The following is a 56,779-nucleotide window of genomic DNA, read 5'->3' as shown; positions in this document are numbered from 1 at the left end:
GCGGTTTCAACACGGGCATCGGGCCCATGACGTGATATGAAATGCAAAAAAGCCGCACAGTTGCGCGGCTTCAAAGAAGGTGGTTCGAACCTGCCCAGCAGAGCCTTTACCTTGTTGGCTTTTCTATACGCCCTTAACATGGCAGACCCTCGCAAGGCAGGAAACACCATGTGGTTCACGAATAAAAAAACGCTCAGTGCCGAGCAGGCGACTGCGCTCAATGACCAGGGCTGGGCGGCGTTCCGAGCACAGGATCTGGACGCTGCGCAGCAGTGCTTCGAGAACCTTGCCAAGGCGTGTCCCGACGACCCGCGCTGGATGAATGGCGTTGGCGCGGTGAGCCTGGCACGTGATGATCGCGCCAATGCTCATCGACACTTCCAGAGGGCCGCCGACCGTGATTATCCCGGCAGCCACTACAACCTGGGCATCATGGCCTACCAAGACGGTGATCACGACGTTGCCCGCCGACACTTCCAGAGGGCTGCCGAGCACGACTATCCGGGCAGCCACTACAACCTTGGCAGCATGGCCTTCCAGGAGGGTGACCACGACACCGCCCGCCAATACTTCCAGAAAGCCACCGAGTACGACTGTGTCCGTAGCCACTTCTACCTGGGCAGCATGGCCTACCAGGATGGCGATCACGATGCTGCCGTCGAACACCTCAACAAGGCTGTGCGCCACGATCATCCGGAGGCGTTGAACTTGCTGGGTGACGTCCATCTGCATGCAGAGCGTTATCCGCAGGCTGAGCAGGCCTACCGGCGCGCGGCCGAGTTGGGCAATGTCGACGGCTACAACAATCTTGGCCTTCTTTACTTGCAGCTCGAAGACTATCAACAGGCCAAGCAGGCGTTGTTGCAGGCCTTGGAGTCCGACCACGTCTACGCCCAGCACAACCTGGCTGTGGCCTATCACCGACTGGGCGAGCTCGAGGCGGCCGAGCGCTGGTACCTGATTTCCTTCTCAGAGCACGGCAACCTGCAGTCGCTGGAGAACCTTGGGCATGTCTATGGTGACAGTGGGCGTGAGGTCGAGGGCCAGGCGCTGGTCGCGGCCTCCGACAAGCTCTACGAGGATCAACCGCTCAACGATTACGAGCAGGCGTTGATCGACCGGTTGCTGGCCTGAGCCACGGTGACCTTGCCGCTAGCGCCGCCGACCCAGAAAGCCGAAAGCCGCGCAGTGCGCGGCGTTGGGTATGGTGGGCCCACACGGACTCGAACCGTGGACCAAAGGATTATGAGTCCTCTGCTCTAACCAACTGAGCTATAGGCCCTCAGTAGGAGGCGCGATTATAACGAGGGTTTCGCACCTGTGCCATCCGAAAGATCCGTTAGTGCTATACGAAGAAATTGCGCAGCGAATTCCTCTGGCAGCAAGGGCAGGCTGACGATGTAGCCCTGGATCTGCTCGCAGCCTTCGGTAGCCAGAAATCGCTGCTGGGCCTGGTTCTCGACGCCTTCGGCAATGATGGTCAGCTGCATGCTGCGGCCCAGCGCGATGATGGCGCGGGCGATAGCGGCATCGTGGGGGTCGTCGGGCAGGCCGCGGATGAAGGATTTGTCGATCTTGAGGATGTCCAGCGGCAGCCGCTTGAGGTAGCTCAACGACGAATAACCGGTGCCAAAATCGTCGATCGCCAGTTGCACGCCCAGTTTCTTCAACTGGTGCAGAACCGCGAGGGCTTCTTCGGCCTGGCTCATGATGAAGTTCTCGGTGATCTCCAGCTGTAGATCGCCGGCCTTGAGTTGGTGTTGCTTGAGCAGTGCCTCGATGCGCCGTGCCAGGTTGGGTTGGCGAAGCTGCGCGCCGGCCAGGTTGATCGACAGCGGGCCAAAGGGTTCGTAACGCTGTTTCCAGGCTTGCATCTGGCGGCAGGCCTGTTCCAGTACCCAATCGCCCAGTTGCAGGATGGTGCCGTTTTCCTCTGCCAGGTGGATGAAATGCTCCGGTGGCACTTCGCCAAATGTCGGGTGGCTCCAGCGGATCAAGGCTTCGGCACCGACCAGGGTCTGGGTTTGCAGGCTAAGCTTGGGCTGGAAGCACAGGCTCATCTCGTTGCGTTCGATGGCCCGGCGCAGTTCGTGCTCCAGGGCAACACGCTCACTGGCCTGGGCGGTAAGGTCGCGGGTATAGACTTCCACCCGGTTGCGCCCCTTGGCCTTGGAGCGGTACATGGCGGCATCGGCGTTGCGGATGAGCGTGGCGACATCGCTGCCGTCGTGTGGGTAGAGGCTTATGCCGATGCTGGCGCTGGTGAAGAACTCATGCTCGCCGGCCTGGAAGGGGGCGTTGAAACACGCCAGCAGCTTGTTGGCGATGGTGCTCGCGTCACTGGGCTTGTGCAGGCCAGGCAGCAGGATGATGAATTCGTCGCCCCCCAGGCGCGCCACGGTGTCCACGTCGCGCACCTGCTCTTTGAGGCGCTGTGCGATGCCCTTGAGCAGCAGGTCGCCTACCGGATGGCCGAGGCTGTCGTTGATGTGCTTGAAACGGTCCAGGTCCAGGAACAGCACGGCGCCTTGGCGATTGGACAGTTGTCCACAGGTCAGCACGGCCTGGAGCCGATTTTCGAACAGGGTACGGTTGGGCAGGCCAGTAAGGGGGTCGTGATGTGCCTGGTAGTCCAGCTCGGCTTGTGCGTGCTTGATGCTGGAGATGTCGGCGAACACCGCCACGAAGTGCGTGATCTCGCGCTCGGCATTGCGCACGGCACTGATGGTCAGCCAGCTAGGGTACAGCTCGCCGTTCTTGCGTTTGTTGTAGATCTCGCCCTGCCAGTGCCCTTCATCGGTCAGTTGATGCCACAGGGCAGCGTAGAAGGCGCTGTCATGCTGGCCCGAGGCGAGCAGGCGAGGGGTCTGGCCCAGCGCTTCGATCTCGCTGTAGCCGGTGATCTCGCTGAAGGCACGGTTCACCGCACTGATGCGCTGGTCGATGTCGGTGATCAGCACGCCCTCGGCCGTGTTTTCGAACACTGTGGCGGCCAGTTGCAGTTTTTCCTGCATCAGGTGGCGCTCGGTAATGTCCCGGGCGATGGTCAACATACAGTCGGTGCCGGCGATTGGCAGCGGGCGCGCAGACAATTCGCACAGGCGAATCTGCCCGTCGCTACGGCGGATATGGCAGGTGAAGTCGCGTACGAAGNNCTCGGTTGAGCTGGTCGAGCAGACGCTTGCGTTCATTGAGGTCTACCCAGATGCCAAGGTCCAGCGACGTCTGGTCCAGGGTCGGGTGCAGGGCGTAGCCGGTCAGGCGGCAAAACCCGTCGTTGACCTCCAGCAGCAAGCCATCGTGCTGACGGGACAGCAACAGGCCGTCTGGTGAGGCATGAAACGCCTTGGCGAACTTTTCTTCGGAAATCTGCAGTTGTTGCTGGGTTTCCTTGAGCTGGCTGATGTCCCGTACGGCGACCACCAGCGCAGGTGTGCCGTCGAGTTCGAAGGTTTCAGCAGACGTAAGCCCTGTGAACACCTGGCCGTTGCTGCGCCTGAAGCTCATTTCCAGGTTGCGGATGCCGCCCAGGTGCAGGCGCTCCAGCAAGCGAGGGCCTGAACCCTCGACTGCCCATAGATTGAGCTCGGTCGCCGTCCGGCCGATGACCTGGCCAGGCGTCAGGCCTATCTGCTCCTCGAACGCTTCGTTGACCTCCAGCAAGCAGCCGTCGCTGTGGCGGGCGATCAGCAAGATGTCCGGGCACTGCTGGAACACCGAGGCAAACTTCTGCTCGGACAGACGCAGCGCATCTTCGGTGCGCTTGGTTTCACTGATGTCGATCATCAGGCCGCGCATGACGGGCTGGTGACCATGCTTGATCATGCTGACGATGTTGCGCACCCACAACGCTTGGCCATCGGCACGAATCACCCGGTAATCCAGGCTGTGGTCGCGCCCGGCGGCAGTTTCGCTTTCGCAGTAGGCCTGAGCCCATAACGCATCGTCAGGGTGCACGATGCTGCGCCAGAAACCGGGCTTTAGCCAATTGCTCAGGGGGTAACCGAGCAAAGCTTCGGCATGGGGCGATACATAGCTGTACGTGAAATCGTTCACGTCCGCTTCCCAGGCGATGGCTGAAAGGCTCTCGACCAGACCACGGTAATGGTACTCGCTGCTGCGCAGCTCCTGTTCCAGTGCGATGCGCCGGGAGATTTCGGAGCTCAGGCGCCGGTTGATACGCATGACCGTGGCCAGCACCAGTACCAGCAACAATACGGTGGGTACGCCGTACACCACCAGATCGGACCAGAACATGCGGGCAGTGCCGTGCTGTGCGGAGGCTTGCGGGGAGTCGGGTTGCGCCGTGGTTGGGCTGGGCATCGCCACGGCGACGTACTCGGCGACCGAACTTGGCTGTTGCACTTGCGCAACGCCCGTCGTGGTCCACAGGCTCAGGGTCACCAGCAGGATTGCCGGCATCAGGGGCATAGCGGCCTCTCGCATTCAAATGGTCTGAGTCGAGTGTAGACGGCCAATCACCTCTGGGATGGGTGTCAGGGAGGTTTTTTCAGGCTTAACAGGGCCTTGGAGACGGATGGCCAGTGGTGTGCGAAGCCTAGAAAAAACCCCGGCCTGGGCCGGGGTTAGTCATCACTCGTCGAGGAAGGAGCGCAGGTGCTCGCTTCGAGTCGGGTGACGCAGCTTGCGCAGCGCCTTCGCCTCGATCTGACGGATCCGCTCGCGGGTCACGTCGAACTGCTTACCCACTTCTTCAAGGGTGTGATCGGTGTTCATGTCGATGCCGAAGCGCATGCGCAGGACCTTGGCTTCACGTGCCGTGAGGCCCGACAGGACATCGCGGGTCGCTTCCTTGAGGCTCTCGACCGTGGCCACGTCGATCGGGGACTGCATGGTCGAGTCCTCGATGAAGTCACCCAGGTGCGAATCTTCATCGTCACCGATCGGGGTTTCCATGGAGATCGGCTCTTTGGCGATCTTCAATACCTTGCGGATCTTGTCCTCAGGCATTTCCATGCGCTCGCCCAACTCTTCCGGGGTCGGCTCACGACCCATTTCCTGCAGCATCTGCCGGGAAATGCGGTTGAGCTTGTTGATCGTTTCGATCATGTGCACCGGAATACGAATGGTGCGTGCCTGGTCGGCGATGGAGCGAGTGATCGCCTGACGAATCCACCAGGTGGCATAGGTCGAGAACTTGTAACCGCGACGGTATTCGAACTTGTCCACAGCCTTCATCAAGCCGATGTTGCCTTCCTGGATCAGGTCCAGGAACTGCAAGCCACGGTTGGTGTACTTCTTGGCGATGGAGATCACCAGACGCAGGTTCGCCTCGACCATTTCTTTCTTGGCGCGGCGAGCCTTGGCTTCGCCAATCGACATGCGACGGTTGATTTCCTTGATTTCGGAAACGGTCAGGCCGGTTTCGGTCTCAAGGTCGATCAGTTTCTGCTGGCACGCAACGATAGCTGCGTCCTTTTCACCCAAGGCCGCAGCCCATTTGGTGTTGCGCTTGGCAAGGTCACCGCTCCAGGTCTGGTCGGTTTCGTTGCTCGGGAACATGCGCAGGAAGTCGGCACGCGGCATGCGGGCATCACGCACGCACAGCTGCATGATGGCGCGCTCTTGCTGACGCAGGCGGCTCAGTGCGCCGCGAACGCGCTCGACCAGCACTTCGAACTGCTTGGGTACCAGCTTGATCGGCATGAACAGATCGGCCAGTGCCTGCAGGGCAGCAATGCTTTCCTTGTGATCACGGCCGTTCTTCTTCAGGACCTTGTTGGTGGCCTGAAGCTGATCGGATACCGCGCCGAAGCGTTGGGCCGCAACGACAGGGTCCGGACCGCTTTCGGTCTCTTCTTCGTCGTCGCTGTCGGACTCTTCTTCCTCGTCCTCGGACTCTTCCTTCGCAGCGGCAGTCTTGGCGCCTGGAATCGGCACTTCCTCTGTCGGTGCTGCGATGTTGTCATCGGGATCGATGTAACCACTGAGGACGTCCGACAGACGGCCACCTTCGGTGGTGACGCGGTCGTACTCGCCGAGAATGTAATCGACAGTGCCCGGGAAGTGGGCGATGGCGCCCATGACTTCACGAATGCCTTCCTCGATCCGCTTGGCGATTTCGATCTCGCCTTCACGGGTCAGCAGCTCGACCGTACCCATTTCACGCATGTACATGCGTACCGGGTCGGTCGTGCGGCCGATATCGGTCTCAACTGCCGCCAACGCAGCAGCGGCTTCTTCGGCCGCGGCTTCGTCGGTGTCGGCTTCCGCCAACAGAAGGGCATCCGCATCCGGAGCACTCTCGAATACGTTGATCCCCATGTCGTTGATCATGCGGATGATGTCTTCCACCTGTTCAGGATCTGAAATATCCTCAGGCAGGTGGTCGTTGACCTCCGCGTAAGTCAGGTAGCCCTGCTCACGACCGCGGGTGATCAACTCTTTGATACGAGACTGCTGTTGCGCTTTTCCGGACATAACACCCTATCCACTGAAGGTCTTGGCGGGCAAAAAACAAGCCGAGGATTATACCCGAGCATGGACCTCACGCGCCAGATGAGGTCGGGTTTTGTGCGGGAACATTCCGGCTCAACAAGGCGAGAAGCTGGGTTTTTTCCTCGCTGGTCAATTCGCTTTGACGGGATTTCCTGAGCAGTTGTTCCAGGCTTCGCTCACGTTGGCGAGCGGACAAGCTAGTAATGGTGTCGAAAAACTGTTGTTCAAGGTTGTCGGCCACGATCAACCATTCCTTCTCCGCCAAGGCCCGCAGCAGGCGACCTTGTTCGGTGCCATGCCAGCGTGCGATCAGCTGCATTGAGCTTAGCCCAGGATTTTTCTGTGCAGCTTCGATCAATGCCACCAGCAGTTGGCTGTAGAGCTGTTCTTCGTCGGCAAAATGGCTGGCGTCCTCCACCTTGCCGGCCAACAGCGGATGGTGCAGCAGCGTACGCAGCGCCGCCAGCGTAGGCGGTTCGACCGGTGCCGGCACGCGGGGCGGGGGCTCGTCACGCTGCCACGGCTTGCCGCCCTTGCGATGCTTGTCCCAGGGTTTGTCGCTCCAGGGTTTCTTGCCGCCGGCCTTTTTTGGCGTCCAGGCTTGTTCCTGATGGGCGCCAGCATAATCGGGCTGCGGCATGTCGCCGTAATCAGGCGTGTAGCTGACCATGGCATCGTAGTCATAGCCTGGATCGTAGTCTGCGCTGGGCGCCGCGGGGGCCTGCTGGGCCAGTTGCTCGACCTGCTGCGGATCGAGCCCGGTGATGTCCCGCAGGCGGTTGCGCATCAGCTGACGCAGGTTGGCGCCCGGAATTTTTTCGATCAACGGTGCAGCCAGGGTCGCCATGTGCGCCTTGCCCTCGAGCGAGCGAGGGTCTGCCTCGATGCTCAACTGCTCGAAGAAGTAATCGGCCAGCGGTTGGGCGTGCTGATTGATGCGGGCCATGAAGGCGTCGGTGCCTTCGGCGCGGACCAGGCTGTCCGGGTCTTCGCCTTCGGGCAGGAACAGAAAGCGCGCGCGCCGGCCGTCCTGCAAGTTCGACAGGGCGGACTCCAGCGCCCGCCAGGCCGCCTTGCGCCCGGCCTGGTCGCCGTCGAAGCAGAACAGCACGCTCGGGACCACGCGAAACAGGCGCTTGAGGTGCTCTTCGCTGGTGGCAGTGCCCAGGGTGGCCACGGCGTTGCGCAAGCCCTGCTGGGCCAGGGCAATCACGTCCATGTAGCCCTCGACCACGATGATTTCGTCGAGGTTGCGGTTGTGCTTGCGGGCCTCATACAGCCCGTACAGCTCCTGGCCCTTGTGGAACACGGGCGTTTCAGGGGAGTTCAGGTACTTGGGCTTGTCGTCGCCTAGCACCCTGCCGCCGAAGGCGATGATACGGCCACGGCTGTCACGAATCGGGAACATCACCCGATCGCGGAAGCGGTCATAGCGTTTACCGGTTTCGGCATTCTCGATCAGCAGGCCGGCATCGATCATGACCTTCTGCTGCAGCGTGTCGGCACCCAGGTGCTTGAGCAGGTTGTCCCAGCCCGGCGGCGCGAAACCCAGGCCAAAATCCCGCGCCACTTCGCCGGATAAGCCGCGGCCCTTGAGGTATTCCACCGCCGCCTTGCGGGTCGGGTGACTGCGCAGGGCCTGGCGGTAGAACTCCGAGGCGGCGTCCAGCAGCGGATACAACGGGGAATCGGTCGGCTGGCGCGGTTTCTGGTCGCGCCGGCCTTGCTCGCGCGGGACTTCCATGCCTGCCGCGCGTGCCAGTTCCTCGACGGCCTGGGGAAAATCCAGGTTGTCGTGGTCCATGACGAAGCCAAGGGCATTGCCACCGGCGCCGCAACCAAAGCAGTAATAGAACTGCTTGTCGGGGCTCACGGTGAAGGACGGGGTCTTTTCCTTGTGGAACGGGCAGCAGGCAGAATAATTCTTGCCGGTTTTTTTCAGTTGGACGCGGGAGCTGACCACGTCGACGATGTCGAGGCGGTTGATAAGGTCGTCAATGAAACTCTGGGGAATCAGCCCGGCCATGGCAGTCTCGTCAATCTGGCAACTGGCAAGTCTAATCGCTCACGCGCCGAATGCAGCGGGTGATGCTTGAAGCTATGCGGGGAATAAGTGCTCGTCGCCGGCCCATAAGGCCCGTCAGTCGGACGTGCACGCCTGGCCTACAGCACAATGACCAGTTCTGACGTTTCAGGCAGGTTGCCCGCATGCACGGTGCTTGAACAGGTGCATGGAGCCTTGAGCAAGTTGCTCAAGTTTGAAACGACCACTGCCATCGCCCGGCGGTTAACCGGGCAGGGCAGAAGCTTTGCGATGAACGTCTGTATTAGTACAGACGAACGGCGCGGCGCTGTTCGCGCTGAACTTTCTTGGCGTGACGTTTGACAGCGGCAGCTGCCTTACGCTTACGCTCTGCGGTCGGCTTCTCGTAAAACTCGCGGCTACGAACTTCAGCCAGTACACCGGCTTTTTCGCAGGAGCGCTTGAAACGACGCAGAGCTACGTCGAAGGGTTCGTTCTCTTTAACTTTGACGGCTGGCATCCAGGGCTACCTTAATTCATTACCGGGGTAGACGCGCTCCTGGCAAAACAAAGGTGTGCTGGAGAACGTCGGTTTTCAAGGGTTGCGGATGTTAACCCTTAGCAAGCCGGAATGCAAAGCCTCTGATCGAAAACCGCTGGTCGGCACCTTGCACGGGGACTATCATGCGCGCCTTCGAATTCAGCCCCCACAAGGGACGAGCCCATGCTAGTACTGGGATTGGAAACATCCTGCGACGAAACCGGCGTCGCATTATACGACAGTGAGCGGGGCCTGCTGGCCGATGCGCTGTTCAGTCAGATCGACCTGCACCGCGTATTCGGCGGCGTGGTGCCCGAGCTCGCATCGCGCGATCACGTCAAGCGCATGCTGCCGCTGATCCGCCAGGTGCTGGACGAAGCGGGCTGCGTGGCCACCGAAATCGACGCCATCGCCTATACCGCAGGCCCCGGGCTGGTCGGCGCACTCCTGGTCGGTGCCTCCTGCGCCCAGGCCCTGGCCTTTGCCTGGGATATCCCGGCCATCGGTGTACACCACATGGAGGGCCACCTGCTGGCGCCCATGCTGGAAGAAAACCCGCCGGCGTTTCCGTTCGTCGCCTTGTTGGTTTCCGGCGGTCATACCCAGCTGGTGCGCGTCGATGGCATCGGTCAATACGAGTTGCTCGGCGAGAGCCTGGACGATGCGGCCGGCGAGGCGTTCGACAAGACCGCCAAGCTCATTGGGCTGAACTACCCCGGTGGGCCGGAAATTGCCCGGCTTGCCGAGCGCGGCACGCCGGGCCGGTTCGTGTTCCCACGACCGATGACCGATCGGCCAGGCCTGGCAATGAGTTTCAGTGGCTTGAAAACCTTTGCCCTCAATACCTGGCAGCAGTGCCGGGAGGCTGGCGACGACAACGAACAAACCCGTTGCGACGTGTCCCTGGCGTTCCAGCAGGCGGTGGTAGAGACTCTGACCATCAAGTGCAAGCGGGCGCTCAAGCAGACGGGCCTCAAGCGGTTGGTCATCGCCGGGGGTGTCAGCGCCAACAAGGCCCTGCGCGCTTCGCTGGAAGACATGCTTGGCAACCTCAAGGGCAATGTCTATTACGCCCGTCCGCAGTTCTGCACCGACAACGGAGCCATGATCGCCTATGCCGGCTGCCAGCGACTGCTGGTGGGGCAGCAGCAGGACCTGGCGATCAGTGTGCAGGCGCGCTGGCCGATGGAGCAGCTGCCGCCCCTGTAGGGCTCAGAAGTGCCGCTCGCGGCCTGCAAACAGGTCACGCAGGTTACTGCGATGGCGCCATACGATCAGGACGGTCAGTACCGTCATCGGCAGCAGGGCCTCGGGCTGGCGCCAGGCCAGCAATGGCAGGGTCAGCGGTGTTGCGATCAGCGCAGCCAGGGAACTGGTCCGGGTGAGGTACAGGGTCAGCAGCCAGGCAACGATGGCCAGCAATGCGGCAGGCAGGTACAGGCCGACCAGCATGCCGGCCGCGGTCGCGACGCCCTTGCCACCGCGAAAGCGAAAGTACACGGGGAACAGGTGGCCCAGCACTGCGCAGATACCGATCCAGGCCTGCGCGTGCAGGTCCAGCCCGGCAAGGCGGGCGAGCATTACCGGCAACAGCCCCTTGCACAGGTCGCCAAGCAGGGTCAGGATCGCCATCTTGCGCCCTGCCAGGCGCAGCATGTTGGTCGCGCCGGCATTGCCCGAACCACTGCAACGCGGGTCCGGGCTGCCTGCAAGGCGGCTCAGGACAATGGCGAAGGACAGCGAGCCGAGCAGGTAGGCGAGCAGCGCCAGTAACCAAAACATGCTAACTATTCCGGGCGAGGACGCCCTGATTCTAACGGCGCCAGTCGCCCTTGTCGTGCTGTGGAGAGAAGTGCTTGGACAGAGTGTTCATCGAAGGCCTGGAAGTCGATACCGTGATTGGTGCCTATGACTGGGAGCGGGATATTCGCCAGTGCCTGCGGCTTGACCTGAGCTTTGCCTGGGACAACAGGCCTGCGGCCGCGGGCGACGACCTCGCCCTGGCGCTCGATTACGCGAGCGTTTCGACGCGTATCCAGGGGTTCGCCGAGCAGGCACGCTTCGAGTTGGTCGAAACCTTCGCCGAGCGCCTCGTTGCCGTGTTGATGGACGAGTTCGGCATTCCTTGGGTACGCCTGAAGCTCACCAAGCCGGGCGCAGTGCCGGCAGCGCGTGGTGGTGTTGGCGTGGAGATCGAGCGCGGATGTCTCTGAGCACGGTATACCTGGGCCTTGGCAGCAACGTCGATCGGCACACCCATCTGTGTGCCGGCCTCGATGCGCTGGCCGCCATCCTGACCGACATGCGCTGCTCGCCAGCCTTCGAAAGCCAGGCGGTGGGCATCAAGAGCGGGCCGTTCATCAATTTCGTGGTGACCGGGCAGACGACGTTGCCGTTGATCGAACTGGACCGGCGGCTGAAATTCATCGAGGCCGACAATGGCCGGTATGCCCCTGATCGACTCGGCCTACCCCTGGATATCGACGTGCTGATGTATGACGACCTGCATGGCACTTTCGACGGGTTGGTGCTGCCCCGGGCCGAGATTCTGAAAAATGCCTTCGTGCTGTGGCCGTTGTCGCTGCTGGCGCCTGAACTGGTGCACCCGGGTGTAGGCAAGACCATGGCGCAGGTATGGCAAGAGGCGCAGATCGATCAGGTGCTGGCGCCAGTCGCCTTCGAGTGGCGTGGGTTGCAACTGACGCCTGGCTGATGGAGGCTCGTACTGTCGGATGCAAGTCCCGGTATGTCAGCCATCTGCTGCTGGGGTTGCCGCGCAGGTCGAGCGAGCTGCGCGGCATCGTCGCTAGCTGCCCTTGTAGGCATCGAGCGCCTGCAGGCGCTCATTTTTCAAGGCCTCACCCAATGCCTGGCCGGTGAGACCACCCTGAACCAGCGGCTTCACATCCACGGCCCGGGCAGCGGCCATAGCCCCTTGCAAGTAGTCTGCCTGCCGGTAGTCTGTCCGCCCGTTGCCCTGCGCGATCGCCCTGCACGCTGCTAGAAAGTCCTCGAAACGCTGCGGTCTGCGGTAAACGTCGAACGTTTGCAACAGATCCAGCAGCGCCTGGGCAGGCAGTTCAAAGGCTTGATTGGCCTGCTCCAGGCACTGGCTGGTCAGCATCGACAGCTCCTGGCATTCTCGCGGGGTTTTCAGGCGCTGATTGAGCGCTTTGATCGACGCGGTGGGCAAAGGATGCAGCAGACAGGCCCAGCGTATGGGCAAAGCAAGCTGAAGCTTGGCTGCCTGTTCCAGTGAGGCCAGGGTCTGGGGGTGAGGCTCCAGTTCCGGCAGCAGCACTTGCAGGGCATTGCACGCTCGCAGGACTTCGAAGAATACCTGGGGGTGCGCTTCCATCAACGCCCGCTCGATTTCCTTCCAGGTGCGTTCTGCCGTCAACGCCAGCAACTCACCCGACGCGCTGATGTGCTGCATCAACCCCAGCGTGTCGTTGGCCACCTTGAAACCCAAGGGCGCATAGCGCGCAGCAAAACGGGCCACGCGCAATACACGCAGAGGATCTTCGGCGAACGCCGGAGAAACGTGGCGAAGCAGGCGTCGATCGAGATCGGCCTTGCCCTGGTAAGGATCGTAGAGCGTACCGCACGCGTCCTCGGCCATCGCGTTGATGGTCAAGTCGCGGCGTATCAGGTCTTGCTCCAGTGTGACGTCCGGGCTTGCGTGAAAGGTAAACCCACCGTAGCCCCTGCCGCTCTTGCGCTCGGTGCGGGCCAGCGCATATTCCTCACCGGTCTTGGGGTGCAGGAACACCGGAAAGTCGGCGCCTACCGGGCGAAATCCTTCGGCAAGCATGTCTTCAACCGTGGCGCCTACCACAAGCCAGTCGATATCACTGACCGGGCGCCCGAGTAGACGGTCGCGTACAGCGCCCCCCACTTTGTAAATGTGCATAGGTAACTCCCCCTGATTGCCGACAGCATAACCTGCCGGCCGCCAGGGGGCGCATCACAGGTGGTGAATGACCGCCATGTCCAGGCGTCCGTAGTCGGAGCCTTCGCCGTGCTCGCCACGGGGCGGCATATGATGGGTTTTCATCACCTGGTCGCCTTGCACGGTCTCCAGGTGAATATCGAACCCCCACAACCGATGCAGGTGTTTGAGCACCTCTTCGGTCGAACTCCCCAAGGGCTTGCGGTTGTGTTGCTGGTGACGAAGCGTCAGTGAGCGATCTCCGCGACGATCAACACTCCATATCTGCACGTTCGGCTCGCGATTGCCGAGGTTGTATTGGGCAGCCAGTTGTTCGCGGATGGTGCGATAACCCGCATCATCGTGTATGGCAGGCACGTAAAGCTCGTCCCGCTGGTCATCGTCCAAGATGCTGAACAGTTTCAGATCACGCATCACCTTGGGCGACAGGTACTGAAGGATGAAACTCTCGTCCTTGAAGCTGCTCATGGCGAACTTGAGGGTCGAAAGCCAGTCGCTGCCGGCAATGTCCGGGAACCAATGGCGATCTTCCTCCGTGGGTGCCTCGCATATGCGCCGAATGTCGGTGTACATGGCAAAGCCCAGTGCGTATGGATTGATACCGTTGTAATAGGGGCTATCGAAACCTGGCTGGAAGACCACGCTGGTATGGGACTGAAGGAACTCCATCATGAAGCCTTCGGTGATCAGCCCCTCGTCATACAGATCGTTCATCAGCGTGTAGTGCCAGAAGGTCGCCCAGCCCTCGTTCATCACCTGTGTCTGGCGCTGCGGATAGAAATACTGGGCGATCTTGCGCACGATACGCACCACCTCGCGCTGCCAGGGTTCGAGCAGTGGCGCGTTCTTCTCGATGAAGTAGAGGATGTTTTCCTGGGGTTCGGCGGGGAAACGCATGTCGTCCCGCTCACTGGCCTTGTCGGCACTCTTGGGAATGGTGCGCCACAGGTCGTTGATCTGCCGTTGGAGGTGCTCCTCCCGGTCCTTCTGGCGGCGACGTTCTTCCTCGGCGGAAATGGGGTAGGGGCGCTTGTAGCGGTCCACCCCGTAGTTCATCAGAGCGTGGCAAGAGTCGATGAGGTCTTCCACCGCATCGATCCCATGACGCTCCTCGCACTGGGCGATGTACTGCTTGGCAAACACCAGGTAATCGATGATGGAGCTGGCATCGGTCCAGGTGCGGAACAGGTAATTGCCCTTGAAGAAACTATTGTGCCCGTAGCAGGCATGAGCGATCACCAGGGCCTGCATGCACATGGTGTTCTCTTCCATGAGGTAGGCGATGCAGGGGTCGGAGTTGATGACGATTTCATAGGCAAGCCCCATTTGCCCGCGGCTGTAGGATTTCTCGGTACTGAGGAACTGCTTGCCGTAGGACCAGTGGTGATAACCCAGCGGCATGCCGACCGAGGCGTAGGCATCCATCATCTGCTCGGCGGTGATCACCTCGATCTGGTTGGGGTAGGTGTCCAGGGCGTAACGTTCGGCCAGGCGGCCGATTTCCCGGTCGTAGGTCCGGATCAGGTCGAACGTCCACTCTGAGCCGGTGGAGATGGGCTGGCGTCTCTGTGCTCTGGCGGTCATGTGGCTAACCTGCGCTGGAAGAGTTCACGGAAGACCGGGTAGATATCGCCGGCCGATACCAATTGCTGCTGCGCGAACGTGTCGGGGAAGGCATCGCCGATACGTTCGTACTCGTACCAGAGCGCCTGATGTTCACGTGGGGTTATTTCCACGTAAGTGTAGTACTGAACGTGCGGCATGATCTGCCGGGTGAGGATGTCGCGGCAGATGGGTGAGTCGTCGTTCCAGTTGTCGCCATCCGAGGCCTGGGCCGCGTAGATGTTCCAGTCACTGGCCGGGTAGCGTTCGGCCATGATTTCCTGCATCAGCTTCAAGGCACTGGAAACGATGGTGCCGCCGGTTTCGCGACTGTAGAAGAACTCCTCCTCATCCACTTCGCGCGCGCTGGTGTGGTGCCGTATGAACACGACTTCGATCCGGTCGTAGTTACGCTTGAGGAACAGATACAGCAGGATGAAGAAGCGCTTGGCAATGTCCTTGGTGGCCTGGGTCATCGAACCCGAGACGTCCATCAGGCAGAACATGACGGCCTTTGAACTGGGGTTCGGTTGTTTCACCAGCAAGTTGTACTTGAGGTCGAAGGTGTCGAGGAAGGGCAGACGGTTGATACGCGCCTTCAACCGCTCGATCTCCTGCTCGATTTCCTGGATGTCGGTGAAGTTGTCAGGCTCCTCGACGCGCAGGCGGGCAAGTTCTTTCTGGGCTTCGCGAAGCAGGGCACGGCTGCTGCCGGTCAATGCGATCCGCCGGGCATGAGCCGAGCGCAGCGTACGTACGATATTGATGCGTGACGGGTTACCCTCGCTTGCAATACCTGCGCGCACATTCTTGAAGGTGTCTGCACCGGTCAGGTGACGCTTGACCAGGTTTGGCAATTCCAGGTCCTCGAACATGAACTCGAGGAACTCCTCCTGGGTGATCTGGAAGACGAAGTCGTCCATGCCGTCACCGGCGTTGCCGGCCTTGCCACGGCCACTGCCGCCGCCACCACCCTGCGGACGGGGAATATGCTCGCCGGCGGTGAATTCCTTGTTACCCGGGTGTACGACGGTCTGCTTGCCGCCACGGCCATGGTGCAGCACCGGCTCGTCGATATCACGGCCAGGGATGCTGATCTGTTCGCCGTGCTCCATATCCGTGATGGAACGGCGACTGACCGCTTCTTCCACGGCCTTCTTGATGTGATCACGGTACCTGCGCAAAAAGCGCTGGCGGTTGACCGTGCTCTTGTTCTTGCCATTCAGGCGTCGGTCGATAACGTAGCTCATGGTTCCTCCTGCGGGGAGCAGCTGCAAGCCATAAGCTTCAAGCTGCAAGAAAGAGCAGCCGCCGCAGCTGCGGGCACTGGCGCCGAACGGGTGCCCGGCGCCGGCCAGCGTGAAGCCTGCGGCTTGTCGCTTGCCGCTTTATTGCGATTTCCTGACCCGCAGGTACCATTCCGACAGCAGACGCACCTGCTTGTCGGTGTAGCCACGCTCCACCATGCGCGTGACGAAGTCGTTGTGTTTCTGTTGATCCTCTTTGCTGGCCTTGGCGTTGAAGCTGATGACGGGCAGCAAGTCTTCGGTGTTGGAGAACATTTTCTTCTCGATCACCACCCGCAGCTTCTCGTAGCTGAGCCAGCTTGGGTTCTTGCCATTGTTGTTGGCACGGGCGCGCAGCACGAAGTTGACGATCTCGTTGCGGAAATCTTTGGGGTTGCTGATACCCGCCGGTTTCTCGATCTTCTCCAGCTCTTCGTTCAGGGCGATGCGGTTGAGAATCTCGCCGGTTTCCGGGTCGCGGTATTCCTGGTCCTGGATCCAGAAGTCGGCATACAGCACATAACGGTCGAAGATGTTCTGGCCGTACTCGCTGTAGGACTCCAGATAAGCCGTCTGGATTTCCTTGCCGATGAACTCGATGTACCGGGGGGCGAGGTATTCTTTCAGGTAGCGCAGGTAGCGTTCGCGTACCTCGGCCGGGAATTGTTCCTGCTCGATCTGCTGTTCAAGCACGTACAGCAGGTGCACCGGGTTGGCCGCCACCTCATGGGGGTCGAAGTTGAACACCTTAGACAGGATCTTGAAGGCGAAGCGGGTCGACAGACCGTTCATGCCTTCATCGACGCCGGCCGAGTCGCGGTATTCCTGGATGGACTTGGCTTTGGGATCGGTGTCCTTGAGGTTTTCACCGTCATACACCCGCATCTTCGAATAGATGTTGGAGTTGTCAGGCTCCTTGAGGCGCGAAAGGACGGTGAACTGAGCCAGCATTTTCAACGTGTCCGGGGCACAGTGGGCCTTGGACAGCGAACTGTTGACCAACAACTTGTCGTAGATACGGATCTCGTCGCTGACCCGCAGGCAGTACGGTACCTTCACGATGTAGATACGGTCGATGAAGGCTTCGTTGTTCTTGTTGTTACGGAAGGTGTGCCATTCGGATTCGTTGGAGTGCGCCAGCAGGATCCCGGAATAGGGGATGGCGCCCAAACCTTCCGTACTGTTGTAGTTGCCTTCCTGGGTGGCGGTCAGCAGTGGGTGGAGCACCTTGATGGGCGCCTTGAACATCTCGACGAATTCCATCAGGCCCTGGTTGGCGCGGCAAAGCGCGCCTGAATAGCTGTAGGCGTCGGCGTCGTTCTGCGGGAATTCTTCGAGCTTGCGGATATCCACCTTGCCCACGAGCGCAGAGATGTCCTGGTTGTTCTCGTCGCCAGGCTCGGTCTTGGCGATGGCAATCTGGTTGAGGATGGACGGATAGAGCTTGACCACCTTGAACTTACTGATATCGCCGCCGAATTCCTGCAAGCGCTTGGTGGCCCACGGCGACATGATGGTGTTCAGGTAGCGCCGCGAGATGCCGTACTCTTCCTCGAGAATGGCCCCGTCTTCAGTGGCGTTGAACAACCCTAGCGGTGATTCGAAGACCGGCGACCCCTTGATGGCGTAGAAAGGCACCCGTTCCATGAGTTGCTTGAGCTTTTCGGCCAGGGAGGATTTGCCGCCACCCACGGGGCCGAGCAGGTACAGAATCTGTTTCTTCTCTTCCAGGCCTTGGGCGGCATGGCGGAAGTACGACACGATCTGGTCGATGCACTCTTCCATGCCATGGAAGTCGGCAAAGGCCGGGTAGCGCCGGATGACCTTGTTGGAAAAGATGCGCGACAGCCTGGAGTTGGTAGAGGTGTCGATCAGCTCTGGCTCACCGATGGCCAGCAACAGGCGCTCGGATGCCGATGCGTAGGCGCTACGATCCTCCTTGCACAGTTCCAGGTACTCCTGCAGCGAGAGTTCTTCCTGGCGCGTGGACTCGAAGCGTTGTTGGAAGTGGCTAAAAATACTCATGACGTCACCTCGCTCGATACGTTGAGACGACGCCGGATCAGTCAGCTGATGCTGGCATGCAAGCGGCACTGCCGATTGCCATATACCCCCCAAACACCCTATAGCGCTACCGATGACCCGCACGCCGGTGTACCGGCTCTCCCCTTTTTCCGGATGGCCTGCGCTTAAGGATAGTTGGTAATCGGCAAGGTCAAGGGCGTGGGTGACGGAAGTTGCCAGCGACCGTTCGTCAGAACGGTCTCAAGCCCGCACATGACGCGGGCTGCAGTGACGATGAAAAATTTATTCTTCAGTGCCTTGGGCGGTTTCGGCAGGGTAGGTGGAGCGCCACAGCTCAAAGCCACCATCGACGCTGTAGACGTCGGAAAAGCCTTGCCCTACCAGGTAGGCGGCCGCGCTTTGGCTCGAATTGCCGTGGTAGCAGACGACCAGCGTCGGTGCGTCCAGGTCGGCATTGCGAATGAAGTCGGCGACCGAATGGTTGTCCAGGTGACGGGCACCGGTGATGTGACCTGCTGCGTAAGCCTGCGGGTCACGAATGTCGACCACGACGGCACCTTGCGCACGCAGGGCCAGGGCCTGTTCGGGGGGGATGCGCTTGAATTCGCTCATGGGGTTGGCTCTGTTCCGGGTTGATCGTTGAGGGTTGAAGTTGGCGCCGCAGGGCGCAGTGTGCCGTCATCGGCACAATCGCAATGGTGGTACTGGCCGTTATCGACGTTGTACAAGGTCATGGACCCGCCCCATACGCAGCCAGTGTCCAGCGCGATGACGCCGGGTTCCTTGACCTGGCCCTGCAAGGCGGCCCAATGCCCGAATATGATCTTCACGTGGCGAGAACGCCGGCCTTTGTGGGCGAACCAGGGCTTGTACCCTTTGGGTGCGCTGTCCAGCCCTTCCTTGCTCTTGAATTCGAGTTTGCCTTCTGCGGTGCAGAAGCGCATGCGCGTCAGGTAATTGGTAATGACCCGCAGGCGTTCGACACCCGCCAAGTTCTTGCTCCACTTGGCGGGCTCGTTGCCATACATGCCGTCCAGGTACAGCGGCAGACGGCTGTCATCGCGCAGTACTTGTTCGACTTCGCCAGCCAGTTCCAGGGCTTTGCCCAGTGTCCATTGCGGCGGAATGCCCGCGTGTACCAAGGCGATGCCGCGCGGTTCATCGTAATGCAGCAGCTTTTGCTGGCGCAGCCAGTCGAGCAGTTGGTCGGCGTCAGGTGCCTCGATGATTTCACGCAGCGTGTCGCTCTTCTTGAGGCGTTCGACGTTGCGCCAGGCTGCAAGCAAGTGCAGATCATGGTTACCCAGCACGCAGGTCAGCGACTGGCGAATCGAATACAGGTAGCGCAGCGTCTCGAGCGACTCAGGCCCACGGTTCACCAGGTCGCCAACCAGCCACAGCTGATCCACCGCCGGGTCGAAGCGCACACGTTCAAGCAGGCATTTGAGCGGCTGCAGGCAACCTTGCAAGTCACCGACGGCGTACGTGGCCATCAGTGCAGCGCCCCAGGTACTGCCAGGCGGAACGGCGCGATCTGTGCGTCGAAGCGCTTGCCGTCTTCGGCGAACATCTCGTAGCTCCCCTGCATGGTTCCCACGCGGGTGGTGATGACGGCGCCACTGCTGTAGGTGTGGCTCTGGCCCGGCTCGATCGTAGGTTGTTGACCAACCACGCCAGAGCCTTGCACCTCTTCGACCTCACCATCACCGTTGGTGATCAGCCAGTGCCGGGACAGCAGCCTGGCTTTGAGCGAGCCATGGTTATGGATGGTGATGGTATAGGCGAAAGCGAAACGGCTGCTCTCGGGGTCGGATTGTTCTTTGAGGTAACGGGTCACGACGCTGACGTCGATCTGATAGCGAGGGTCGGTCATGCAAGGGCCTTGGGAACTGACGCAATGATGCAGTCTAGGCCATAGGGAGGGGAGAGGGCCAGCGGCGCGATGGGCACGTGCGCTGGCGGACTGACCCGCAAGCAGGCGCCGGGCATCGGGGCGGCGATCTGCTTGCAGGTGCTGACTGCGTTCAGCGGGGCAGGGGGACGGTCAGGCCGCCTGATCAGCCAACTGGTCGGCCAGGCGCACGAAAGCCGCCAGGTCCAGTTGCTCGGGGCGCAGGCTGCCATCCACTCCAGCGGCCTCGATGGCGGCGCTGTCGAGCAAGCCTTTAAGGGTATTGCGCAGGGTCTTGCGACGTTGGTTGAACGCATCGCGCACCACCCGCTCAAGCAACTGCGGGTCCTTGGCCGGATGAGGCAGCACGTCATGCGGCACCAGCCGGACGATGGCCGAGTCCACTTTCGGCGGCGGGTTGAATGCGCCGGGGCCTACGTTGAACAAGTGTTCGACGCGGCAGTGGTACTGGACCATGATCGACAGCCGACCCCAATCACCGCCCCCAGGCCCTGCGGCCATGCGCTCGACCACTTCCTTCTGCAGCATGAAGTGCATGTCGCGGATCAGGCCGGCGTGGCTGAGCAGGTGGAAGATCAGGGGGGTGGAGATGTTGTAGGGCAGGTTGCCCACCACCTTGAGGCTACGTGCCGGTACCCCCAGCTGGTTGAAGTCGAACTTCAGGGCGTCGCCTTGGTGCAGGCGGAAATTGCCGCTGCCTGCAAACTTGTGCTGCAGGATCGGCACCAGGTCCTTGTCCAGCTCCACTACATCCAGTTGCGCGCCGCTGCCCAGCAGGCCTTCGGTCAATGCGCCCTGGCCCGGGCCGATTTCAAGCAAATGCTCGCCTGGCTTGGCATTGATGGCACGCAGGATGCGGTCGATGATGCCTGCATCGTGCAGGAAGTTCTGCCCGAAACGCTTGCGCGCCCGGTGTTGGTATTGCTCGTTCATGGTCGGTTCTCGGCCATCTGGTAGGCGGTGTCCAGGGCAACGCGCAGGCTGCCGGTATCGACCTTGCCGGTGCCGGCCAAGTCCAGGGCCGTGCCATGATCAACCGAGGTACGGATGATCGGCAGGCCCAGCGTGACATTGACCGCAGCGCCGAAGCCCTTGTACTTGAGGACGGGGAGCCCTTGGTCGTGGTACATCGCCAGCACCGCGTCGCAGTGCTCCAGATATTTGGGGGTAAACAGGGTATCGGCCGGCAGTGGCCCGCGCAGGTCCATGCCTTCGGCACGTAGACGGGTCAGGGTAGGCTCGATGATGTCGATTTCCTCGCGGCCCAGGTGGCCACCTTCGCCCGCATGGGGGTTCAGGCCGCATACCAGGATGCGAGGGTTGGCGATGCCGAATTTGTCGCGCATGTCGGCATGCAGAATGCGTGTCACGCGCTCGATGCGCTCGGCAGTAATGGCCTCGGCGATGTCACGCAGCGGCAGGTGGGTGGTGACCAGGCCGACGCGCAGGCCGTGGGTGGCCAGCATCATTACCACTTGGGCGGTATGGGTCAGCTCAGCCAGAAATTCGGTATGCCCCGAAAAAGGAATACCGCTTTCGTTGATGACGCCCTTGTGCACGGGCGCTGTGATCATGCCGTCGAAATGGCCGTCCAGGCAGCCTTGTCCGGCACGGGTCAAGGTCTGCAACACGAATGGCGCATTGGCCTGGTCCAGCTGACCAGCCACCACTGGGGCAGACAGCGGCGTGTCCCACACATACAGGCTGCCGGCGGGTGCCGGTTGGCTCGGCCATTGCCCTGGCATGACAGACAGCAAGCTAACGTCCAGCCCCAGCTGGGTGGCCCGCTCGGCGAGCAGGTCACGGCTGGAGATGGCAATCAGAGGGTGGGGCTGGGCGTCGGCAGCGAGCAGCAGGCATAGGTCAGGCCCTATCCCCGCCGGCTCGCCGGGTGTGACGGCGAAGCGCAGGGGCTTCACTGAGCGGCCTGGTCAGCGCCAGGCAGCTTGATTTCAACGTAGGCTTCGTCGCGGATCTGGCGCAGCCAGGTCTGCAGCTCTTCGTCGTACTTGCGGTTGCGCAGCACACTCAGGGCTTGCTGTTCACGGGCCTGTTCGGTGCTGTCGGTAGCGCGGCGGCCCAGCACTTCCATCACGTGCCAGCCATATTGGGTCTTGAACGGCTTGGTCACCACGCCTTGCTGGGCGTTGGCCATCTGCTCGCGGAACTCCGGCACCAGGGTGTTCGGGTCTACCCAGTTGAGGTCACCGCCGTTGAGCGCCGAGCCCGGATCTTCCGAGAAGCTCTTGGCCAGGGTGGCAAAGTCTTCACCGTTTTCGATGCGCTCGTAGATCTTTTCAGCCAGTTGCTGAGTGGCGGCTTCGCTGCGCACTTCACTTGGCTTGATCAGGATGTGGCGCACGTGCACCTCGTCGCGCAGCACGTTCTCGCTGCCACCACGCTTTTCCTCAAGCTTGAGGATGATGAAGCCGTTGGGGATGCGAATGGGCTGGGTAATTTCACCCACCGGCATGCTGCTCAGCATCTTGGCAAAGTCCGGAGGCAGTTGACCAGCTTTGCGCCAGCCCATCTCGCCGCCTTCGAGCGCGTTCTCACTGGCCGAGTTGGCGATTGCCATCTGACCGAAGTCCGCACCTTGCTTGAGCTGCTGGTAGACATCGCCCACTTTGCGCGCAGCCTTCTGGATGTCGCTGGAGTTGGCCGCTTCCGGGGTTGGGATCAGGATGTTGGCCAGGCGGTATTCTTCGGACATCTGCATCTTGCCCATGTCCGAATTCAGGAAGTTCTTCACTTCCTGCTCCGACACCTGGATGCGCTCGGCCACCCGGCGTTGACGCACGCGGCTGATGATCATCTCGCGCTTGACCTGCTCGCGAGCATCGTCGAACGACAGGCCGTCATGGGCCAGGGCCGCGCGGAACTGGTCGATGGACATGCCGTTGCGCTGGGCAATGGTGCCGATCGCCTGGTTCAGCTCCTCGTCGGTGATTCGGATGCCCGAGCGCTCGCCGATCTGCAGCTGCAGGTTTTCGACGATCAGGCGTTCCAGCACCTGCTGCTGCAGGGCGCCGCTGGGCGGCACGCTGCCGCCGCGCTTGGCGATGGTCTGCTGAACTTCCCGCACGCGCTGGTCCAGTTGGCTTTGCATGACCACGTCGTTGTCGACGATAGCCACCACCCGATCAAGCGGTTGCACCGCGGCATGCACCGCGCCACTCAGCAAAGCGACGCCCAGCAGCACTGGGCGCAGTCGATCAATAAGCTTGTTCTTCACGTTCACGGTAACCTTGAATGCCTTGGCCGAGGAAGGATTCGACCTTGTTGCCAACGACGCCGCCGAGGCCCTTGAGAACGACCTGCAGGAATACACCATGGTCGCCTTTTTCGTTCTGCGGCAGTGCCTGGCTGAAGTCGTCGAAGTCGAGCCAGTAACGGTTGATCAAGCGCAGCTTCCAGCAGCAGTTGTCGTACTCGAAACCGCCCATGGCTTCCAGGGTGCGGTTACGGTTGTAGTCATGCTGCCAGCGAGCGATGACGCTCCACTGCGGGACGATCGGCCAGATGACCGAGAAGTCGTGCTGCTGGATCTTGTAGTAGTCCTTGATGTAGTTCGGGCTACCCGGGGTGCCGTAGTCGCCACCACCCACTTTCCACGTACCGGTGGCCGAGTCGTAGGCGATGGTGTCGTTACGGTAGCGATAACCGAGGTTGACGATCTTGTTCGGGTTGTCTTCAGGCTGGTAGTGGAACATCGCACTGCCCGAGCGGGTGCTGTGGCTGTCCGGGTCCCAGTTGAAGTCCGAATTGAAGCGCCAGTCGCGGTTGAAGTAGTAGTTGTACACCAGCGCGTACGGCGAGACATCCGACTGCGAGTCCTGGCGGTCACGGTAGTCAAGGCCCGGCAGCTGGACCTTGCGGTCCTTGAAGTAGTAGGCCTGGCCGATGCTGAAGTTCTGGCGCTCGAAGCCGTTGTCTTCGATCCAGCGGGTAGTCACGCCCAGCGAGAGCTTGTTCTCGTCGCCGATGCGGTCGCTACCGCTGAAGCGGTTGTCACGGAACAGCGAGTCATAGCTGAACAGCGTCTCGCCAGTGTCGAACAGCGGGATGTCCTTCTGGTCCTTGTAGGGAACGTTCAGGTAGTACAGGCGCGGCTCGAGGGTTTGCTTGTAGTTGTTGCCGAACAGCGAGGTGTTGCGGTCGAAGTACAGGCCGCTGTCCACGCTGAAGATCGGGACGCTGCGGTTGACCGAGCTGCTGTAGCTGCCATAGGCACCAGGGTTGGCGTTGGCAAGGCGAACAGCGTCAGCCTTGCCTTGGCTATCGAGGTCAAGATCGTACTGGGTGTAGGCATACTTCAGCTTCGGCGTCAGGTAGCCATAGCTGGCCTGCATGGGGTAGCTGATCGATGGCGCCACGTTGAGGCGCGTGCCGTTGGCCCGTTCGATACCCTGGATGTTCTGGTCCAGACGACGACCGTCGGCGCCAGCGGTGAGATCCAGATTACCGTCCTTGTCGAACACCGGGCCGTTCTTCAGGTCACGATCGAAGCGCGCCGCTTCGGTTTCGTAGGCCATGGTCAGGCCGCCCGGCTGGTACGGCAGCACACCGTTGAGGGTGATCTGCGGCAGGCGGTCATAAGGCGTGATCTGCGAGATGGTCGCCGCCTCGTAGGCATGCACGTTCAACCGCGCGGTGTAGCTGTCGCCGCGATAGGTCAGGGCGCCCTGCTGATCGAGGAAGTCCTTGTTCTCGACGCCGATCTGGTCCGACTCAAGGTCCTGGAAGTAGAACGGGTCGCTGATGTCGGTGTAGTTCACCTCGGTCATCAGGCGCTCGTTCAGGCCACCCTTGTGCTGCCAGTTGACCATGTAGCGCTGGTCTTTGTAGTCGGTCTGGTCCTTGCGCTCGTCGCTCTTGTCGTTGAGGTAGGCGCCGCCGAACTGGCCTTCGCTCGAAGGCGTCAGGTAGCGGAACTCGCCTTCCATCAACAGGCCACGCTTGGTCATGTAGCGCGGGTACAACGTGGCGTCGTAGTTGGGCGCCAGGTTGAAGTAGTACGGGGTGACCAGCATGAAGCCAGTGTCGCTGCTGGTGCTGAACGACGGCGGCAGGAAGCCGGACTGGCGGCGGTCATCGATCGGGAAGTAGATGTACGGTGTGTAGAACACCGGGAAATCCTTGACCCGCAGCGTGACGTTGGTGGCAGTGCCGAACCCGGTGGCCGGGTTGAGGGTGATGTTGTTGCCCTTGAGCTGCCAGGCGTTGCTGCCCGGTTCGCAGGTGGTGTACGTACCGTCCTTGAGGCGGATGATGGCGTTCTCACCGCGCTTGGCGTACAGGGCACTGCCGCGAATGTGCGACTTGTGCATCACGTATTCGGCGTTGTCGACCTGGGCTTCGCCGGTGTCGAGCTGGATCTGCGCCTGGTCACCGACGACCAGCGAGCCGTTGTCACGGATCTTGACGTTGCCCTTGAGCTCGCCACGGTTCTCGGCCTGATACAGGTTGGCCTCGTCGGCCTGGGCCTGCATGCTGCCCTGGCGCATGACCACGTCACCGGCCAGGGTCGCAATCTGCTGCTCCTGCTGGTACTTGGATACCTTGGCGTTGATGTAGGTCGGCGACTCGTCCTTGGGCGTGGTGTCCGCCATGCCGGGGCGCAGCGGCTCGACATAGGCACCGCCGCAGTATGGGCCGGTTTCGGCCAGCTGCGCGGCGGTCAGCTTGTCACGCGGGACCCAGTCCAGGTGGCTGTAGTCCTCGCTGCGCGACTTCAGCCCACGGCCCTTGGCCTCGGTGACCAGCATCGGCCGGTCGGCCTCGGCTTCGCCCGTCGCTTCGGTGCCGGTACCGCCAGCAGCGGCGGCACCCTCGTGCACCGGGCGCGGTGGCAGGTTGGTGACGGCGGTTTTGGGCTTGCAGTCCCAACCACCGGAGGCGGACACTTGGCAGTCGAATTGTTCGGCTGCCATGACGTGCGACATGGCCAGAGGTTGCAGGGCCAGCAGACTGCCGGTGACGAGCAACGGAAACTTTCTACGAAACGCGGGGGATTTCAATGCCATCTTATTAGTCCGGGCTTCCTGCGTGCCATCTGCCCGCGTGTGGGGCCGCACGCCTCTCGATGGTCTGAAAAAGATGCTGGATAATAAAGCATGACCCGCTTGACGGCTAGGGCCGTCGGAGACCCTTGTAATGCCTGAACACGATGTACGCCTGCAGCAACTGTCCGCGTGGCTCGACCAGCAACTCCAAGACCTTTTCCTGCGCCAGGCCTGGGGCCCGGTGCCGGCCGGCAGCCTGACGCCTGCCAGCAGCGATGCGAGCTTTCGCCGTTATTTTCGCTGGGAAGGCGCAGGGCACAGTTTCGTGATCATGGATGCACCGCCGCCACAGGAAGATTGCCGACCGTTCGTCGCCATCGATCATCTGCTTGCCGGTGGTGGTGTGCATGTGCCGCTGATCCATGGCCAGGACCTTGAACGCGGTTTCCTGTTGCTGGGCGACCTGGGCCGCCAGACCTACCTGGATGTCATCGACGCCGACAATGCCGATGCCCTGTTCGCCGATGCCATCGATGCCCTGCTGGCCTTGCAGGCGCTGCCCATGGATGCACCGTTGCCCCGCTATGACGAAGCACTGCTGCGCCGGGAGGTGGAACTGTTCCCCCAGTGGTACGTGAAGCATGCGCTTGGCCTGGCGTTCGACGAGGCGCAGGCAGCGGCGTGGCAGCGATGCAGCCAGTTGCTGATCGACAGCGCCCTGGCCCAGCCACAGGTGCTGGTACACCGCGATTTCATGCCGCGCAACCTGATGCAGAGCGACCCTAACCCCGGCGTGCTGGATTTCCAGGATGCCGTTTACGGCCCGGTCACCTACGACATCACCTGCCTGTTCAAAGATGCGTTCCTCAGTTGGCCGCAAGCGAGGGTCGAAGGTTGGCTGCACGACTACTGGCACAAGGCCAAGGCCGCCGGTGTTCCAGTGCAGGCCACGTTCGAAGCCTTCCAGCGTGCCAGCGACTTGATGGGGGTACAGCGCCACCTGAAGGTGATCGGTATCTTCGCCCGTATCTGCCACCGTGATGGCAAACCGCGTTATCTGGCCGACGTACCGCGCTTCTTCGCCTATATAGAAGAAGTGATCGGCCGGCGGCCGGAGCTTGCCGAGCTGGGCGAGCTGATCGCTGGCCTGCAAGCAGGAGCGCGTGCATGAAGGCGATGATTCTGGCAGCAGGCAAAGGCGAGCGCATGCGCCCGCTGACCCTGCACACGCCCAAGCCGCTGATACCGCTGGCGGGGCGCCCGCTGATCGAATACCACCTGATGGCGCTTGCGGCGACAGGGGTCACCGACGTGGTGATCAACCACGCCTGGCTGGGTCAGCAGATCGAGGACCACCTTGGCGATGGCAGCCGTTACGGCCTGCGTATCGCCTATTCCCCGGAAGGCGAGCCGCTGGAGACCGCAGGCGGTATTTTCAAGGCCTTGCCCTTGCTGGGAGATGCGCCGTTCCTGCTGATCAACGGTGACATCTGGACCGAGTACGATTTCTCCCATCTACAGGCGCCGCTGCAAGGGTTGGCCCACCTGGTGCTGGTGGACAACCCCGGGCATCACGGCCAAGGCGATTTTCGCCTGGCCGGCACTCAGGTGGTCGATGGGGACGGTGCACCCGGCACGTTGACCTTCAGCGGTATCTCGGTATTGCATCCGGCGTTGTTCGAAGGCTGCACACCTGGCGCCTTCAAGTTGGCGCCCTTGCTGCGCCAGGCCATGGCCAGCGGCCAGGTGAGCGGTGAGCATTTTGCCGGGCACTGGGTCGATGTGGGTACCGTCGAGCGCCTGGCCGAGGCCGAGCGTCTGCTGGGCGAGCAGCGCTGAGATGTGGTGGCCAGGCACGTTGATCGGGACTGGGGCAGGGTTTGCCATCGCCAGCATTCCGGGTGCCCTGCTCGGTGCACTGCTGGGGCAGATGATGGACCGTCACCTGCGCCTGCAAGGCTGGGACGATGTGCGCGAGCGGTTGGGCGGGCGCCCGGCGCCAAGGGACGAAGAATTGCTGTTTGTGCTGCTGGGGCGCCTGGCCAAAAGCGATGGGCGTGTGGTCGAGCAACATATCCAGCAGGCTCGGCAGGAAATGGCCCGGCTGAACCTGGATGAAGCGGCCAGGTTGCGGGCGATCGATGCTTTCAATCGGGGCAAGGGTGGCAAGGAACGGTTGGGCAGCTATCTGCGCCGGATCCGCCAGCAGCCCCATGCGGCCGAAGGCACCTTGCGCGCCAGCTGGCGCATGGTCTGGGCCGACGGCAAGATGGGCAACAAGGAGCGTGAGCTGCTGCTGGACTGGGGACACAAACTGGGCATGAGCCGGCGCCAGGTGCAGGCCATGTCCCAGGAGTACGAACCTCGTCGAACGGCTGGCATGGCAGGGGTCGGCATGACCTATGCGGCAGCGATGCGCCTGCTTGGCGTGGACACCGATACCGACGGCGCACTTGTCAAACAGGCTTATCGCCGACTGGTCAGTCGTCATCACCCGGACAAGCTAGCCGGCACTGGCGCCAGCGAGGCGCAGCTGCGCGAAGCCACCGAGCGAACTCGCGAGCTGCACCAGGCCTACGCGCTGATCCGTAAGCGCCGGGATCTCTAGCCGGCACCGAGCGCCGGCAGTGATCCTGCCCTGCCTGCGAAATCAGGGCTGCATCCAGCCCCGCACGCGACGAAACAACTGTTCCTGGTCGGCGGCCTGATTGCCCGGCATGGCGATCAGGGACAACTGGCGGTATTGACTGTCTTTCTGCCGCTTGCTGGCCTGCAGGCGCTGCATCGCAGCGTTGCGGTCTGCGCTGCGGGTCACGTAGTAGATGTCGGCCGTGGGCACTTTCAGGGTAGGCGTCAGGCTTTCCAGGTCATGCTCGACGCGGGCAGGGGTCTGGGCGGCCACCATGACCAGCTTCTGCACCTCTGGCGGCTGCTTTTCGCTCAGGTAACGGGCTGCCCAGTAGGCGCCGCTGCCATGACCGATCAACACGATATTGCGAGCATTGTGTTGCTGGGCGAACGCGACGGCGGCGTCCAGGCGGGCGAAAATGCGCTCGGCATCGGCAGGGTCGGCCTGCTGGCTGGCGGCTTCGGCGTCGGTGCCTTGAGCCGCTTCGGGCTCGGCAGCGGTGGCTTGCGCCACGTTGGCGTTGGCGTCGGCAGGTTCGTCCTTGGCAGGCGCCGTTTGCCCATCGGCCTGAGCAGGCGCGGTGGCAGGCTTGGTTTCCACACGTGCCAATGGGCTGTCGAGCAGCAGGTCAGGCAGGCTCACGCTCAGGCTGTGCCAGCCCACATCCGGAAATTTCTGGCGCAGCGGGCCCACGGCGTTGGGCCAGTCTGCCGTTTCGCCAGCACCCGGCACGATGATCACCGCGCCCTGTGGGTCGCTGTCGTTGGCGGCCTTCCACAACGCAAGGAAACTGTCAGTACCGGCTTGCAGGGTTTGCTGCTCGGCCTTGGGCACGCGGCGTTCGAGTGCCTGGGCGTCCTCCTGGCTGCGCTCGATCAGGGGCGGGCGCGAGGGCGCAGCTTCGGTGGCTGCCGGCGCTTTCTCAGGCGGGGTCGCCGGTGCGTCGTCAGCCAGCGCAGCCACAGGAAGGAGCGAGACCAGGCAGCACATTGCCAGCGTCGTGCGATAGAGTGTGAACATGTCTCAACCCAAGGCAAGAATGATACCGGCAGCGTAATGGTATTTGCCCGTTACGGCCACGGTCGATGGCCGCCCCTGTGTGGACGAACGTGTAGATGAAGCGATTGCATCGCCTGTTGATGATCGGCTGCCTGTGGCTGCCGCTGATGGCCGTGGCAAGGCCTGAGGCGGTGCCAGAGGTCGCGCTGGAGCCGACGCAGCAACAGTGGCTCGACAGCCACCGCAGCCTGCGCGTTGGGTTGGTACTGCAAGCCCCCTATGCCCAGTTCGACCGCCGCCTGCAGCAACTGTACGGCGCTAACGTGGAGCTGGTGAGCAGCTTGGCCAAGGTGCTGCATCTGGACCTCACGTGGCGCCATTATCCAGACCAGGCCAGTCTCGAACGGGCCTTGCAGGCAGGGGAGATCGACTTCGCACCAGGCTTGACTCAGACACCGGCCACGTTGCGCCTGTGGTTGTTCAGCGACCCCTACATGCGCGTGCCGCAGCTGATCGTTGGGCCACGCAACGCGGCGCTGGGCGTTGAGCTGGAGAAACTGGACGCAGCCCAGCGCGTGGCCGTGCGCATGCCAGGGGCACTGGCCAACTACCTGCGTGCCAACTACGGCAACCTGAACCTGCAGGGAGTGCCGAACGACCGTGAAGCCTTGCAACTGGTGGTCGGAGGGCAGGCCAGCTATGCCGTCCTGGACGAGGCCCAACTGAGTCGCCTGTCCCGTGAAAGCGAGTTCAGCGAACTGGCGGTCGTGGGGGATATCGGCCTGCCGCAACTGCTGCGCATGGGTTCTCGGCCAGACTGGCCACGGTTGGCCGAGGTGTTGGAGCGTGGCTTGCAGGCATTGCCGGCCAAGGAACTGGAACAGCTGCATCAGCGCTGGTTGCAGCCCAGGTATTCCAGGATCAGCGAGTCGCCAGGGTTCTGGCAAAACCTGGCCTTGTTGCTGGGGTTGTTGCTGATCTGCGCATTGATCACCTTGGTATGGCAGCGCCGCCAGCAGAGTCAGCTGGAGCGCAGCCTGTTGGCCACCCGCGAGCGACTGGTAGAGCGGCATGCGCGCGATGAAGCCTCGCGCCTGAGTCAGTTCGCCATCGATCAGAGCACCGTGGGTATTCTGTGGGTCAATTGGGACAGCCATGTGCGCTATGCCAACCCGGCCGCTGAGCGCATGCTGGGCTATGGCGAAGGCGCCTTGCTGGAAAGGCCTTTGGGAGACTTCGAACCCTCGCTGAGCATGGAACGCTGGCTGGACCTGTGGAAAGGCGCGCGTTCAGGCGACAGCGGTGCCGGGCAGTTCGAAACCCGATGCCTGCGTGCTGACGGTTGCCTGCTGCCGGTGGAGCTGTCATTGAGTTTCCTGCGATTTCGCGATGCGGAATACCTGGTGGTGTACATGGCTGATGTCACCGAGCGCCATCGCGCCACGGCTGCCTTGCGCGAAAGCGAGGCACGCCTCAAGGGAATCGCTGGCAACGTGCCAGGGTTGGTGTTTCGCCTGGAGCGGGACCCGGCTGAAAAGGGGCTTGAATTTCCCTATGTCAGCGAGGGGAGTGAGGCATTGGTGGGTTATACGCCTGGCGAGATCCAGCACCCACAGATGGGGCTGCGCAACCTGGTGCACCCCGACGACCGCGCCGATTATCACCGGGTGCAGGACCTGGCGCTGGCCAATGAGCAGGACTGGGCCTGGCAGGGGCGCATCCTGACGCGTCAGGGCGAGCAACGCTGGGCCGACATCAAGGCCAGCACCCGGCGCCTGGGTAATGGCCAACTGGTCTGGGATGGGGTGGTCTGGGACATCACCCAGGGCAAGCGCGCCGAGCAGGCCCTGGCCCGTTCCCAGGAGCAACTGCGCGAACTTTCGGCGCACCTGGAAAGCGTGCGCGAGGAGGAAAAAGCCCGAATCGCCCGCGAGGTGCACGATGAGCTGGGCCAGATGCTGACCGTGCTCAAACTCGAAGTGTCCATGTGCGAACTGGCCTTTGCCGAACTGGACCCCGGCCTCAATGAGCGGCTGACGACCATGAAGCGCCTGATCAGCCAGCTGTTTCAGCTGGTACGCGATGTCGCCACCGCGCTGCGCCCGCCCATTCTGGATGCGGGGATTGCCTCGGCCATCGAGTGGCAAGCCCGACGCTTCGAGGCGCGCACCCAGATTCCTTGCCTGGTGCAGGTTCCTGACCAGCTGCCGGCATTGAGCGACGCCCGGGCAACGGGCCTTTTCCGTATCCTTCAGGAAGCGCTCACCAATGTGATGCGCCACGCCCAGGCGCACAGCGTGGAAATCGAGCTGGTGCGCGAGGCCGGGCATTTGCGCATGACGGTCAGTGATGACGGGCAGGGTTTCTGCCCCGACCAGCCGCGCCCCAGCTCCTTTGGCCTGGTCGGGATGCGCGAGCGGGTATTGATGATGGGCGGCAGCATGGTGCTGCACAGTGAGCCCGGCGACGGCACGCGCTTGAGCGTAGCCATTGCCCTGGAGCAGGAGGAGCGAACGTGATTCGAGTGCTGGTGGCCGAGGACCACACCATTGTCCGGGAGGGGATCAAGCAGTTGATCGGGCTGGCGAAGGACATGCAGGTGGTAGGGGAAGCCGCAAACGGCGAGCAGTTGCTCGATAGCCTGCGGCACACCCGGTGTGACGTGGTGCTGCTGGATATTTCTATGCCGGGCGTGAGTGGCCTGGAAGCGATCCCGCGCATCCGTGCCCTGCACGATGCGCCTGCGATCCTGATGCTGTCGATGCACGATGAGGCGCAGATGGCGGCCCGCGCCCTGAAGGCCGGCGCGGCTGGGTACGCGACCAAGGACAGCGACCCGGCCTTGTTGCTGGCGGCGATACGTCGGGTAGCTGGGGGCGGGCGTTACATCGATCCGGCGCTGGCCGACCGCATGGTCTTCGAAGTGGGCCTGACCGAATCCAGGCCGTTGCACACCTTGCTGTCGGAACGAGAATTTTCGGTGTTCGAACGCCTGGCCCAGGGCGCCAACGTCAATGACATCGCCCAGCAACTGGCGTTATCGAGCAAGACCATCAGCACCCACAAGGCGCGCTTGATGCAGAAGCTGAAAGTGAATTCGCTGGCCGAGCTGGTCAAGTATGCGATGGAGCACAAGCTGATCTGATTGCGACATTCAGGGCCGTGCCATCGCTGTCGTGAGCCGGTGCGTAGACCAAGGCTGCCGGCACGCACGCAGCGCCGGCGCTTGCATGGGCGCGGTCGTGCGCTCAAGGACTGACGGTCGAACGCCTCAAACTGTGTGGGCTTGTGTTCTGAAAGCGCCATGCTTGTAGGGCGTTCCCTACAACAAATCTTCCATCCGGACGATGGCATTCTCTCTGGGCGCCCGATTTCCGGGGGGATGCGGCTCTTCTACGCTTTGCCTCACGCAGTCATCCAACAATAAGGTGCAGGCATGAGCGAGGCGAAGTCGAACGCTGCCACCGGCGAAACGCTGGTCAGCTTCCGTGGTGTGCAGAAGAGCTACGACGGCGAGTCGCTGATCGTCAAGAACCTCAACCTCGACATCCGCAAGGGCGAGTTCCTCACCCTGCTAGGGCCTTCCGGGTCCGGCAAGACCACCAGCCTGATGATGCTGGCCGGCTTCGAAACCCCCACAGCCGGGGAGATTCAGCTGGCCGGTCGCTCCATCAACAATGTGCCCCCGCACAAGCGCGATATCGGCATGGTGTTCCAGAACTACGCCTTGTTCCCGCACATGACCGTGGCCGAGAACCTCGCCTTTCCGCTGACCGTGCGCAACCTGAGCAAGACCGATATCACCGAGCGAGTCAAACGGGTATTGAACATGGTTCAGCTCGACAGCTTCGCCAAGCGCTATCCGGGCCAATTGTCCGGTGGGCAGCAACAGCGCGTGGCCCTGGCGCGGGCGCTGGTGTTCGAGCCGCAGTTGGTGTTGATGGACGAGCCACTGGGCGCGCTGGACAAGCAACTGCGCGAACACATGCAGATGGAGATCAAGCACATCCACCAGCGCCTGGGCGTGACCGTGGTGTACGTGACCCACGACCAGGGCGAAGCGCTGACCATGTCCGATCGGGTGGCGGTGTTCCACCAAGGGGAAATTCAGCAGATCGCCGATCCGCGCACCTTGTATGAAGCACCCAGCAACACGTTCGTCGCCAACTTCATCGGTGAGAACAACCGCCTCAACGGCACCTTGCTGAGCCATGACGGTAACCGCTGCCAGGTGCAGCTGGCGCGCGGCGAGCGGGTCGAAGCCTTGGCGGTCAACGTGGGCCAGCCAGGCGAAGCGGTGACTCTGTCGATCCGCCCGGAGCGGGTACGGCTCAACGGCCACAGTGAGCACTGCGCCAACCGCTTTTCCGGCCGTGTGGCCGAATTCATCTACCTGGGCGACCACGTGCGCGTCCGCCTGGAGGTGTGTGGCAAGGCCGACTTCTTCGTGAAGCAGCCCATCGCCGAACTCGACCCGGCCTTGGCCGTAGGCGATGTGGTGCCACTGGGTTGGGAAGTGGAACACGCCCGTGCACTGGATCCGATCACCGAAGCCCATTGATGGTTTGCAGCACCAACCCTGAACTGTGGAGAGAATAATAATGCGCAAGCAGTTGAAACTGACCGCCCTGGCCCTGGGGCTGTTCGCCGCTGGCCAGAGCATGGCTGCGGACCTGACCGTGGTCTCGTTCGGCGGCGCCAACAAGGCCGCCCAGGTCAAGGCGTTCTACGAGCCGTGGGAAAAGGCCGGCAAAGGCAAGATCGTCGCCGGTGAGTACAACGGTGAAATGGCCAAGGTCAAGGCCATGGTCGACACCAAGAGCGTCTCCTGGAACCTGGTGGAGGTGGAATCACCCGAACTGGCCCGAGGCTGCGACGAGGGCATGTTCGAAGAGCTCGATCCTGCGCTGTTTGGCAATGAGGCCGACTACGTGCCAGGCGCGATTCAGCCTTGTGGTGTCGGCTTCTTCGTTTGGTCGACGGTGCTGGCCTACAACGCCGACAAGCTCAAGACCGCCCCGAGCAGCTGGGCTGATTTCTGGGACACCGAGAAATTCCCAGGCAAACGCGGCCTGCGCAAAGGTGCTAAGTACACCCTGGAATTCGCTTTGATGGCCGATGGTGTGGCGCCCAAGGACGTGTACAAGGTGCTGGGCACCAAAGAGGGCGTGGACCGCGCCTTCAAGAAGCTCGACCAGCTCAAGCCGAGCATCCAGTGGTGGGAAGCCGGCGCCCAGCCGCCGCAGTACCTTGCCTCGGGCGACGTGGTCATGAGTTCGGCCTACAACGGGCGCATCGCTGCGGTGCAGAAGGAGAGCAACCTGAAGGTGGTGTGGAACGGCGGCATCTATGACTTCGATGCCTGGGCCATTCCCAAGGGCGCCAAGAACAGCGACGAGGCGAAAAAATTCATCGCCTTCAGCGTGCAGCCTGAACAGCAGAAGATCTATTCCGAAAACATCGCCTATGGCCCGGCCAACAGCAAGGCGGTCGACCTGCTGTCCGAAGAGGTCAAGAAAGACATGCCGACCACGCCTGAGAACATCGCCAACCAGGTGCAGATCGACGTGGCGTTCTGGGCGGACAACAGCGAGCAGCTGGAGCAACGTTTCAACGCCTGGGCGGCGAAGAAGTAAACGTCCAGTGCAAGGGGCTGCGCTGCGGCCCCTCTTTCAGTGTGTATCGTGGAGTTCGCCATGGCCATTGCAGTGCCCCTCAACGAAGGCGCCGGTCCCAATCTCAAACAGCGCCTTAAACACGCCGAGCGGGTCAACCGCTGGAAGGCCCAGGCGCTGATCGCGCCCCTGGCGCTGTTTTTGCTGCTGGTGTTTCTGGTGCCGATCGCAGCCCTGTTGTACAAGAGCGTCGGTAACCCGGAAGTGGTCGCCGGCTTGCCGCGCACGGTCGATATCATTACACAGTGGGATGGCAAGGGCTTGCCGGGCGAGGACGTCTACCAGGCGTTGAGCCAGGACTTGGCCGAATCGCGCAAGAACCAGACCCTGGGTGACCTGTCCAAGCGCTTGAACATGGAGCTGGCCGGCTACCGCAGCCTGTTGGCCAAGACCGCGCGGGCGCTGCCCTTCAAGACCGAGCCTGCCTCCTACAAGGACGGCTTGCAGGCGCTGGACGAGCGCTGGGGCGACCCCGCCTATTGGCAGGCGATTCGCCGCAATGCCAGTACCCTGACACCCTTCTACCTGCTGGCGTCGCTGGACCACCGCATCGACGACCTGGGCGAGTTGGCCAAGGCCACGCCGGACCAGGCCATCTACCTGGACATTTTCACCCGCACCCTGTGGATGGGCGTGGTGATCACCGCCATCTGCCTGGTGCTGGCCTATCCGCTGGCTTACCTGCTGGCCAACCTGCCGACACGCCAGAGCAACCTGTTGATGATCCTGGTTTTGCTGCCCTTCTGGACCTCGATTCTGGTACGGGTGGCAGCCTGGATCGTGCTGCTGCAGTCAGGCGGGCTGATCAACAGCGCGCTGATGGCCATGGGCATCATCGATCAGCCGCTGGAGCTGGTCTTCAACCGTACCGGCGTGTACATCTCGATGGTGCACATCCTGCTGCCGTTCATGATCCTGCCGTTGTACAGCGTGATGAAAGGCATCTCCCCGAGCTACATGCGCGCGGCCATCTCGCTGGGCTGCCATCCCTTCGCGAGCTTCTGGCGGGTGTACTTCCCGCAGACCTATGCCGGGGTAGGGGCAGGGTGCTTGCTGGTGTTCATTCTGGCCATCGGCTACTACATCACCCCGGCGCTGCTTGGCAGCCCGAACGACCAGATGGTCAGTTATTTCGTGGCGTTCTACACCAACACCAGCATCAACTGGGGCATGGCCACCGCGCTGGGCGGTCTACTGCTGCTGGCCACCGTGCTGCTGTACCTGATCTATAGCTGGCTGGTCGGCGCCAGCCGCCTGCGCCTGAGCTGAGGAGCCTTGTCATGCTGAGCCCTTACATGTCGCCCATCGAGCGGGTCTGGTTCTACAGCCTGCGCATTCTCTGCGGCCTGATATTGCTGTTTCTGATCTTGCCGGTGCTGGTGATCGTGCCCCTGTCGTTCAACAGCGGCAGCTTCCTGGTCTACCCCCTGCAAGGCTTCTCGCTGCAGTGGTATCAGGACTTCTTCGGCTCGGCCGAGTGGATGCGGGCCTTGAAGAACAGCATCATCGTAGCTCCGGCGGCGACCGTGCTGGCCATGGTCTTCGGAACGCTGGCGGCCATCGGGCTGACCCGCGGTGATTTCCCCGGCAAGTCCCTGGTAATGGCCCTGGTGATATCACCGATGGTGGTGCCGGTGGTGATCATTGGCGTGGCCAGCTACCTGTTCTTCGCGCCTCTGGGCCTTGGCAACAGTTTCACCTCGTTGATTCTGGTGCACGCGGTGTTGGGTGTCCCGTTTGTCATCATCACCGTGTCGGCGACGCTGCAAGGCTTCAACTACAACCTGGTGCGCGCGGCTGCCAGCCTGGGTGCTTCGCCGCTGCTGGCGTTTCGCAGGGTGACCTTGCCGCTGATCGCACCAGGGGTGATTTCCGGGGCCTTGTTTGCGTTCGCCACATCCTTCGACGAGGTGGTGGTGACCTTGTTCCTGGCCGGGCCAGAGCAGGCGACCCTGCCACGGCAGATGTTCAGTGGCATTCGCGAGAACCTGAGCCCGACCATCGCGGCTGCGGCAACCCTGCTGATCGGTTTTTCGGTGGTGCTGCTGCTGACCCTGGAATGGCTGCGGGGGCGCAGCGAGAAGCTGCGGACCCAGCAACCGGCCTGACAGCGCTGTCTGCGCTGGCTTGTCAGCCCTTGTGGCGGCAGACAAGCCAGCGCCTGTTGCAACCGCTGCTCGCCACGCGTTGATACCAATCAGCCTTCACCCCGTTGCCTGAGTTACAATGCGCGCCACCGTGATTCTGCCCAACAGGTGCGCCATGCAGCCCTACGCTATTGCTCCCTCCATTCTTTCCGCCGACTTCGCCCGCCTGGGCGAGGAAGTCGATAATGTCCTGGCCGCAGGCGCCGATATCGTCCACTTCGACGTGATGGACAACCACTACGTACCCAACCTGACCATTGGTCCCATGGTCTGCGCCGCACTGCGCAAGTACGGCGTGACCGCACCGATCGACGTGCACCTGATGGTCAGCCCTGTTGACCGCATCATCGGCGACTTCATCGAGGCCGGCGCCACCTACATCACCTTCCATCCCGAAGCGACCCAGCACATCGACCGTTCGTTGCAACTGATCAAGGACGGCGGCTGCAAGGCCGGCCTGGTGTTCAACCCGGCCACCAGTCTGGACGTCCTGAAATACGTGATGGACAAGGTCGACATGGTGCTGCTGATGAGCGTCAACCCAGGCTTCGGTGGTCAGAAGTTCATTCCGGGCACGCTCGACAAGCTACGTGAAGCGCGCGCGCTGATCGACGCCAGCGGCCGCGACATTCGTCTGGAAATCGACGGTGGCGTCAACGTGAACAACATCCGCGAGATCGCCGCCGCCGGTGCCGATACGTTCGTGGCGGGGTCGGCGATCTTCAACGCCCCTGACTACCAGCAGGTCATTGCCCAGATGCGCAGCGAACTGGCACAGGCCCGCCCATGAGCGGCTTCGAGCAGCTGTTCCCAGGAGCGCTGCCCAGGCTGGTGATGTTCGACCTGGATGGCACCTTGGTCGACTCCGTCCCGGACCTGGCCGCAGCGGTGGACCGCATGCTGCTCGAACTCGGCCGACCCGCCGCGGGCCTCGATGCCGTGCGCCACTGGGTAGGCAATGGCGCGCAGGTGCTGGTACGTCGTGCGCTGGCGGGTGACATCGATCACGCTGGAGTGGACGATGCCCTGGCCGAGCAGGCCTTGGCGCTGTTCATGGACGCCTACGCCGAAAGCCACGACCTGACGGTCGTGTACCCAGGTGTGCAGGACACCTTGCGCTGGCTGCGCAAGCGGGGCGTGGAAATGGCCTTGATCACCAACAAGCCGGAGCGCTTCGTGGGGCCTTTGCTGGACCAGATGAAGCTGGGCAGCTATTTCCGCTGGATCATCGGCGGAGACACCCTGGCGCAGAAGAAACCGGACCCAGCAGCGTTGCTGTTCGTGATGCAGATGGCCGGCGTGACGCCGCAGCAAGCGTTGTTCGTCGGCGATTCGCGTAGCGATGTGCTGGCAGCCAAGGCAGCTGGCGTGCAATGCGTTGGGCTGACCTATGGCTACAATCATGGGCGGCCTATCGAAGAAGAGTCGCCCAGCCTCGTGATCGATGACCTGCGGGCTTTGTTGCCCGGTTGCGTAGACCCTGCCACTGGGATAACGTTGGCGGACCTTCAAGCCTCAGACCAAAAAGGGTCCAACGTGGCGGTTACTGGCAAATTCTGGATGAAAGTCATCAAGGCCCTGGCCCGATGGCGTTGGCGCGCCTGACGCCTGCCTGCCGGCGCATGCCGGCCCATCCGTTTGCCCGAACCAACGCTGTTTGCCACGAGGCTACTCATGATCCGCGAAGAATTCCTGCGCCTGGCCGCTGCCGGCTATAACCGCATCCCCCTGGCCTGCGAGACCCTGGCCGACTTCGATACGCCCCTGTCGATTTACCTGAAACTGGCTGACCAGCCCAACTCCTACCTGCTCGAGTCGGTGCAGGGCGGCGAGAAATGGGGGCGGTATTCGATGATTGGTTTGCCGTCGCGGACCGTGCTGCGCGTCCATGGCTACCACGTGACCATCCTGCAGGATGGTGTCGAGGTCGAAAGCCATGACGTCGAGGACCCCATGGCGTTCGTCGAAACCTTCAAGCAGCGCTACAACGTGGCCGACGTTCCCGGGCTGCCGCGCTTCAACGGTGGACTGGTCGGCTATTTCGGTTATGACTGCGTGCGCTACGTGGAGAAGCGTCTGGGCGCGAGCCCCAATCCGGACCCGCTAGGGGTGCCGGACATCCTCCTGATGGTCTCGGATGCCGTGGTGGTGTTCGACAACCTGGCTGGCAAGATGCACGCCATCGTGCTGGTGGACCCTGCTCAGGAACACGCTTACGAGCAGGGCCAGGCGCGCCTGCAAAGCCTGCTCGAAACGCTTCGCCAGCCCATTACGCCACGCCGCGGGCTGGACCTGAGCGGGCCTCAGGCCGCCGAGCCTGCATTCCGGTCGAGCTATACGCGCGATGACTATGAGCATGCCGTCGGCCGTATCAAGGAATACATCCTGGCTGGGGATTGCATGCAGGTGGTGCCGTCGCAGCGCATGTCCATCGACTTCAAGGCAGCACCCATCGACCTTTATCGCGCCTTGCGTTGCTTCAACCCGACGCCGTACATGTATTTCTTCAACTTTGGGGACTTTCACGTCGTCGGCAGCTCCCCTGAAGTGCTGGTGCGGGTCGAGGACAACCTGGTCACGGTGCGCCCCATTGCCGGTACTCGCCCACGCGGAGCAACGGAGGAGGCCGACCGCGCGCTGGAAGACGACTTGCTGTCGGATGACAAGGAAATTGCAGAGCACCTGATGCTCATCGACCTGGGGCGCAACGATGTCGGCCGCGTATCGTCGACAGGCAGCGTGCGCCTGACCGAGAAGATGGTGATCGAGCGTTATTCCAACGTCATGCACATCGTTTCCAACGTCACCGGCCAGTTGCGCGAAGGGTTGACGGCGATGGACGCACTGCGTGCCATTTTGCCTGCCGGTACGCTGTCCGGCGCGCCCAAGATCCGTGCGATGGAGATCATCGATGAGCTGGAGCCGGTCAAACGCGGGGTTTATGGCGGTGCAGTGGGGTATTTCGCCTGGAACGGCAACATGGACACGGCAATCGCCATCCGTACCGCTGTGATCAAGGATGGAGAGCTGCACGTACAGGCCGGCGGTGGCATTGTCGCCGACTCGGTGCCAGCGCTGGAGTGGGAAGAAACCATCAACAAGCGTCGGGCCATGTTCCGCGCGGTGGCATTGGCCGAACAGACCACTTCGCGGTAGGTGGCAGTCGCTTGAGATATCGCAGCCCATGCCCTTGTAGGCGCGGCCTTGTCGGGGCGCCGGACCGGCCCCGACAAGTTGTGCTGCGAAGCTGACATGCTGGGTCTGCTGCGCAGCCCGTCGCGGCCGGTCAGTCGCCCCGACAAGACCGCTTCTACAGAACGGTCCATGAGTGGCCTCGACAGGCGCCACAGCAGCCTCAGGATTTCGATAAGCGTCAAGTGTTGATCAGGGCTGGTCCTCTGCTAGAAGTCCACGCTAATGCCGAGGCTCACGCCTTGTTGCTTGAGCTCATCGCTCTTGCGCCAGTTGTACCCGGCACGCACATTCACGCCTGCCACCACTTCATGACTGACCCCAACGCTGGCTCGGGTCAGGTTGCTATGGGGGGTATACCCGTCGAGCGTGAAATCATTGTCCGGCAGAGCGGTGAATTTCAGGCGTACGTCCTGCTCGTCATGCTCGAACTCGTGCTCACGGGCCACCTCGCCAAATACACGGGTAGCAGGCAATACCTGCACGCTACCCAGCAGGCCCAGGCCCAGCCGTCGTGACGTGCGCTCCTGGTCATCGAACCCCAGCGCGGTCGCACGACCACTTCTTTCGTCATAGCCATCGACCTTGACCCTGGCATAGTCGGCGCTCAGGAATGGCGCCAGCTGCCAGCGGGCACTGTCCGGCGCCAGGTTATAGCCCAGTCGGCCAGACACGGCCCATGTCTCGCCCTGGGTATCGCCTTTTTCACTACGCTCGCTCACCCCCAGCGCGAAGGTGCGTTTCAGATCGTCATAATCCAGGTGCCCGACGGTCAATGCCGCATCTGCCCACCAGTGGTTCTGACGGTACTGCGCGAAGGCACTGGCCAGGTAGCTGTCGAGTGTGTAGTCCGAATCATGGCTGCCCACTTCCAGCTTCTGCCGGTACACGCCGCCAGCCAGCCCCAGCCGCCAGGCACCGTCAACCCGGTAGCTACCGCCGACGGTCAGGTTGTAACCGTGGCCGTCACCACTGGCGGCGCTGCGTTGCCCGCCGAAGTCCAGGTTTTGCGCACCAGCGGCGATGAAAGGCTGCCATTGACCAACAGCTTGCCACGGGGCCTGCCATTGGTTGCGCAGTTCATCCTGATGAGCTCTAACGCTGGCGTGGGCCATTTCGGGCAGCAGGGTGAGCTCCCAAGGGGCGGCCAGAACGGAATAGGCGTAATCGGCGATCAGTTGCTGGCCAGCAATGGTCGGGTGCACGGCGTCGTTGAACAATAACTTCGTAGGGTCTGGCGTGCTGCCATTGGCGCCGTACACCGGGTTGCCGACGCAGCTTTCGCCGCTGTAGCACGTACCGACCAGGTTCTGGTCGCTGGCCAGCCCGAACTGAGCGGGATTGGCGAGGGCCTCGCTCAGCAATAGCGGAACATTCAAGGGGATGACCTGAGCGTCGATTTGCCTGAGCTGACTGACCAGTGCCTGGTTGAAGGCACCGGACAGCAATGACAGAGGATTTTGCTGTGGCGTACCGCTGAAGTTGGGCGTCTGGCCAAGATCGGGCAACAGCCAGACCATGATGTAGCGGGCACCACCCTGTTGCAGGGCCTGAGCACTGGCGGCCAGGCGTGCGCCGGCAGCCACGGCGTCGGCTGGGCTGTTGACCAGGCCCTGCAGGAAGTCGTTGCCGCCGCCTGTCACGTAATACAGTGCATTGGGATCGGCGCGAAGGCCGGTGGCCAGATAGCCAGGTTTTTCCCGAAGCACCAGACCCGCGCCCGGGCGCCCGGGTGGGATGACCGTGCTGGAGGTGGTGGTGATGGAGTCCAGGATCTGCCGAGTGGTATAGCCCCCAACCGCCCAGTTGTTACCATCGGGCAGGCCCAGCGCCGCATTGACTGGCGATGTGGAAGGCCCAAGCGCATTGGCGTCCAAGCCCAGGCGAGCGCCCAGGATCATCGGCGACACCGGTGCATAGCTGCCATCGGCGTTGCGGTTGGTGAAGCGAAGGCCTGCGAACTGGCCGGCGTCGCTCAGGCTGTCACCGAACACGATCAATGAAGCGTATGGGTCAGGGGATGCGAATGCCTGGCCGCAGGCCAATGCCAGGGAGGCGGCGGTGACGCGCAATAACGGTACGTTGAGCATCGATAAACATCCTTTTCTTTGTTTTTATCAGGACAACCTCATCGACCTTAGCAAAACGGCGTGCATCGCACCTGATGCCATTCGTTTCCCAGTGTTTACGGGCATATTGCGCCCGTCGCCCCGGTAGGCTACTGTGCCGAGACGTATGAGCGAGACCTACCCTGTGTTGATCGTCAGCAAACTCTTGATGCGCGTTATCAAGGCCCACGCCCGTTGGCGTTGGCGCGCCTGACTTTATCCTCTGCCGGTTCGTCCGGCCCGCCCTTGTTTGCCTTCCTGTCTCAACGTCATTAGCGGCTAAGTTGCGCCTGCGACAGGTGCAGGAAGGTTCGAATCATGAAGTCAGTAGGTTCAAGAGGTTTCATTCGATGTTACTGATGATCGACAATTACGACTCATTCACTTACAACGTCGTCCAGTACCTGGGCGAGTTAGGGGCTGATGTGCGGGTCATTCGCAATGACGAAATGACCATCGCCCAGATCGAAGCCCTGGCGCCGGAGCGCATCGTCGTCTCGCCTGGGCCCTGTACGCCGAGCGAAGCCGGTGTGTCCATCGAAGCCATTCTTCATTTCGCCGGTAAATTGCCGATTCTGGGGGTGTGCCTTGGGCATCAGTCCATTGGCCACGCGTTCGGTGGCGATGTCGTGCGGGCACGCCAGGTGATGCACGGTAAGACGAGCCCGGTCCACCATCGCGACCTTGGCGTATTCAGCGGCCTGAACAACCCCGTGACCGTGACCCGCTATCATTCGCTTGTGATCAAGCGTGAGACGCTGCCTGAGTGCCTGGAAGTGACGGCCTGGACCGCACACGAAGATGGCTCGGTCGACGAGATCATGGGGGTACGGCACAAGACGTTGAATATCGAGGGCGTGCAATTTCACCCCGAGTCGATACTCACCGAGCAGGGCCATGAACTGTTCGCCAATTTCCTCCAGCAGACCGGCGGCCACCGCTAAGGAACGAATATGGATATCAAGAGCGCGCTGGGTCGCATCGTCGGCCATCTGGACCTTTCGACCGAGGAAATGCGCGGTGTGATGCGCCAGATCATGACCGGCCAATGCAGTGATGCGCAGATTGGCGCATTTCTGATGGGCATGCGCATGAAAAGTGAAAGCATCGACGAAATCGTTGGCGCGGTGTCGGTCATGCGGGAGTTGGCTGACAAGGTCGAACTCAAAACCCTGGATGGGGTAGTCGACATTGTGGGTACCGGCGGCGATGGCGCCAATATCTTCAACGTGTCTACGGCATCGGCTTTCGTCCTGGCCGCTGCCGGCTGCACCGTCGCCAAGCATGGCAACCGGGCGGTGTCCGGCAAAAGTGGCAGCGCAGACCTGCTGGAAGCTGCTGGCATCTACCTGAACCTGACACCCGTTCAAGTGGCCCGCTGCATCGACAGCCTGGGTATCGGCTTCATGTTCGCCCAGAGTCACCACAGCGCCATGAAACATGCCGCTGGGCCGCGTCGCGATCTGGGGCTCAGGACCTTGTTCAACATGCTTGGCCCGCTTACGAATCCGGCAGGTGTGAAGCATCAGGTGGTTGGCGTCTTCACCCAGGCGCTCTGCCGTCCTCTGGCCGAGGTGCTGCACCGCATGGGCAGCAAACATGTGCTGGTGGTGCATTCCAAGGATGGGCTGGACGAGTTCAGCCTGGCTGCGCCCACCTTCGTGGCTGAATTGAAAAATGGCGAGATTTCCGAGTACTGGGTTGAACCGGAAGACTTGGGCATGAAGAGCCAGAGCCTTCATGGCCTGGCGGTCGAGGACTCGCAGGCGTCTCTGGCGCTGATTCGTGATGCGCTGGGTCGACGCAAGACCGAGAACGGCCAGAAGGCCGCCGAGATGATCGTGCTCAATGCCGGTGCAGCCCTTTACGCCGCAGATCACGCCATGAGCCTGAAGGCCGGCGTTGAACTTGCCCACGACGTGCTGCACACCGGGTTGGCCTGGGAAAAACTGCAAGAGCTGGGTGCGTTTACAGCCGTATTCAAGGTGGAGAACGAAGCATGAGCGTGCCAACGGTGCTGGAAAAGATCATCGCCCGCAAGTTCGAAGAAGTGGCTGAACGCAGTGCCCGCGTAAGCCTTGCCGAACTTGAGCATTTGGCCAAGGCGGCCGACGCGCCCCGTGGTTTTGCCAACGCCATGCTGCGCCAGGCCGCGCGCAAGCAGCCAGCGGTGATCGCTGAAATCAAGAAGGCCTCTCCTAGCAAAGGTGTGATCCGGGAGCATTTCGTCCCTGCAGACATTGCCCTCAGCTACGAGAAGGGCGGCGCAACCTGCCTGTCGGTGTTAACGGACGTCGATTATTTTCAGGGGGCGGACGACTACCTCAAGCAGGCGCGAGCAGCCGTATCACTGCCGGTGATCCGCAAGGACTTCATGGTCGACCCTTATCAGATCGTCGAAGCCCGTGCCTTGGGTGCAGATTGCGTGCTGCTGATCGTGTCGGCGCTCGATGATGTGAAAATGGCCGAGCTGGCGGCCACGGCCAAGTCGGTCGGGCTCGATGTGCTGGTGGAAGTGCACGATGGTGATGAACTGGAGCGCGCGCTCAAGACGCTGGACACGCCGTTGGTGGGGGTCAACAACCGTAACCTTCACACTTTCGAAGTGAACCTGGAGGCCACGCTGGACCTGCTGCCACGCATCCCCGCGGATCGGCTCGCCATTACCGAAAGCGGCATTCTCAATCAGGCCGATGTGCAGCTGATGAAAATCAACCGCGTCTATTCATTCCTGGTGGGTGAAGCGTTCATGCGGGCTGAGAACCCGGGGATCGAGCTCCAGCGCTTGTTCTTCCCTGATCAAGTGAAAAAGACCATCCAGCAACTGGACTGAATGAACCAAGCCGGCCATGTTGCCGGCTTTTTCATGGCTGCCATTTGGCTCATGGGCGCCCCAATGCCAGTCGTACAGAGGCTGTGACGCTTACGAGGGTGGCCGCAGCCTGCGTAACTCAATTGAAGGTGAAGCAATGACTGACCAGCCTCTGGCCCTTACCGTCGAGCAAGGGCTGTCTACTGAACAGGACCTGCTGGCCGCCGTTTGCCGGGGCGAGCGCGATAACGGTGTGTTGTTCTGGCGCCCCATTGATCAGGCGCTGGTGATGCCTCGCAGGATGAGCCGGCTGGAGCACTTTGAAGCGGCGAGTTCGCAACTGGCTGGCACTGGATGGCCAGTGCTGCTGCGCGAGACCGGCGGCGAGCCTGTACCGCAGTCCCATTCGACGGTAAATATTGCCCTGGTCTATGCGGCCCCGCGCAGTGAGGGCGATCAGGGGCGTATCGAAAAAGCCTATCAGCGCTTGTGCCTGCCGCTGTGCGAGGTGCTGCAGGCGTGGGGGGGGGTCGCCTCGGTTGGCGAGATCGAGGGCGCATTCTGCGATGGCCGCTACAACGTCAACCTCAATGGCCGCAAGTTGGTAGGGACCGCTCAGCGCTGGCGCCAGAGCGTCGCAGGCAAAGGCCCGGTGGTGCTGGTGCATGGCGCATTGCTGTTGGACAACGATCGCGAGGCGATGGTAGCCGCCGTCAACCACTTCAATACGTGCTGCAACCTTGAACAGCGATGCCGCCCCGATGCCCACATCGCCCTGCATGAGGTAGTACCGGCGGCGCCGTGGTTTGCACAGCTGTCGCAAGCGTACGCGCAGGTGCTGGCTGAGGTGCCCGCAAGCTAGCGGGTGCCGTGTACCACCATGGTCTTGCCCTTGACCTGGACCAGGCTGCGCTCTTCCAGGTCCTTCAGGACGCGGCCGACCATCTCCCGTGAACAACCGACGATTCGCCCGATTTCCTGGCGGGTGATCTTGATCTGCATACCGTCTGGATGGGTCATGGCGTCGGGCTGCTTGCACAAGTCGAGCAAGCACCGGGCAACTCGGCCGGTTACATCGAAGAAAGCCAGGTCACCGACTTTGCGGGTAGTGTCGCGCAGGCGCTGGGCCATCTGGCTGCTGACGGCATAGAGCATGTCTGGCTCATGTCGTACCAGTTCGCGGAACTTGTCGTAGCTGATTTCGGCTACTTCGCATTCGGTCTTGGCCCGAACCCACGCGCTGCGATGCTGCTGCGACTCAACCGGTTCGAACAGCCCCAGCTCACCGAAGAAGTCACCGCTGTTGAGGTAGGCGATGATCATCTCATGGCCATTTTCGTCTTCGATGAGGATGGTGACCGACCCCTTGATGATGAACGACAACGTCTGCGCGCGTTCACCTGCACTGATGATGTTGCTCTTGGCGCTGTAGCGCCGGCGTTGACAGTGCACCAGCAATTTGTCGATGTTCTTGATCTTTGGGGGTAGGGCAGAGGCTACCATCGCGAAATCCTGTTCTGTGCAGTCCATGGGCATCCATGGCAGCTGGCTGGAAAAACGCCATTCGATTGGCGCCAGCTTATCAGACACTACAAAATGTTTCGGCATTAAAGCGAGTCCTTACATGCTTTTCCCACAGCGGCACAACGACTAAGCTGACACCCTTTTTGCGAAATCAGGAGTTCGGGTGATGAAGGCACGTATCCAGTGGGCCGGTGAGGCAATGTTCCTTGGCGAATCCGGCAGCGGTCACGTCGTGGTGATGGATGGCCCACCCGAAGCCGGCGGCCGAAACCTGGGCGTCAGGCCGATGGAGATGCTGTTGCTGGGCCTGGGTGGATGCAGCAGTTTCGATGTGGTCAGCATCCTGAAGAAATCGCGCCAAGCGGTGGAGAGCTGCGAAGCGTTTCTTGAGGCCGAGCGCGCAGGTGAAGACCCGAAGGTATTCACCAAGATCCACATGAATTTCGTGGTAAAGGGCCGGGGATTGAAAGAGGCGCAGGTCAAGCGTGCCGTCGAGCTTTCGGCCGAAAAATACTGTTCAGCGTCGATCATGCTCGAGCGTGCCGGGGTCGAGATCACCCATGGCTACGAGATCGTGGAACTGGGTTGAGCAAAGGGCGCGAGCTGCGTGGCGTACCGGCGACCGTCAATGGCGCAGTGCTGGCAGCGTTGCGTATAGCCAGCCTGGCAGTGCGCTTCTGACCGACTGGCTCAACGGCTCCCGGTGTTTCTGGTAAAGCAGGCCCAGCCCTATGACGCCCAGGCCGATCAAGCTGACCAACACCGGGAACAGCAATGATTCGGCAAATACGTCATACGCCAGGTACCCCAGGTAGGCGGCAACGCCAAGTGCGCCGAACACCATGAAAACGGGCCTTCGCAGCAGCACTGCCACCCCCATGAGCACAAGGTTTATCAGGCAGTAGGTGGCCTTTCCCCATTCACTGCCGCTGTCGAGCATGGTCAGCCCACCCCAGAAGGCCGCCAGACCGGCAAGATAGCCCCAGTGGGCATAATCATGCCGTGTTCTGCCATCGACCAGCAGAAACACCAGCAAGGTCGCCAACCCGAACCACAGGGATACCTCCCGGCGTTGTTCCCAACTGAATGGCGCGCCGACTACCCACTCGGTAAGGTCCATCGACATGAACCACAGGGCAACGGCAATGGGCATGACGATAAACGGGTAGGGAACTAGGCGGAGCATCACCACACCTGCAAGAACGGTAGCGGCCTCCATGGCCAGCCAACCGCCTTGTACCTGGGTGTAGTACTGGTGGTAATCGGCTTGCACGTCATCGAGCGGCCACCAACCGAGCAATCGCTCCAGTGCGAAAACGGCCAGTGGCACGATACTGACCGCGGCTGCGGCCAGTACGCCGGCCGCAACGGGTTGTTTACGCTTCTGAAGGCTGAGTGCGACCAGGGTCAGCAACCCGATGTAGGCACTGGCCACGGCCAGCAACGCGGTGTCGCCGATGCGTAGCCATGCTTCATTGAGCAGCCAGCCCATGGCCCCCATGACCAGCAGTGCGCCGAAGTAGAACGCGCCATGGGCCAGCTGCAGGCTGCCCGTCGCACTATGCCGCTGGCTGAGAAAGGCTTGCAGGGCCTGTTCCTGGTCTGGCTGGAGAATCCCCGCCTCGACCGCTCGCGCCAGGTCCTTGGCGTCGAAACGTGTTGTCATGGCGAGCCTTCAGATGCGATAGGTGCTCTTTGTCATGACCTTGGCCAGCAGGCTCATGCCAAAACGCACAGGCGCAGGGAAGCGGTAGCCACCGGCTTGCAGTGCCGCATCGGCGTGCTGTTCTTCGTCGACGCGCATCTGCTCGAGGATGGCCCGGGATTTTTCATCTTCGGCAGGGATCTGCACCAGGTGCTCATCCAGGTGCTTGCAGACCTGGTGCTCGGTGGCTGCCACGAAGCCCAGGCTCACCTTGTCACTCACCAGCCCGGCAAAAGCGCCAATGCCGAATGACATGCCGTAGAACAGCGGGTTCAGGACGCTGGGGTGGCTGTTGAGTTGACGGATCCGTTGTTCGCACCAGGCCAGATGATCGATTTCCTCATCCGCAGCGCGCTCCATGGCCTTGCGCACTGACGGCAGCTTGGCCGTCAAGGCCTGGCCTTGATAAAGCGCCTGGGCGCAGACTTCGCCGGTGTGGTTGATGCGCATCAGCCCTGCCACGTGGCGTGCCTGCCGATCTTCGAGTTCGACGGCGGGTTTGACGATGGCCGGGGACGGGCGAGAGGGTTGGCCGCTGAACGGCAGCAAGGTGCGCATGGCGGTGTCGGCCTGCAGCAACAAGCGGTCGAGCGGGGAATAGTGACGTTCGGTAGCCATCGGGCACCTCCGCAAGAATGTGCCCGACAGTTTAACCCAATCGCGCTCGAGTCGCTTGCGGTGGATCAGCCCGGTGGCCAGTTCATCTGGCGCTGGCCGAGCACGTGCATGTGAATGTGGTAGACCGTCTGGCCACCTTGTTCATTGCAGTTCATGACCACGCGAAAGCCTTCCTCGCAGCCCAGCTCCCTGGCCAGGCGCTGGGCCGTGAACAGAATGTGCCCAGCCAGGCCCTTGTCTTCTTCGGTCAGGTCGTTGAGGGTGCGGATGTGCTTTTTCGGAATGACCAGAAAATGCACCGGGGCCTGGGGGGCGATGTCGTGAAATGCCAGAACCTGGTCATCTTCGTAGATGATCTTCGCTGGGATCTCTCGGTTGATGATCTTGAGGAATAAATCGTCCACAGCACTTGCTCCATGGTGAGGGTCCGGGCCGAGTGTACTCAGGCCGGAGCCGCTCGCCCAGCGACTATTCCATACCGGCTGGGCAATAACGCCGGTGAATCACACCTGCCAGCTTGCGCACCAGCCAGTTCGGCAGCAGCCGCGGGGCGATCGCCAGCCAGCGATTGCGTCGCCCCGGCAGGATCAGGGCGCGGTTGCGGGCGAGCGCGCGAACGGTGTACAGCGCCACTTCCTCGGGGCTGAGGCAGCGGCTTTTGCCTTCGAGCCGGGCTATGCGGCGCCGTGAGGAACGTACCGGTCCCGGGCACAGCACGGAGACCTTGATGCCTGTGGGTTTGAGTTCTTCGCGCAGGGCCTGGGAGAAATTCATCACGTAGGCCTTGCTGGCGGCATAGGTGGCCATCCAGGGCCCAGGGGCCACACCGGCCAGCCCGGCAACGTTGAGGATCTGGCCGCCGCCCTGTACCGCCATCAGATTGCCGATGGCATGACACAAGCGGCTCAGCGCCAGCACATTGACTTCGAGCAGGTCCTGTTCGTCGGCCCATTCATGGGCCAGGAATGGCCCGTAGGTGCGGTGACCGGCGCAGTTGACCAGCAAATCGATGCGTCGCTCGCCTTCTTCGAGCTCGAGAACGAACCCCGACAGCCTCAGCGGTTGGCTCAGATCGCACGCACGCAACAGCACCTCGACGCCGAAACGCTGGGCAAGCTCGATGGCGACCGGCTCCAGCCTTTCACGGTGGCGTGCGACCAGGATCAGGTTGCGCCCGCGCCGTGCCAGGGCCTCCGCCAGGGCCAGGCCCAGGCCGGTGGAAGCGCCGGTGATCATGGCGTAACGGGTCATGCAGGGCTCCTGGGGCCGAAGAGGGCATCTAGTGTACAGCTTGGCAGTGGTGGATGCTGCGTTTTGCTGGGCCGCCCAAGCCTGGGAATGAGCCGCTGCAGGGCCTGTCAGTGGCGCTTATGCCGATCGGCCGCTAGCGCTGCACCGCCCAGTGCTGGGCAACACCCTCAGAACGGTTTGACCACCACCAGGATGACGACCGCCAGCAGGATCAGCACAGGTACCTCGTTGAACCAGCGATAGTAGACATGGCTGCGGGTGTTGGTGCCGGCAGCGAAGCGTTTGCGCTGGGCGCCACACACGTGGTGATAGCCGGTCAGCAGAAGCACCAGGGTGAGTTTGGCGTGCAGCCAACCCTGGCTCAGCCACCCAGGCGTGAGGTAGAGCATCCAGGCACCGAATACGTAGGTGGCGATCATCGCCGGGTTCATGATGCCTCGGTACAACTTGCGCTCCATGGTCACGAACCGGTCCTGGCTGATGCTGTCCTGGCTCTGGGCATGGTAGACGAACAGCCGTGGCAAGTAGAACAGGCCGGCGAACCAGCATACGACGCTGACAATGTGCAGCGCTTTGATCCATAGGTAGAGCATCGGGGCATTCCTTCAGGTATTCACGGTCGTCAGATAGTAGTGCCCAGGCGCCCTCAGGGACACCTGAAGTGTTGTGACAGACGCATCACGCCCCTATCATCGTGCGTTTTCCAGACGGCTCGTTGATAAGGGGCAAGCGTTATGATCAAGGTCGGTATCGTCGGCGGCACGGGTTACACCGGCGTCGAACTGTTGCGTCTGCTGGCTCAGCACCCACAGGCCGAGGTGGCGGTCATCACGTCGCGCTCAGAAGCGGGTGTAGCAGTGGCCGACATGTACCCGAACCTGCGCGGCCATTACGACGGCCTGGCATTCAGCGTGCCCGACAGCAAAGCGCTGGGCGCGTGTGACGTGGTGTTTTTCGCCACCCCTCATGGTGTCGCTCATGCCTTGGCGGGCGAGCTTCTGGCCGCGGGCACCAAGGTCATCGACCTGTCGGCCGACTTCCGCCTGCAGGACGCAGTTGAATGGGCCAAGTGGTACGGCCAGCCTCACGGCGCGCCTGATCTGCTCGACGGTGCCGTGTATGGTTTGCCCGAGGTCAACCGCGACAAGATCCGCCAGGCACGACTGATCGCGGTTCCGGGTTGCTACCCAACCGCCACTCAACTGGGTTTCCTGCCGTTGCTGGAAGCTGGCTTGGCCGATGCGTCGCGCTTGATCGCCGACTGCAAGTCCGGTGTCAGCGGTGCCGGACGTGGTGCGGCCGTGGGGTCGCTGTTCTGTGAAGCCGGTGAGAGCATGAAGGCCTACGCGGTCAAAGGGCATCGTCACCTTCCGGAAATCAGCCAGGGCCTGCGTCTGGCTGCGGGCAAGGACATTGGGCTGACCTTCGTCCCTCACCTGACGCCGATGATCCGCGGCATTCATGCCACCTTGTATGCGACCGTCGCCGACACATCGGTCAATCTTCAGGCGCTGTACGAGAAGCGCTACGCCAACGAGCCCTTCGTGGACGTGATGCCCGCGGGTAGCCACCCCGAGACCCGCAGCGTGCGCGGCGCCAACGTCTGCCGCATCGCTGTTCATCGTCCGCAAGGCGGTGACCTGGTCGTGGTGCTGTCGGTCATCGACAACCTGGTCAAAGGCGCTTCCGGGCAGGCCGTGCAGAACCTGAACATCGTGTTCGGGCTCGATGAGCGGATGGGGCTGAGCCATGCCGGCCTGTTGCCGTGAGCTGAAGAAGGCGTGCGGCAGGCTGCACTGATTCGCGACCTGCCCGTCGCCTATTGTTGACCGATTTTCTCGGGAAAGCGGATAATGGCCGTCATCGAGTTTTATGACGGCCACCGCGCCGGGAGAATCAACATGAGCGTCGAAACCTTCACCCCTACGGTTTTGGAATTTACCCACGGTGCTGCGCTGAAGGTGAAGAACCTGGTGTCCGAAGAGGGCAATGACCGGCTGAAACTGCGTGTATTCGTCACCGGTGGCGGTTGCTCGGGTTTCCAGTATGGCTTCACGTTCGATGAAGAAGTGGCCGATGACGACACCATCGTTGAGCGCGAGGGTGTTTCGCTGGTCGTGGACCCGATGAGCTTCCAGTACCTGGCCGGTGCCGAAGTGGATTACCAGGAAGGCCTGGAAGGCTCACGCTTCATCATCAAGAACCCTAACGCCGCCACTACCTGTGGCTGTGGCTCTTCGTTCTCGATCTGACGACATGCCCTCGTCAAGACGCCGCGCTCAAGCGCGGCGTTTTTCGTTGGGCAGGTCAATGGCTCAAGCCGGATAGATGGCGCCCAGAATACGCAGGCCTTTGGCCGCTGTAACGCTGGGACGGTTGGCAGGTATGCCTTCGAGGCAGCAATGCGCCAGCCAGGCGAACGCCATGGCCTCGACCCAGTCAGGGTCTACTCCCTGTTCAGCGGTGCTGGACACCTTCACGCCAGGCAGGCCTGCTGCAAGGCGAGCCATCAAGGCGCCATTGTGCGCGCCGCCCCCACACACCAAAAGGATCCTGGTGCCCTGCTGTGCGGTGCTCAGCGAATCGATGATGCTTTGTGCACTGACCTCCAGCAGCGTTGCCTGGACGTCTTCGTCGCGATAAGCAGGCAGGGCAGCGAGGTGGCTGTCCAGCCAGCGCAGGTTGAAGACTTCGCGGCCTGTACTCTTGGGCCCACTGCCGGCGAAGAATGGGTCGGCCATGAGAGAGGCCAGCAGGGCAGGTTGCACAGCCCCACAGGCCGCCCAGGCGCCGTCGGCATCGTATGCCTGGCCGCGCTTGCGCTCGATCCAGGCGTCCATCAGGACATTGCCCGGGCCGCAATCGAAACCTCGGACCGGTTTGTCCTTGGCAATCAGGCTGAGGTTGCTGAAACCGCCTACGTTCAGGATGGCCAACGGCTGTTCGAGATGGCCGAACAGCGTTTCGTGGAACGCTGGGACGAGCGGCGCGCCCTGACCGCCGGCTGCTACGTCACGGCGACGAAAGTCAGCCACGACCGTGATGCCTGACAGCTCCGCCAGGAGCGCCGGATTGCCGATCTGCACGGTGAAACCTCGGGCAGGCTCATGGCGAATGGTCTGGCCATGGCTGCCGATGGCGCGAATGTCGGTGGGCTGCAAGGCGTGGTGGTCGAGCAAATCGAGTATGCCTTGCGCTGCCACCGCCGCCCACGCGTTTTCAGCGAGGGCGACCCGCGCCACTTCATCCGGCCCAGATGTGCACAGGTCAAGCAGCGCTTGTCGCAATTCCGTTGGCATGGGCAGGTAATGGGTGGCGAGCAGTTCGACGTGCTCGCCTTGCTCGATCAGGGCGATGTCCAGTCCATCCAGGCTGGTCCCTGACATCACGCCTAGGTAGAGGCCCATGGGCTCACCGTTTGTTCATGGCAAGTAGCGTGGCTTTTTCCTGATCCATGCGTGCGATCAGCGGCTGGCTTTGCTGCAGGAAGCGCTGGCGCTCGTTCTTGGCGATCGGGTCGGACATCGGCACTTTCTGGCTCAGCGGGTCGACGTGCACGCCGTTGACCTGGAACTCGTAGTGCAGGTGAGGCCCGGTAGAAAGCCCCGTGGTCCCGATATAACCGATGATCTGGCCCTGCTTGACCGAACCCCCGGTTTTGATGCCCTTGGCAAAGCCCTGCATATGACCGTACAAGGTCTTGTACCGATTGCCGTGCTGGATGATCACCGTATTGCCGTAGCCGCCGCGCCGGCCGGCCAGCTCGATGCGGCCATCACCCGCAGCCTTGATGGGCGTGCCTCGCGGGGCTGCATAATCCACCCCCTTGTGGGCGCGGATCTTGTTCAGAATCGGGTGCTTGCGCCCGGCAGAGAAGCGAGAGCTGATGCGCGCAAAATCCACGGGTGTGCGAATGAAGGCCTTGCGCAGGCTGTTGCCATCGGCCGTGTAGTAGCTGGTGTTGCCTTGCTTGTTGGTATAACGCACGGCCGTGTAGGTTTTGCCGCGGTTGGTGAAGCGCGCCGAGAGGATATTGCCGGTGCCGACCACTTTGCCGTCCATCACCTTCTGCTCATAAACCACGTCGAACTCGTCACCTTGGCGAATATCCTGGGCGAAGTCGATGTCGTATCCCAGCACCTTGGCCATGTCCATGGTCAGGCTGTGGGACAACCCGGCGCGCTGTGCCGATGCGGAGAGCGAGCTCTTGATGACGCCATGGGCGTAGGCAGTGCGCACCACGGGTTTGCTGATTTCACGATTGAAGGTGTAGCCCTTGGCCGTCTTGGTCAGGCGGATGGTTTCCAGGTTGCCGACCTTGCTGTGCAAGCTGGCCAGCTGGCCTTGCTTGTCCAATTCGAACTGCAGGACCTGGCCGTGCTTGAGCTGGCTGAACTGCTTGGCCTGCTTGCTGCTGGCAAGAATGTCGTGGACGGCATTGGCCGGCAGTCCGACCTTGGCGAACAGCGTTGACAAGGTATCCCCGCTGGCGACGGTGACTTCCCGGTGGGCAGGGTCCTTGGCGGGCTGTGCGGCAGCTTCTGCCGGAGGGGTTTGCTGTTCGGCTTTCTGGGTGGATGCGGCCGCCTCATCGATCTGCGCAAACGGCGAGCCCTGCTCGCCGGATGCCTGCACCAGCGGCGCGGAGCGGGATTCGTCTTTCAGTTGCTCGGCTGGGGTTTCCAGCTCGAGGTTGAGGGTGGTTTTTTTGGCTTCCACGTCGCTGGATGGGAATACCAGCAATGCCAGGCTAAGCAGGGCGGCAATGCCGCTGGCGGCCAACAGGTGTGTTTTCGGATAAAGCGGAGGCGCTTTAGGCGGTTCGTTGGTCATGGGTAAGGAGACTTTGAAAAAGGTGAAATGGAATAGATGAATGACATGATGAAGATGAAATAACTGTATAAAATATAACCAAAACCATTTTCACGCAAGGGCGCGTAGACGCTGCGAGCACGTCCCCAGGTCACATTCCTTTGCAAAACTTGTATTTGACGGCCGATCTTGTATGGTTGGCTCCCCCTGAATCTGAGCCTTGCGGGTTTGTCTATGAAGTCGGTTGAAGAGCAGCTGGCGCTTATCAAGCGCGGTGCGGAAGAAGTACTGGTGGAGTCCGAGCTGGTTGAAAAACTCAAGCGTGGTCAGCCCTTGCGCATCAAGGCCGGTTTCGACCCTACCGCACCTGACCTTCATCTCGGTCACACGGTACTGATTAACAAGCTGCGCCAGTTCCAGGAATTGGGGCATACCGTGGTGTTCCTGATTGGTGACTTCACCGGCATGATCGGCGACCCCAGTGGCAAGAGTGCCACGCGTCCGCCACTGACCCGTGAGCAGGTGCTGGACAATGCCGAGACCTATAAACAGCAGGTCTTCAAGATTCTCGATCCGGCCAAGACCGAGGTCGCGTTCAATTCCACCTGGATGGATGCACTGACGCCCGCCGACTTCATCCGTCTGGCGTCGCAGTACACGGTCGCCCGTATGCTGGAGCGTGACGATTTCGACAAGCGCTATACCACCAATCAACCCATCGCCATTCATGAGTTCCTCTATCCGTTGGTGCAGGGCTATGACTCGGTCGCGCTCAAGGCGGATGTCGAGCTGGGCGGTACCGACCAGAAGTTCAACCTGCTCATGGGGCGCGAATTGCAGCGTGCCTACGGTCAGGAAGCTCAGAGCGTCGTGACCATGCCCCTGCTTGAAGGGCTTGATGGCGTCAAGAAGATGTCCAAGTCCCTGGGTAATTATGTCGGCATCCAGGAAGCGCCGGGTGTGATGTACAGCAAGCTCGTGTCGATTCCGGACACCTTGATGTGGCGTTACTTCGAGCTGCTGAGCTTCCGCTCCATGGAGGAGATCGATCAGCTGCGTATGGATGTGGCCAATGGGGCGAACCCTCGGGACATCAAGATCCAGCTGGCGGAGGAGATCGTGGCGCGGTTCCATGGGGAAGAAGCCGCAGCCAACGCTCATCGTGGCGCCGGTAATCGTATGAAGGAAGGCGAGTTGCCGGAAGACCTGCCCGAAATCGAAGTGACTGCAACCGAGGCGCTGCCGATTGCTGCAGTGCTCAACCGTGCCGGGCTGGTCAAGAACTCGGCGCAGGCGCGGGACCTGCTGGGCAGTGGGGCTGTGAAGGTCGATGGCGTCGTGGTTGACCGTGAGTTTGTAGTGGCACTGGGTGCGACCCATGTCTGCCAGGCGGGTAAGAAGTCGTTTGCGCGCGTAACGCTCAAAGCAGAGTAAGACGTTCGTTGTGCGTCTCTATATAAGCGGGGGAGGCCGAAGGGCGTCCCCCGCTTTGCTTTTGATTT

The 56,779-nt window shown here is 61.7% G+C and carries 49 protein-coding genes, 1 tRNA gene and 1 pseudogene; 24 read left to right on the top strand and 27 right to left on the bottom strand.

Features of this window, described 5'->3' with window-relative positions; translation table 11 throughout:
* The first annotated feature begins 168 nt into the window (after positions 1–168).
* Complete coding sequence (locus B2S33_RS06415) at positions 169–1,134, top strand: tetratricopeptide repeat protein (RefSeq protein ID WP_027913615.1); 966 nt, start codon at positions 169–171, stop codon at positions 1,132–1,134.
* 71 nt (positions 1,135–1,205) lie between these two features.
* Here the strand turns inward: B2S33_RS06415 and B2S33_RS06410 are convergent.
* From B2S33_RS06410 to rpsU, 5 genes and pseudogenes are all read right to left on the bottom strand, one after another.
* Positions 1,206–1,282 (bottom strand) — tRNA-Ile (locus B2S33_RS06410).
* A 16-nt stretch (positions 1,283–1,298) separates the two neighbouring features.
* A pseudogene (locus B2S33_RS06405) lies at positions 1,299–4,260 on the bottom strand (EAL domain-containing protein); the annotation flags it as partial.
* A 333-nt stretch (positions 4,261–4,593) separates the two neighbouring features.
* The gene (rpoD, locus tag B2S33_RS06400; protein WP_027913617.1) at positions 4,594–6,441 is read right to left on the bottom strand and encodes an RNA polymerase sigma factor RpoD; all 1,848 of its coding nucleotides are present in this window, start codon (positions 6,439–6,441) and stop codon (positions 4,594–4,596) included.
* Positions 6,442–6,508: 67 nt separating this feature from the next.
* Positions 6,509–8,485: a DNA primase gene (dnaG, locus tag B2S33_RS06395; RefSeq protein WP_027913618.1), complete on the bottom strand. Its 1,977-nt coding sequence runs from the start codon at positions 8,483–8,485 to the stop codon at positions 6,509–6,511.
* A 301-nt stretch (positions 8,486–8,786) separates the two neighbouring features.
* Positions 8,787–9,002: a 30S ribosomal protein S21 gene (gene rpsU / locus B2S33_RS06390; RefSeq protein WP_003255575.1), complete on the bottom strand. Its 216-nt coding sequence runs from the start codon at positions 9,000–9,002 to the stop codon at positions 8,787–8,789.
* Positions 9,003–9,206: 204 nt separating this feature from the next.
* Between rpsU and tsaD the strand changes: the two genes are divergently transcribed.
* Positions 9,207–10,232 carry a tRNA (adenosine(37)-N6)-threonylcarbamoyltransferase complex transferase subunit TsaD gene (gene tsaD, locus B2S33_RS06385; RefSeq protein ID WP_027913619.1) on the top strand — a complete coding sequence of 342 codons (1,026 nt, stop codon included), beginning with the start codon at positions 9,207–9,209 and terminating at the stop codon, positions 10,230–10,232.
* 3 nt (positions 10,233–10,235) lie between these two features.
* Here tsaD and plsY read toward each other — a convergent pair whose 3' ends face one another.
* Positions 10,236–10,805 carry a glycerol-3-phosphate 1-O-acyltransferase PlsY gene (plsY, locus tag B2S33_RS06380; protein ID WP_027913620.1) on the bottom strand — a complete coding sequence of 190 codons (570 nt, stop codon included), beginning with the start codon at positions 10,803–10,805 and terminating at the stop codon, positions 10,236–10,238.
* Positions 10,806–10,879: 74 nt separating this feature from the next.
* On the opposite strand from plsY, the gene folB reads away from it, so the two are divergent.
* Entirely contained in the window at positions 10,880–11,236 is a 357-nt protein-coding gene (gene folB / locus B2S33_RS06375; protein WP_027913621.1) for a dihydroneopterin aldolase, read from the top strand.
* On the top strand, positions 11,227–11,736 hold the full coding sequence (folK, locus tag B2S33_RS06370; RefSeq protein WP_027913622.1) for a 2-amino-4-hydroxy-6-hydroxymethyldihydropteridine diphosphokinase: 510 nt from the start codon (positions 11,227–11,229) through the stop codon (positions 11,734–11,736). The genes folB and folK overlap by 10 nt, the downstream gene beginning before the upstream one ends.
* A gap of 93 nt (positions 11,737–11,829) precedes the next feature.
* Here folK and B2S33_RS06365 read toward each other — a convergent pair whose 3' ends face one another.
* The 11 genes from B2S33_RS06365 to B2S33_RS06315 all read right to left on the bottom strand — a co-directional run bounded on the left by B2S33_RS06365 (position 11,830) and on the right by B2S33_RS06315 (position 25,826).
* Positions 11,830–12,936 carry a multifunctional CCA addition/repair protein gene (locus B2S33_RS06365; protein WP_027913623.1) on the bottom strand — a complete coding sequence of 369 codons (1,107 nt, stop codon included), beginning with the start codon at positions 12,934–12,936 and terminating at the stop codon, positions 11,830–11,832.
* 54 nt (positions 12,937–12,990) lie between these two features.
* Positions 12,991–14,559 (bottom strand): SpoVR family protein, encoded by a 1,569-nt coding sequence (locus tag B2S33_RS06360; RefSeq protein WP_027913624.1) that lies wholly within the window; start codon positions 14,557–14,559, stop codon positions 12,991–12,993.
* Positions 14,556–15,827: a YeaH/YhbH family protein gene (locus tag B2S33_RS06355; protein WP_028686621.1), complete on the bottom strand. Its 1,272-nt coding sequence runs from the start codon at positions 15,825–15,827 to the stop codon at positions 14,556–14,558. Before B2S33_RS06355 ends, B2S33_RS06360 begins: the two co-directional genes overlap by 4 nt.
* Before the next feature lie 138 nt (positions 15,828–15,965).
* Positions 15,966–17,888: a PrkA family serine protein kinase gene (locus B2S33_RS06350; RefSeq protein ID WP_027913626.1), complete on the bottom strand. Its 1,923-nt coding sequence runs from the start codon at positions 17,886–17,888 to the stop codon at positions 15,966–15,968.
* 282 nt (positions 17,889–18,170) lie between these two features.
* Positions 18,171–18,500, bottom strand: a complete 330-nt coding sequence (gene glpE / locus B2S33_RS06345; protein ID WP_023532468.1) for a thiosulfate sulfurtransferase GlpE — start codon at positions 18,498–18,500, stop codon at positions 18,171–18,173.
* Positions 18,497–19,381 carry a symmetrical bis(5'-nucleosyl)-tetraphosphatase gene (locus B2S33_RS06340; RefSeq protein WP_049695347.1) on the bottom strand — a complete coding sequence of 295 codons (885 nt, stop codon included), beginning with the start codon at positions 19,379–19,381 and terminating at the stop codon, positions 18,497–18,499. The genes glpE and B2S33_RS06340 overlap by 4 nt, the downstream gene beginning before the upstream one ends.
* On the bottom strand, positions 19,381–19,761 hold the full coding sequence (apaG, locus tag B2S33_RS06335; protein ID WP_023532682.1) for a Co2+/Mg2+ efflux protein ApaG: 381 nt from the start codon (positions 19,759–19,761) through the stop codon (positions 19,381–19,383). The genes B2S33_RS06340 and apaG overlap by 1 nt, the downstream gene beginning before the upstream one ends.
* Before the next feature lie 171 nt (positions 19,762–19,932).
* Positions 19,933–20,733 carry a 16S rRNA (adenine(1518)-N(6)/adenine(1519)-N(6))-dimethyltransferase RsmA gene (rsmA, locus tag B2S33_RS06330; RefSeq protein WP_145278963.1) on the bottom strand — a complete coding sequence of 267 codons (801 nt, stop codon included), beginning with the start codon at positions 20,731–20,733 and terminating at the stop codon, positions 19,933–19,935.
* Complete coding sequence (gene pdxA / locus B2S33_RS06325; RefSeq protein ID WP_145278964.1) at positions 20,730–21,719, bottom strand: 4-hydroxythreonine-4-phosphate dehydrogenase PdxA; 990 nt, start codon at positions 21,717–21,719, stop codon at positions 20,730–20,732. Before pdxA ends, rsmA begins: the two co-directional genes overlap by 4 nt.
* Entirely contained in the window at positions 21,716–23,041 is a 1,326-nt protein-coding gene (surA, locus tag B2S33_RS06320) for a peptidylprolyl isomerase SurA (RefSeq protein ID WP_088523757.1), read from the bottom strand. Before surA ends, pdxA begins: the two co-directional genes overlap by 4 nt.
* Positions 23,016–25,826 (bottom strand): LPS-assembly protein LptD, encoded by a 2,811-nt coding sequence (locus B2S33_RS06315; RefSeq protein ID WP_027913631.1) that lies wholly within the window; start codon positions 25,824–25,826, stop codon positions 23,016–23,018. Before B2S33_RS06315 ends, surA begins: the two co-directional genes overlap by 26 nt.
* Positions 25,827–25,956: 130 nt before the next feature.
* On the opposite strand from B2S33_RS06315, the gene B2S33_RS06310 reads away from it, so the two are divergent.
* The 3 genes from B2S33_RS06310 to B2S33_RS06300 are packed head-to-tail and all read left to right on the top strand — an operon-like array spanning position 25,957 to position 28,413.
* Complete coding sequence (locus B2S33_RS06310) at positions 25,957–26,976, top strand: aminoglycoside phosphotransferase family protein (RefSeq protein WP_027913632.1); 1,020 nt, start codon at positions 25,957–25,959, stop codon at positions 26,974–26,976.
* The gene (murU, locus tag B2S33_RS06305) at positions 26,973–27,644 is read left to right on the top strand and encodes an N-acetylmuramate alpha-1-phosphate uridylyltransferase MurU (RefSeq protein WP_197874349.1); all 672 of its coding nucleotides are present in this window, start codon (positions 26,973–26,975) and stop codon (positions 27,642–27,644) included. The genes B2S33_RS06310 and murU overlap by 4 nt, the downstream gene beginning before the upstream one ends.
* A gap of 1 nt (position 27,645) precedes the next feature.
* Positions 27,646–28,413, top strand: coding sequence for a TerB family tellurite resistance protein (locus B2S33_RS06300; protein ID WP_088523754.1), 768 nt, complete (start codon positions 27,646–27,648; stop codon positions 28,411–28,413).
* Between the two features lie 42 nt (positions 28,414–28,455).
* Here the strand turns inward: B2S33_RS06300 and B2S33_RS06295 are convergent, their stop codons facing one another.
* Positions 28,456–29,454 (bottom strand): alpha/beta hydrolase family protein, encoded by a 999-nt coding sequence (locus B2S33_RS06295; protein ID WP_125921847.1) that lies wholly within the window; start codon positions 29,452–29,454, stop codon positions 28,456–28,458.
* 95 nt (positions 29,455–29,549) lie between these two features.
* Here B2S33_RS06295 and B2S33_RS06290 point away from each other — a divergent pair, with 95 nt between their 5' ends.
* The 9 genes from B2S33_RS06290 (at position 29,550) to trpE (ending at position 40,411) form a co-directional block, all read left to right on the top strand.
* Positions 29,550–31,952: a PAS domain-containing sensor histidine kinase gene (locus tag B2S33_RS06290; protein ID WP_242809894.1), complete on the top strand. Its 2,403-nt coding sequence runs from the start codon at positions 29,550–29,552 to the stop codon at positions 31,950–31,952.
* Positions 31,949–32,578 carry a response regulator gene (locus tag B2S33_RS06285; protein WP_058603047.1) on the top strand — a complete coding sequence of 210 codons (630 nt, stop codon included), beginning with the start codon at positions 31,949–31,951 and terminating at the stop codon, positions 32,576–32,578. The genes B2S33_RS06290 and B2S33_RS06285 overlap by 4 nt, the downstream gene beginning before the upstream one ends.
* Positions 32,579–32,869: 291 nt before the next feature.
* A complete protein-coding gene (locus B2S33_RS06280; RefSeq protein ID WP_027913638.1) occupies positions 32,870–33,994 on the top strand; it encodes an ABC transporter ATP-binding protein in 1,125 nt (374 codons plus the stop codon).
* A gap of 40 nt (positions 33,995–34,034) precedes the next feature.
* On the top strand, positions 34,035–35,069 hold the full coding sequence (locus tag B2S33_RS06275) for an ABC transporter substrate-binding protein (protein ID WP_023532618.1): 1,035 nt from the start codon (positions 34,035–34,037) through the stop codon (positions 35,067–35,069).
* 60 nt (positions 35,070–35,129) lie between these two features.
* Positions 35,130–36,377: an ABC transporter permease gene (locus B2S33_RS06270; protein ID WP_288650070.1), complete on the top strand. Its 1,248-nt coding sequence runs from the start codon at positions 35,130–35,132 to the stop codon at positions 36,375–36,377.
* An 11-nt stretch (positions 36,378–36,388) separates the two neighbouring features.
* Positions 36,389–37,216, top strand: coding sequence for an ABC transporter permease (locus B2S33_RS06265; RefSeq protein ID WP_023532438.1), 828 nt, complete (start codon positions 36,389–36,391; stop codon positions 37,214–37,216).
* 154 nt (positions 37,217–37,370) lie between these two features.
* On the top strand, positions 37,371–38,045 hold the full coding sequence (gene rpe / locus B2S33_RS06260; RefSeq protein ID WP_110607516.1) for a ribulose-phosphate 3-epimerase: 675 nt from the start codon (positions 37,371–37,373) through the stop codon (positions 38,043–38,045).
* Positions 38,042–38,860, top strand: a complete 819-nt coding sequence (locus B2S33_RS06255) for a phosphoglycolate phosphatase (RefSeq protein WP_049695351.1) — start codon at positions 38,042–38,044, stop codon at positions 38,858–38,860. The genes rpe and B2S33_RS06255 overlap by 4 nt, the downstream gene beginning before the upstream one ends.
* A gap of 69 nt (positions 38,861–38,929) precedes the next feature.
* A complete protein-coding gene (gene trpE, locus B2S33_RS06250; RefSeq protein WP_206405148.1) occupies positions 38,930–40,411 on the top strand; it encodes an anthranilate synthase component I in 1,482 nt (493 codons plus the stop codon).
* A 245-nt stretch (positions 40,412–40,656) separates the two neighbouring features.
* On the opposite strand, the gene estP is transcribed toward trpE, so the two are convergent.
* A complete protein-coding gene (gene estP, locus B2S33_RS06245; RefSeq protein WP_288650069.1) occupies positions 40,657–42,537 on the bottom strand; it encodes an esterase EstP in 1,881 nt (626 codons plus the stop codon).
* Between the two features lie 368 nt (positions 42,538–42,905).
* Here estP and B2S33_RS06240 point away from each other — a divergent pair, with 368 nt between their 5' ends.
* From B2S33_RS06240 to B2S33_RS06225, 4 genes are all read left to right on the top strand, one after another.
* Positions 42,906–43,499 carry an aminodeoxychorismate/anthranilate synthase component II gene (locus B2S33_RS06240; protein WP_288650068.1) on the top strand — a complete coding sequence of 198 codons (594 nt, stop codon included), beginning with the start codon at positions 42,906–42,908 and terminating at the stop codon, positions 43,497–43,499.
* 9 nt (positions 43,500–43,508) lie between these two features.
* Entirely contained in the window at positions 43,509–44,558 is a 1,050-nt protein-coding gene (gene trpD, locus B2S33_RS06235) for an anthranilate phosphoribosyltransferase (RefSeq protein WP_145278973.1), read from the top strand.
* Positions 44,555–45,388 carry an indole-3-glycerol phosphate synthase TrpC gene (gene trpC / locus B2S33_RS06230; RefSeq protein ID WP_145278974.1) on the top strand — a complete coding sequence of 278 codons (834 nt, stop codon included), beginning with the start codon at positions 44,555–44,557 and terminating at the stop codon, positions 45,386–45,388. The genes trpD and trpC overlap by 4 nt, the downstream gene beginning before the upstream one ends.
* Before the next feature lie 136 nt (positions 45,389–45,524).
* Positions 45,525–46,229, top strand: coding sequence for a lipoate--protein ligase family protein (locus tag B2S33_RS06225; RefSeq protein ID WP_110607510.1), 705 nt, complete (start codon positions 45,525–45,527; stop codon positions 46,227–46,229).
* On the opposite strand, the gene crp is transcribed toward B2S33_RS06225, so the two are convergent.
* Positions 46,226–46,870, bottom strand: a complete 645-nt coding sequence (gene crp, locus B2S33_RS06220; RefSeq protein WP_145278976.1) for a cAMP-activated global transcriptional regulator CRP — start codon at positions 46,868–46,870, stop codon at positions 46,226–46,228. The genes B2S33_RS06225 and crp overlap by 4 nt on opposite strands.
* Before the next feature lie 187 nt (positions 46,871–47,057).
* On the opposite strand from crp, the gene B2S33_RS06215 reads away from it, so the two are divergent.
* On the top strand, positions 47,058–47,480 hold the full coding sequence (locus B2S33_RS06215) for an OsmC family protein (protein WP_023532673.1): 423 nt from the start codon (positions 47,058–47,060) through the stop codon (positions 47,478–47,480).
* 36 nt (positions 47,481–47,516) lie between these two features.
* Here the strand turns inward: B2S33_RS06215 and B2S33_RS06210 are convergent, their stop codons facing one another.
* The 5 genes from B2S33_RS06210 to hemJ form a co-directional block, all read right to left on the bottom strand.
* A complete protein-coding gene (locus tag B2S33_RS06210; protein ID WP_280077609.1) occupies positions 47,517–48,557 on the bottom strand; it encodes a DUF2157 domain-containing protein in 1,041 nt (346 codons plus the stop codon).
* 9 nt (positions 48,558–48,566) lie between these two features.
* Positions 48,567–49,214, bottom strand: coding sequence for a 2-polyprenyl-3-methyl-6-methoxy-1,4-benzoquinone monooxygenase (gene coq7 / locus B2S33_RS06205; RefSeq protein ID WP_027913650.1), 648 nt, complete (start codon positions 49,212–49,214; stop codon positions 48,567–48,569).
* A gap of 65 nt (positions 49,215–49,279) precedes the next feature.
* Positions 49,280–49,618, bottom strand: a complete 339-nt coding sequence (locus B2S33_RS06200; RefSeq protein ID WP_058603062.1) for a histidine triad nucleotide-binding protein — start codon at positions 49,616–49,618, stop codon at positions 49,280–49,282.
* Between the two features lie 64 nt (positions 49,619–49,682).
* Positions 49,683–50,465, bottom strand: a complete 783-nt coding sequence (locus B2S33_RS06195) for an SDR family NAD(P)-dependent oxidoreductase (RefSeq protein WP_288650067.1) — start codon at positions 50,463–50,465, stop codon at positions 49,683–49,685.
* Positions 50,466–50,632: 167 nt separating this feature from the next.
* Complete coding sequence (gene hemJ / locus B2S33_RS06190; RefSeq protein ID WP_023532455.1) at positions 50,633–51,058, bottom strand: protoporphyrinogen oxidase HemJ; 426 nt, start codon at positions 51,056–51,058, stop codon at positions 50,633–50,635.
* Positions 51,059–51,199: 141 nt separating this feature from the next.
* Between hemJ and argC the strand changes: the two genes are divergently transcribed.
* Complete coding sequence (gene argC, locus B2S33_RS06185; protein WP_288650066.1) at positions 51,200–52,234, top strand: N-acetyl-gamma-glutamyl-phosphate reductase; 1,035 nt, start codon at positions 51,200–51,202, stop codon at positions 52,232–52,234.
* Positions 52,235–52,366: 132 nt separating this feature from the next.
* Positions 52,367–52,717 carry an iron-sulfur cluster insertion protein ErpA gene (gene erpA / locus B2S33_RS06180; protein ID WP_023532751.1) on the top strand — a complete coding sequence of 117 codons (351 nt, stop codon included), beginning with the start codon at positions 52,367–52,369 and terminating at the stop codon, positions 52,715–52,717.
* A 63-nt stretch (positions 52,718–52,780) separates the two neighbouring features.
* Here the strand turns inward: erpA and B2S33_RS06175 are convergent, their stop codons facing one another.
* Positions 52,781–53,872, bottom strand: a complete 1,092-nt coding sequence (locus tag B2S33_RS06175; RefSeq protein ID WP_288650065.1) for an anhydro-N-acetylmuramic acid kinase — start codon at positions 53,870–53,872, stop codon at positions 52,781–52,783.
* A gap of 4 nt (positions 53,873–53,876) precedes the next feature.
* Entirely contained in the window at positions 53,877–55,298 is a 1,422-nt protein-coding gene (locus tag B2S33_RS06170; protein WP_145278980.1) for a peptidoglycan DD-metalloendopeptidase family protein, read from the bottom strand.
* Positions 55,299–55,511: 213 nt separating this feature from the next.
* On the opposite strand from B2S33_RS06170, the gene tyrS reads away from it, so the two are divergent.
* Positions 55,512–56,711 carry a tyrosine--tRNA ligase gene (tyrS, locus tag B2S33_RS06165; RefSeq protein ID WP_027913656.1) on the top strand — a complete coding sequence of 400 codons (1,200 nt, stop codon included), beginning with the start codon at positions 55,512–55,514 and terminating at the stop codon, positions 56,709–56,711.
* Positions 56,712–56,779: the final 68 nt, after the last annotated feature.

The sequence above is a fragment of the Pseudomonas sp. UBA5568 genome (genome assembly GCF_002425525.1).
GTDB classification, from domain to species: domain Bacteria; phylum Pseudomonadota; class Gammaproteobacteria; order Pseudomonadales; family Pseudomonadaceae; genus Aquipseudomonas; species Aquipseudomonas fulva.
This window is presented reverse-complemented; position numbering and strand designations above follow the sequence as displayed.

Excerpts from the sequence above, each read along its gene's own strand:
- rpoD (WP_027913617.1), bottom strand. The coding sequence starts at position 6,441 with ATGTCCGGAAAAGCGCAACAGCAGTCTCGTATCAAAGAGTTGATCACC.
- rpe (WP_110607516.1), top strand. The coding sequence starts at position 37,371 with ATGCAGCCCTACGCTATTGCTCCCTCCATTCTTTCCGCCGACTTCGCC.
- B2S33_RS06350 (WP_027913626.1), bottom strand. The coding sequence starts at position 17,888 with ATGAGTATTTTTAGCCACTTCCAACAACGCTTCGAGTCCACGCGCCAG.
- B2S33_RS06270 (WP_288650070.1), top strand. The coding sequence starts at position 35,130 with ATGGCCATTGCAGTGCCCCTCAACGAAGGCGCCGGTCCCAATCTCAAA.
- trpD (WP_145278973.1), top strand. The coding sequence starts at position 43,509 with ATGGATATCAAGAGCGCGCTGGGTCGCATCGTCGGCCATCTGGACCTT.
- plsY (WP_027913620.1), bottom strand. The coding sequence starts at position 10,805 with ATGTTTTGGTTACTGGCGCTGCTCGCCTACCTGCTCGGCTCGCTGTCC.
- B2S33_RS06265 (WP_023532438.1), top strand. The coding sequence starts at position 36,389 with ATGCTGAGCCCTTACATGTCGCCCATCGAGCGGGTCTGGTTCTACAGC.
- B2S33_RS06295 (WP_125921847.1), bottom strand. The coding sequence starts at position 29,454 with ATGTTCACACTCTATCGCACGACGCTGGCAATGTGCTGCCTGGTCTCG.
- B2S33_RS06290 (WP_242809894.1), top strand. The coding sequence starts at position 29,550 with ATGAAGCGATTGCATCGCCTGTTGATGATCGGCTGCCTGTGGCTGCCG.
- tsaD (WP_027913619.1), top strand. The coding sequence starts at position 9,207 with ATGCTAGTACTGGGATTGGAAACATCCTGCGACGAAACCGGCGTCGCA.
- estP (WP_288650069.1), bottom strand. The coding sequence starts at position 42,537 with ATGCTCAACGTACCGTTATTGCGCGTCACCGCCGCCTCCCTGGCATTG.
- B2S33_RS06355 (WP_028686621.1), bottom strand. The coding sequence starts at position 15,827 with ATGAGCTACGTTATCGACCGACGCCTGAATGGCAAGAACAAGAGCACG.
- B2S33_RS06255 (WP_049695351.1), top strand. The coding sequence starts at position 38,042 with ATGAGCGGCTTCGAGCAGCTGTTCCCAGGAGCGCTGCCCAGGCTGGTG.
- hemJ (WP_023532455.1), bottom strand. The coding sequence starts at position 51,058 with ATGCTCTACCTATGGATCAAAGCGCTGCACATTGTCAGCGTCGTATGC.
- argC (WP_288650066.1), top strand. The coding sequence starts at position 51,200 with ATGATCAAGGTCGGTATCGTCGGCGGCACGGGTTACACCGGCGTCGAA.
- glpE (WP_023532468.1), bottom strand. The coding sequence starts at position 18,500 with ATGAGCGAATTCAAGCGCATCCCCCCCGAACAGGCCCTGGCCCTGCGT.
- tyrS (WP_027913656.1), top strand. The coding sequence starts at position 55,512 with ATGAAGTCGGTTGAAGAGCAGCTGGCGCTTATCAAGCGCGGTGCGGAA.
- B2S33_RS06415 (WP_027913615.1), top strand. The coding sequence starts at position 169 with ATGTGGTTCACGAATAAAAAAACGCTCAGTGCCGAGCAGGCGACTGCG.
- B2S33_RS06310 (WP_027913632.1), top strand. The coding sequence starts at position 25,957 with ATGCCTGAACACGATGTACGCCTGCAGCAACTGTCCGCGTGGCTCGAC.
- B2S33_RS06215 (WP_023532673.1), top strand. The coding sequence starts at position 47,058 with ATGAAGGCACGTATCCAGTGGGCCGGTGAGGCAATGTTCCTTGGCGAA.
- B2S33_RS06275 (WP_023532618.1), top strand. The coding sequence starts at position 34,035 with ATGCGCAAGCAGTTGAAACTGACCGCCCTGGCCCTGGGGCTGTTCGCC.
- erpA (WP_023532751.1), top strand. The coding sequence starts at position 52,367 with ATGAGCGTCGAAACCTTCACCCCTACGGTTTTGGAATTTACCCACGGT.
- murU (WP_197874349.1), top strand. The coding sequence starts at position 26,973 with ATGAAGGCGATGATTCTGGCAGCAGGCAAAGGCGAGCGCATGCGCCCG.
- B2S33_RS06195 (WP_288650067.1), bottom strand. The coding sequence starts at position 50,465 with ATGACCCGTTACGCCATGATCACCGGCGCTTCCACCGGCCTGGGCCTG.
- B2S33_RS06315 (WP_027913631.1), bottom strand. The coding sequence starts at position 25,826 with ATGGCATTGAAATCCCCCGCGTTTCGTAGAAAGTTTCCGTTGCTCGTC.
- B2S33_RS06210 (WP_280077609.1), bottom strand. The coding sequence starts at position 48,557 with ATGACAACACGTTTCGACGCCAAGGACCTGGCGCGAGCGGTCGAGGCG.
- dnaG (WP_027913618.1), bottom strand. The coding sequence starts at position 8,485 with ATGGCCGGGCTGATTCCCCAGAGTTTCATTGACGACCTTATCAACCGC.
- crp (WP_145278976.1), bottom strand. The coding sequence starts at position 46,870 with ATGGTAGCCTCTGCCCTACCCCCAAAGATCAAGAACATCGACAAATTG.
- folK (WP_027913622.1), top strand. The coding sequence starts at position 11,227 with ATGTCTCTGAGCACGGTATACCTGGGCCTTGGCAGCAACGTCGATCGG.
- rpsU (WP_003255575.1), bottom strand. The coding sequence starts at position 9,002 with ATGCCAGCCGTCAAAGTTAAAGAGAACGAACCCTTCGACGTAGCTCTG.
- trpC (WP_145278974.1), top strand. The coding sequence starts at position 44,555 with ATGAGCGTGCCAACGGTGCTGGAAAAGATCATCGCCCGCAAGTTCGAA.
- trpE (WP_206405148.1), top strand. The coding sequence starts at position 38,930 with ATGATCCGCGAAGAATTCCTGCGCCTGGCCGCTGCCGGCTATAACCGC.
- B2S33_RS06225 (WP_110607510.1), top strand. The coding sequence starts at position 45,525 with ATGACTGACCAGCCTCTGGCCCTTACCGTCGAGCAAGGGCTGTCTACT.
- apaG (WP_023532682.1), bottom strand. The coding sequence starts at position 19,761 with ATGACCGACCCTCGCTATCAGATCGACGTCAGCGTCGTGACCCGTTAC.
- B2S33_RS06365 (WP_027913623.1), bottom strand. The coding sequence starts at position 12,936 with ATGCACATTTACAAAGTGGGGGGCGCTGTACGCGACCGTCTACTCGGG.
- B2S33_RS06170 (WP_145278980.1), bottom strand. The coding sequence starts at position 55,298 with ATGACCAACGAACCGCCTAAAGCGCCTCCGCTTTATCCGAAAACACAC.
- B2S33_RS06340 (WP_049695347.1), bottom strand. The coding sequence starts at position 19,381 with ATGGCCACGTACGCCGTCGGTGACTTGCAAGGTTGCCTGCAGCCGCTC.
- B2S33_RS06280 (WP_027913638.1), top strand. The coding sequence starts at position 32,870 with ATGAGCGAGGCGAAGTCGAACGCTGCCACCGGCGAAACGCTGGTCAGC.
- B2S33_RS06240 (WP_288650068.1), top strand. The coding sequence starts at position 42,906 with ATGTTACTGATGATCGACAATTACGACTCATTCACTTACAACGTCGTC.
- B2S33_RS06300 (WP_088523754.1), top strand. The coding sequence starts at position 27,646 with ATGTGGTGGCCAGGCACGTTGATCGGGACTGGGGCAGGGTTTGCCATC.
- B2S33_RS06175 (WP_288650065.1), bottom strand. The coding sequence starts at position 53,872 with ATGGGCCTCTACCTAGGCGTGATGTCAGGGACCAGCCTGGATGGACTG.
- coq7 (WP_027913650.1), bottom strand. The coding sequence starts at position 49,214 with ATGGCTACCGAACGTCACTATTCCCCGCTCGACCGCTTGTTGCTGCAG.
- B2S33_RS06360 (WP_027913624.1), bottom strand. The coding sequence starts at position 14,559 with ATGACCGCCAGAGCACAGAGACGCCAGCCCATCTCCACCGGCTCAGAG.
- rsmA (WP_145278963.1), bottom strand. The coding sequence starts at position 20,733 with ATGAACGAGCAATACCAACACCGGGCGCGCAAGCGTTTCGGGCAGAAC.